The organism is Candidatus Roseilinea sp. NK_OTU-006 (assembly GCF_012931985.1).
Classification (GTDB): Bacteria; Chloroflexota; Anaerolineae; order J036; family Brachytrichaceae; genus JAAFGM01.
In genome coordinates this window covers 1-56085 of the sequence record NZ_JAAFGM010000025.1, presented here as the reverse complement: position 1 = coordinate 56085, position 56085 = coordinate 1, and the positions used below count along the sequence as shown (strand labels likewise).

General features: G+C 64.4%; 38 protein-coding genes and 1 pseudogene. 23 read left to right on the top strand and 16 right to left on the bottom strand.

Translation table 11 applies throughout. The features are described 5' to 3' along the window. Nucleotides 1-348, bottom strand: a pseudogene (locus GXH28_RS12110) (hypothetical protein); the annotation flags it as partial. A gap of 103 nt (nucleotides 349-451) precedes the next feature. Between GXH28_RS12110 and GXH28_RS12105 the strand changes: the two are divergent. Continuing rightward, nucleotides 452-2356, top strand: coding sequence for a glycosyltransferase family 39 protein (locus tag GXH28_RS12105; protein ID WP_169239292.1), 1905 nt, complete (start codon nucleotides 452-454; stop codon nucleotides 2354-2356). 7 nt (nucleotides 2357-2363) lie between these two features. Here the strand turns inward: GXH28_RS12105 and GXH28_RS12100 are convergent, their stop codons facing one another. Then, nucleotides 2364-4325 (bottom strand): hypothetical protein, encoded by a 1962-nt coding sequence (locus GXH28_RS12100; RefSeq protein ID WP_169239291.1) that lies wholly within the window; start codon nucleotides 4323-4325, stop codon nucleotides 2364-2366. Between the two features lie 102 nt (nucleotides 4326-4427). Here GXH28_RS12100 and GXH28_RS12095 point away from each other — a divergent pair, with 102 nt between their 5' ends. Next, nucleotides 4428-6491, top strand: coding sequence for a glycosyltransferase family 39 protein (locus GXH28_RS12095; RefSeq protein WP_169239290.1), 2064 nt, complete (start codon nucleotides 4428-4430; stop codon nucleotides 6489-6491). A 6-nt stretch (nucleotides 6492-6497) separates the two neighbouring features. Here GXH28_RS12095 and GXH28_RS12090 read toward each other — a convergent pair whose 3' ends face one another. Beyond that, the gene (locus tag GXH28_RS12090; protein WP_169239289.1) at nucleotides 6498-8654 is read right to left on the bottom strand and encodes a hypothetical protein; all 2157 of its coding nucleotides are present in this window, start codon (nucleotides 8652-8654) and stop codon (nucleotides 6498-6500) included. A 175-nt stretch (nucleotides 8655-8829) separates the two neighbouring features. On the opposite strand from GXH28_RS12090, the gene GXH28_RS12085 reads away from it, so the two are divergent. Genes GXH28_RS12085 through GXH28_RS12075 form a run of 3 tightly spaced genes read left to right on the top strand, consistent with a single transcriptional unit; the run spans nucleotide 8830 to nucleotide 13701 of the window. After that, nucleotides 8830-11331, top strand: a complete 2502-nt coding sequence (locus tag GXH28_RS12085; protein WP_169239288.1) for a glycosyltransferase family 39 protein — start codon at nucleotides 8830-8832, stop codon at nucleotides 11329-11331. Next, entirely contained in the window at nucleotides 11267-11659 is a 393-nt protein-coding gene (locus GXH28_RS12080) for a hypothetical protein (RefSeq protein ID WP_169239287.1), read from the top strand. The genes GXH28_RS12085 and GXH28_RS12080 overlap by 65 nt, the downstream gene beginning before the upstream one ends. A gap of 23 nt (nucleotides 11660-11682) precedes the next feature. Then, the gene (locus tag GXH28_RS12075; protein WP_169239286.1) at nucleotides 11683-13701 is read left to right on the top strand and encodes a glycosyltransferase family 39 protein; all 2019 of its coding nucleotides are present in this window, start codon (nucleotides 11683-11685) and stop codon (nucleotides 13699-13701) included. On the opposite strand, the gene GXH28_RS12070 is transcribed toward GXH28_RS12075, so the two are convergent. Both GXH28_RS12070 and GXH28_RS12065 read right to left on the bottom strand, forming a co-directional pair. Beyond that, the gene (locus GXH28_RS12070) at nucleotides 13673-15628 is read right to left on the bottom strand and encodes a hypothetical protein (protein ID WP_169239285.1); all 1956 of its coding nucleotides are present in this window, start codon (nucleotides 15626-15628) and stop codon (nucleotides 13673-13675) included. The genes GXH28_RS12075 and GXH28_RS12070 overlap by 29 nt on opposite strands. After that, complete coding sequence (locus tag GXH28_RS12065) at nucleotides 15618-17996, bottom strand: YfhO family protein (protein ID WP_169239284.1); 2379 nt, start codon at nucleotides 17994-17996, stop codon at nucleotides 15618-15620. Before GXH28_RS12065 ends, GXH28_RS12070 begins: the two co-directional genes overlap by 11 nt. A 33-nt stretch (nucleotides 17997-18029) precedes the next feature. Here GXH28_RS12065 and GXH28_RS12060 point away from each other — a divergent pair, with 33 nt between their 5' ends. The 5 genes from GXH28_RS12060 to GXH28_RS12040 all read left to right on the top strand — a co-directional run bounded on the left by GXH28_RS12060 (nucleotide 18030) and on the right by GXH28_RS12040 (nucleotide 27014). Then, on the top strand, nucleotides 18030-19700 hold the full coding sequence (locus GXH28_RS12060; RefSeq protein WP_169239283.1) for a glycosyltransferase family 39 protein: 1671 nt from the start codon (nucleotides 18030-18032) through the stop codon (nucleotides 19698-19700). A 17-nt stretch (nucleotides 19701-19717) separates the two neighbouring features. Next, entirely contained in the window at nucleotides 19718-20578 is an 861-nt protein-coding gene (pyrF, locus tag GXH28_RS12055; protein ID WP_169239282.1) for an orotidine-5'-phosphate decarboxylase, read from the top strand. A gap of 654 nt (nucleotides 20579-21232) precedes the next feature. Next, the gene (locus GXH28_RS12050) at nucleotides 21233-25120 is read left to right on the top strand and encodes a hypothetical protein (RefSeq protein ID WP_169239281.1); all 3888 of its coding nucleotides are present in this window, start codon (nucleotides 21233-21235) and stop codon (nucleotides 25118-25120) included. 49 nt (nucleotides 25121-25169) lie between these two features. Beyond that, complete coding sequence (locus tag GXH28_RS12045) at nucleotides 25170-25637, top strand: HugZ family pyridoxamine 5'-phosphate oxidase (RefSeq protein ID WP_169239280.1); 468 nt, start codon at nucleotides 25170-25172, stop codon at nucleotides 25635-25637. Between the two features lie 36 nt (nucleotides 25638-25673). Continuing rightward, on the top strand, nucleotides 25674-27014 hold the full coding sequence (locus tag GXH28_RS12040; protein ID WP_169239279.1) for a GH1 family beta-glucosidase: 1341 nt from the start codon (nucleotides 25674-25676) through the stop codon (nucleotides 27012-27014). Here GXH28_RS12040 and GXH28_RS12035 read toward each other — a convergent pair. Beyond that, nucleotides 27003-27983, bottom strand: coding sequence for a glycosyltransferase (locus GXH28_RS12035; protein ID WP_169239278.1), 981 nt, complete (start codon nucleotides 27981-27983; stop codon nucleotides 27003-27005). The genes GXH28_RS12040 and GXH28_RS12035 overlap by 12 nt on opposite strands. Before the next feature lie 258 nt (nucleotides 27984-28241). Between GXH28_RS12035 and GXH28_RS12030 the strand changes: the two genes are divergently transcribed. From GXH28_RS12030 to GXH28_RS11995, 8 genes are all read left to right on the top strand, one after another. After that, nucleotides 28242-29705, top strand: a complete 1464-nt coding sequence (locus tag GXH28_RS12030; RefSeq protein WP_169239277.1) for a bifunctional folylpolyglutamate synthase/dihydrofolate synthase — start codon at nucleotides 28242-28244, stop codon at nucleotides 29703-29705. Between the two features lie 31 nt (nucleotides 29706-29736). Further along, a complete protein-coding gene (gene lon, locus GXH28_RS12025; RefSeq protein WP_169239293.1) occupies nucleotides 29737-32256 on the top strand; it encodes an endopeptidase La in 2520 nt (839 codons plus the stop codon). A gap of 292 nt (nucleotides 32257-32548) precedes the next feature. Next, entirely contained in the window at nucleotides 32549-32959 is a 411-nt protein-coding gene (locus GXH28_RS12020; RefSeq protein ID WP_169239276.1) for a YccF domain-containing protein, read from the top strand. Between the two features lie 144 nt (nucleotides 32960-33103). Beyond that, complete coding sequence (locus tag GXH28_RS12015; RefSeq protein WP_169239275.1) at nucleotides 33104-33406, top strand: FmdB family zinc ribbon protein; 303 nt, start codon at nucleotides 33104-33106, stop codon at nucleotides 33404-33406. 96 nt (nucleotides 33407-33502) lie between these two features. Then, nucleotides 33503-34870, top strand: a complete 1368-nt coding sequence (locus tag GXH28_RS12010; RefSeq protein ID WP_169239274.1) for a TrpB-like pyridoxal phosphate-dependent enzyme — start codon at nucleotides 33503-33505, stop codon at nucleotides 34868-34870. 100 nt (nucleotides 34871-34970) lie between these two features. After that, nucleotides 34971-35831 (top strand): DUF72 domain-containing protein, encoded by an 861-nt coding sequence (locus GXH28_RS12005; RefSeq protein WP_169239273.1) that lies wholly within the window; start codon nucleotides 34971-34973, stop codon nucleotides 35829-35831. Between the two features lie 430 nt (nucleotides 35832-36261). After that, a complete protein-coding gene (gene thrS, locus GXH28_RS12000; RefSeq protein WP_169239272.1) occupies nucleotides 36262-38154 on the top strand; it encodes a threonine--tRNA ligase in 1893 nt (630 codons plus the stop codon). A gap of 65 nt (nucleotides 38155-38219) precedes the next feature. Continuing rightward, nucleotides 38220-39941, top strand: a complete 1722-nt coding sequence (locus GXH28_RS11995) for a bifunctional sulfate adenylyltransferase/adenylylsulfate kinase (RefSeq protein ID WP_169239271.1) — start codon at nucleotides 38220-38222, stop codon at nucleotides 39939-39941. A gap of 4 nt (nucleotides 39942-39945) precedes the next feature. Here GXH28_RS11995 and GXH28_RS11990 read toward each other — a convergent pair whose 3' ends face one another. The 4 genes from GXH28_RS11990 to GXH28_RS11975 all read right to left on the bottom strand — a co-directional run bounded on the left by GXH28_RS11990 (nucleotide 39946) and on the right by GXH28_RS11975 (nucleotide 43362). Continuing rightward, nucleotides 39946-41040 carry a mandelate racemase/muconate lactonizing enzyme family protein gene (locus GXH28_RS11990; protein WP_169239270.1) on the bottom strand — a complete coding sequence of 365 codons (1095 nt, stop codon included), beginning with the start codon at nucleotides 41038-41040 and terminating at the stop codon, nucleotides 39946-39948. 265 nt (nucleotides 41041-41305) lie between these two features. Beyond that, entirely contained in the window at nucleotides 41306-42454 is a 1149-nt protein-coding gene (gene arsB / locus GXH28_RS11985; protein WP_169239269.1) for an ACR3 family arsenite efflux transporter, read from the bottom strand. A gap of 88 nt (nucleotides 42455-42542) precedes the next feature. Next, entirely contained in the window at nucleotides 42543-42947 is a 405-nt protein-coding gene (locus GXH28_RS11980; RefSeq protein ID WP_169239268.1) for an arsenate reductase ArsC, read from the bottom strand. Nucleotides 42948-42975: 28 nt separating this feature from the next. After that, nucleotides 42976-43362 (bottom strand): ArsR/SmtB family transcription factor, encoded by a 387-nt coding sequence (locus GXH28_RS11975; RefSeq protein WP_169239267.1) that lies wholly within the window; start codon nucleotides 43360-43362, stop codon nucleotides 42976-42978. A 77-nt stretch (nucleotides 43363-43439) separates the two neighbouring features. On the opposite strand from GXH28_RS11975, the gene GXH28_RS11970 reads away from it, so the two are divergent. The 4 genes from GXH28_RS11970 (at nucleotide 43440) to GXH28_RS11955 (ending at nucleotide 47818) form a co-directional block, all read left to right on the top strand. Further along, nucleotides 43440-44207 (top strand): sugar phosphate isomerase/epimerase family protein, encoded by a 768-nt coding sequence (locus GXH28_RS11970; RefSeq protein ID WP_169239266.1) that lies wholly within the window; start codon nucleotides 43440-43442, stop codon nucleotides 44205-44207. A gap of 273 nt (nucleotides 44208-44480) precedes the next feature. Beyond that, a complete protein-coding gene (locus GXH28_RS11965; RefSeq protein ID WP_169239265.1) occupies nucleotides 44481-45692 on the top strand; it encodes a Gfo/Idh/MocA family protein in 1212 nt (403 codons plus the stop codon). Further along, nucleotides 45689-46753 carry a 2-hydroxyacid dehydrogenase gene (locus GXH28_RS11960; RefSeq protein ID WP_169239264.1) on the top strand — a complete coding sequence of 355 codons (1065 nt, stop codon included), beginning with the start codon at nucleotides 45689-45691 and terminating at the stop codon, nucleotides 46751-46753. Before GXH28_RS11965 ends, GXH28_RS11960 begins: the two co-directional genes overlap by 4 nt. A gap of 39 nt (nucleotides 46754-46792) precedes the next feature. Beyond that, nucleotides 46793-47818 (top strand): LLM class flavin-dependent oxidoreductase, encoded by a 1026-nt coding sequence (locus GXH28_RS11955; RefSeq protein WP_169239263.1) that lies wholly within the window; start codon nucleotides 46793-46795, stop codon nucleotides 47816-47818. Between the two features lie 8 nt (nucleotides 47819-47826). Here the strand turns inward: GXH28_RS11955 and GXH28_RS11950 are convergent, their stop codons facing one another. Both GXH28_RS11950 and GXH28_RS11945 read right to left on the bottom strand, forming a co-directional pair. After that, nucleotides 47827-48615, bottom strand: coding sequence for a DUF2085 domain-containing protein (locus GXH28_RS11950; protein WP_169239262.1), 789 nt, complete (start codon nucleotides 48613-48615; stop codon nucleotides 47827-47829). Between the two features lie 3 nt (nucleotides 48616-48618). After that, entirely contained in the window at nucleotides 48619-50262 is a 1644-nt protein-coding gene (locus GXH28_RS11945; protein WP_169239261.1) for a hypothetical protein, read from the bottom strand. A 131-nt stretch (nucleotides 50263-50393) separates the two neighbouring features. Between GXH28_RS11945 and rpsT the strand changes: the two genes are divergently transcribed. Next, a complete protein-coding gene (rpsT, locus tag GXH28_RS11940) occupies nucleotides 50394-50681 on the top strand; it encodes a 30S ribosomal protein S20 (protein WP_169239260.1) in 288 nt (95 codons plus the stop codon). Nucleotides 50682-50839: 158 nt separating this feature from the next. Here the strand turns inward: rpsT and GXH28_RS11935 are convergent, their stop codons facing one another. The 4 genes from GXH28_RS11935 to GXH28_RS11920 form a co-directional block, all read right to left on the bottom strand. Further along, nucleotides 50840-52918 (bottom strand): heavy metal translocating P-type ATPase, encoded by a 2079-nt coding sequence (locus tag GXH28_RS11935; RefSeq protein ID WP_169239259.1) that lies wholly within the window; start codon nucleotides 52916-52918, stop codon nucleotides 50840-50842. Between the two features lie 4 nt (nucleotides 52919-52922). Continuing rightward, on the bottom strand, nucleotides 52923-53606 hold the full coding sequence (locus GXH28_RS11930) for a metal-dependent transcriptional regulator (protein WP_169239258.1): 684 nt from the start codon (nucleotides 53604-53606) through the stop codon (nucleotides 52923-52925). A 120-nt stretch (nucleotides 53607-53726) separates the two neighbouring features. Beyond that, the gene (locus GXH28_RS11925; protein ID WP_169239257.1) at nucleotides 53727-54884 is read right to left on the bottom strand and encodes a mandelate racemase/muconate lactonizing enzyme family protein; all 1158 of its coding nucleotides are present in this window, start codon (nucleotides 54882-54884) and stop codon (nucleotides 53727-53729) included. Nucleotides 54885-54967: 83 nt separating this feature from the next. Continuing rightward, the coding region (locus tag GXH28_RS11920) for a CapA family protein (RefSeq protein WP_169239256.1) at nucleotides 54968-56085 on the bottom strand (1118 nt) is incomplete at its 5' end.

The following is a 56085-nucleotide window of genomic DNA, read 5'->3' as shown; positions in this document are numbered from 1 at the left end:
ACAACGGTTCAATGCGCGCCCACAGACTATCAGACAGCTCCCAACTTGCAACGTCGGCGTATCGCGTCCCACTGGTATTATCCATATCCCTATTATGGCTCGTTCCGTAAGTTTAGAGATAGGTTCTAAGCTGGCCAGCGCGTAGTAGAGCGGCGGCTGGCTGCCCTCCTGCGCCCAGGGCGTTTCTTTGGACGCGAGCGACTGCACCGGCAGGCCGCCGCCATGCGCCAGGTGATGAACGTAAGCGAAATGCATCACTTCGTCGTTCTTCTCGAAGACCGGCGTTGCGAATACGTAGGGCAGCGCGAGGAGGACGAAAGTCAGGAGGATGAGCCGTCGGAGCGCCATCGGCGATCACAGCGCTTCTGCCTGGGTTGCGTCAACAAAGCCGAAACGCGCTATGATTATCACATTGCTGCTTTGATGCGCAAGCCTATAATCTGCCGCGTCCATGGGTGATCCCCCCCTGCGCGGACGAATCTGGGCTTTGGGCGTCCTGCTGGTCGCGCTGGCCGTGCGCACCTTCGACCTGGCCGGCCAGAGCCTTTGGTACGATGAGGCATTCTCTGTGCTTTTCGCGCAGCACCACGACGCCCTCGCGTTGTTCGTCCGCGCAGCGCAGCTCGACCTGAACACGCCGCTGCACTACGTTCTGCTGAAAGGTTGGATGGCCGGGCTGGGGGAGAGTGAGTTCGCCGTCCGGCTGTTGTCGGTGTTCGCCGGCGCGGCGAGCGTCGCGCTGGCCTACCGGCTGGGGAAGGTCGTCTTACACCGGCCTTCGGTCGTACCTGCGGTGCTGATCGCCCTCTCGCCAGTCTGCGTCCTAGCCGCCCAAGAGACGCGCATGTATGCCTTGGCCGGCAGCCTGTGCCTGGGAGCAACCTTGGCGCTGTTGATGACGCTGCGCGACGACCGGCCGGCGCTTTGGCTGGCGTGGAGCGTGCTTGGCGTGCTGGCCTTCGCGACACATGTGCTTTGCGCGCTGGTGATCGGTGTGCATATCATCGCGGGCATCGTGTTACGCCTCGGCGAAGGGCGCAAGATCAGTCGTCCGCAAGGCTTGGCTGCGGCCGGCGCCGGCCTGGTTATCCTCTTGTGGACGGCGTTCATCTGGCCGAATCGTGCCGACTACGGCGTAAGCTACGCTGCGTCAGCCGACTGGCCGGCGCTGATGGTGCAAACGGCTGCCGGCCAGGCGTTGCCGCGCCTGTTACCCGTGACATGGATCACGCCGGCCGGCGTCGCCGTCATGATCGCGCTGGCGCTGTCATGCGTCGCGCTGGTTGCGAGGCGCGATCGGCCGCACCTTGCGGCGGCGCTGGCTGCGATCGCGGTCATGTCGCCGGTCGCCATCGCAACGTTCTGCGCCGTCGTCGGCAAGTTTTCGCCGCGCTATCCGACCATCGTCACGCCCATCGTGCTGGCAACCCTCGGCATTGCGATTGCCGGCGCGCCGCAACATGGTCGGGTTGCGCAAGCGCTGGCGCGCGCCGGCCTCACCGCGCTCGCCCTGGGATTCGGCGCAGCGTCGCTCGCGCTGCGCATCAGCCCGCTCTATGCCAACGAAGACTTCCGCAGCGCGGTGTCCTACATCCGCACGCACCTGCAGCCGGATGAGCGCGTGGTGTTGGTCTCCGGCCACTTCGCGCCGGCCTTCGAGTATTACTGGACCGGCGCAGCGGATGCCTGGGTCGCTTTGCCGCCCGACCCGGTGCTGAACGTGCGCAACACGCTGACCTACACTAGCGTGGTGCCGACGACGAACGCGGCGCTGGCCAACCTGGGCGGCGCGTGGCTACTGCTTTGGCAGGCCGACGTGATTGACCCGACCGGCGTCGTGCCGGCGCTGCTGCGCCGCCAGGCGCAGGCCTTCGCACCGCAGCCCGATACGCCGCAGTTCGCCGGCCTGCGCCTGCAGCGCTATCGCTTCTTTCGGCCATACCGTCCGCTGCCGGAGCAAATCCCGCCGAGCGAAGCCGTGATCGAGCACAATCGCCCCGAAGTTGGACTGCGCAGCCTGGGCTGTGTGCAGCCGCAGCCGGCCCGTGCCGGGGATGGCTTCATGGAGGTGCAGTGCTTTTGGCAAACCCAGCCGTTCGTGCCGCTGTCGGTATATACGAAAGTGTCATTGCGGCTGGCCGATGCACAGGGCAAGCAGGCGCTGCAATCCGACCAGCCCATCGCCTTCAACGGCTTCCCCTATACGCCGTTCGAGAAGCCGATCTGGGGGGTATATCTCATCCCACTGCCGCCCGATCTCCAAGCAGGGGATTACACCTTGCGCGTCGTCCCCTACACCGAATCGGGTGAGATTTCGCCGCAGGTGTCGTTGCCGGTCGAGGTGCTGCCTCGTTGAGGCGTGATCACCGGCATACGATGTTCGGATCGGGGGGAGACAGCGCCAGCGCCAACGCATCGCCGTCCAGCCGCACGCCTTGTGCGTCGGTGGCCGGCAAGCGTTCGCCGGTCACGTAGTCGTATAGCCCGACGTAGAGCGTTGCGCCGGCGGCGCCCGGCGCAATGAGCATCCGCCGGTCAACGATATCGCGATCGAGGGGTAATTGAGCGAACGGCAGCAGCCCTTGCAGCGGCGCGCCGTCGCTCTGGGCCAGCTTGGCACCGTTCGCGTCCAGCGCTTGGACGAACGCCGAGAGCGTCGGAGCCAGTTCGCGCGCAGATGGCGAGCCTCGCCATTGCAGCGCCACCACCCATCCTTCGCGGCAAGGCTGGATGTGGTATTGCGCGAGCGCCGGCCCGCCGGCGAAGGTGACGACGGTTTGCGCGGGGCGCTGTTCCGTCGCGCCACCGATCCAGTCGGTGCGCAGTCCTTCGCTCAGGTAATGCGTCTGCAGCACGCGCGCGGCGTTGTGCAGTTGCGCCGAGTCGAACGGCTCGCCGAACGTCTGGAAGGCATACGGGCGCGACGGGTGGCCGGGCAAGGCGAGCCGGACCAGGCGCACATCGCGGTCGAGGCCAGTATTGGCCAGCGTTAGGTCGCTGCCCTCCACGTAGTCGGCCAGCACGATGGCGCCCTCGGAGAACATCGGGAAGCGACGCGCCGGCGGCGCGACCCACTCCGGCGCATTGATCACCAGCAACTGGTCACCAGGGGTAAGTTGTGCGCCGGCGAGGGCAATGGCTTGCACCGGCTCATTGGCGCGGGCGAGGAGCGCCTGGTGATCACGCACGTGCCAAGCGCCTGCCAGGCCGAGGGTAGCGATGACCGTGCCGATAAGAGCGACCCGAATGCGCGGGACGAGCCGAGCGGCCAACGCCCATACGAGCGATGCCCAGGTGATCGCCACGCCGACGCTTGCGAGGTAGAACACGCGCGGCGCGTTCTGCACATAGCCGGTGGGTAGGCGCAGCACCGGCAGCGCGACGGACGCTGCGAACAGCAGCAATCCCAGCAGAGCGGCGTCGTCCATCCCGCCGCGCAGGGCGAGGGCACACAGTGAAAGCAGCAGCGCAGTCGCCAGAAGCACGGCGACCTCGGCCGGCAGGCCCAGCGGCGACAGCAGCAGCGTGAGCGGGTAGGTCAGCGTCTGCAGCGCGATCAATGCGCGGGTCATGGCGTCGCCAAACGCGAAGGTCCACTCCGGCGACGCGCCTTTTGGCATGAGCTGGTAAAGCACGGCATAGGCGCCGGCCAGCCCGACCACGATCAGAAACGACCATGCCTCACGCGCCCACCGGCGGGTTCGCACGGCGCGGATCGCTTCGTAGGTCAGCGCAAAGCCAGCGACGCTCAGGCCGATTTCGTTGGAGAGGAACGCAAGCGTGCATAGGCCGAGGCAAGTGACCCACCACGCAGCGCGCCGCCGAGTCGGGCCGGACTGCCGTGCGCACGCGTAGCACAGCATCGCCAGTTGGATGAACAGCAGCGCCAATAGGTGGTTCAGGCCGGCGGGGAGCGCCACGGCCTGAACGGCGAACGGATTCAGCGCGAAGAGAAAGGCAGCGCCGAACGCCATGCCGCCAGTTTGCCGGCCTAGCATGGCGGGCATGAATTTGAGCAGCAACAGCGTGTTGGCGGCGTGAGCGACGATGCACGAGACGTGCAGGAGCAGCGGCCCGGATGCGCCGGCAGCGGCGGCCAGCCGGTAGTAGGCCAGATATAGCGGCTGGTAATAGCCGAAATTTTGCGTCCGCGTGAACAGGTCGAACAGCGTGAAGTCGCGCGCCATCCGCACGCTCCACGCGTCGTCGAACGACAGCGGCAGGGATAGGCTGGGCCAGTAAGAGGCGACCAACGCTACGACCAGCGCGGCTACTGCAAGCGGCGCGATCAGCCGGCGCGCTTTGGCGTGGGATGCAGGTTCCATAGCAGGCAGCGTGGTCGGTCGGGCATGCTTCGCGCTAATTTTGCCATGCGGGTGACGGAATGCGTTCACACATCGTACAATTCTTCGCGCTCGATCCACCCCATGCCCTCGTCCCGCTTCGACTGCGCTGCGTTCCGGTCGTTTCTCGCGCTCGCCTTGGCCGGCGTGCTCTATCTGAGCATTGCGCTGGCGAACCTCAGCCTGCCCGGCCCAAATTACGATGAAGTGGCAGACGCCATCCCGGCGTTGGAGCTGCTGCGCGGCGAGTGGCCGGCCAGCGCGCTGAAGACGATCCGCGTCTTCGGCCAGCCCATGCCGATCATGATGCTGCACTACATCGGCCCGACCTCGATCTACACCAGCCTGGCCGGCTTCGCGTTGTTCGGCATCTCCGTTGAGTCGCTGCGGTTGACGCAGACGTTGATCGGCTTGCTCACCCTGATCCTCACCTGGGCACTGGCGCGCGTGTGGTTCGACGATCGCGTCGCGGCGCTGGCGGTCGTGCTCGCGGCGACTGCGCCGGTCTTCGTGTGGTGGCATCGCGCAGGCGCATTCTTCTCGTCGCCCCTGCTGCCGATCGCGCTGAGCATCATTCTCCTGCTCACGTCCTGGCAGCGCACGCAACGCACTGCGCCACTCGTCGCGGCCTGTTTCCTGTTCGGCCTGGGCTGCGCCACTAAATTGCTGTTTGCTTGGGTGCTAGGCCCTATCGCGCTCACGGCGTTCATCGGCCTGGGTGCGAGAGAGACGATCACCCGGCTGCGTACGATTTCGCCTGCGACGTTGGCCGGATGCGCGGCGGCCTGCATGTTGGGGCTGACGCCGTTCGTGATCCACAACGTCCCCGGCCTGGACTCGTTCCGCTTCATCGCACAGAATGCGCTACGCTCCCGGCTCTACGGTCACGACAACTTAGATATCCTCAACAACACGGCCTTTCAGGCGACTCAGCTCTTTCGGTTGGTCGGCGGCGATACGCTCGAATTCAACGCGCCTGCGCCCCTGCCGCTGGCTGGCGTCGTGCTGGTCGCCAGCTTGATCTATACAGCGATTTGGCTATGGCGCAACCGAGGCGGCAACGCGCCGACGCGCCTGCCGCGCTTGTTCTTGTTGCTGAGCGTCGTAGTGATCACGCCGCTGGCCACTTTCAGCGTGACAGCGATCGGTGGCCGGCACCTGTTCATCTTGATGCCGTTGGTGATCCTGTTGATCGCGGGCGCGCTGGCCGATGGGCTGCGAACCGGCATGCCGCGCTGGGTGCGTGCTGCGACGGCGGCAGCGACGCTGGCGCTGGTGCTGAATGGACTGATGGGCAACCTCGCGCTGCTGAGGTTCTTCGAGCAGACGGGCGGCCGAGGCCTATGGTCGGATGCGCTCAACCGCACGGCCGTCTGGCTGGAGTCGGGCTTCGCCGGCCGGCCCATCGTCGCGATGGATTGGGGTTTCGAACGCAGCATCGCCTTGCTGACCGAGGGTCGCGTGCGCATGCGCGAGGTATTCGAGTACACCCAGGATCCGTCGCCCCGCTTTACCGACGTTAGCTTGGTGTTGCTGCGCGATCCGGCAAATGTGTATGTGTTCCACGCGCCGGCTGCGACGGCCTTCGGCGGTCATTGGGAACGATTCGAACGCGCGGCGCTCAAGTCGCGCATGGAACTCGTGCAGGTCGCCGCGCTGCATGAACGTGACGGCGTGACCAATACGCTGATCTACATTGCCCAGCCGGCGCCGCGCACGTTCACCGCGCCGGCGCTGGCCGATCTGCGCAGCGCGACGCTCTCGAGCGGCGTCGAGCTGATCGGCGGCGACGTGCGATACGATCCGGCGCGGCGCGAAGTGTCGGTCATGCTGCACTGGCGCGCGCTCGTGGATGCTTTGCCCGACGACACCGTGCTGCTGCACATCGTGAACCAAACCACCGGCGAAGTGGTGCTGGCCGCCGACACGCAGCCGGTGTATGGCGCGTATCCTTTCTCGCGCTGGCAGCGCGGCGAGGTGGTGGCCGATCCGCACTGGGTGACGCTGCCGGAGGGCCTGCCGCCGGGGATATACCAAGTGCGCGTCGGGGCCTATGACCCACAGACCGGCCGGCGCCGCGCCATCGCCGACCCGCGCAACGACGCCGCCGGCGATAGCCTGATGCTGCAGACGTTCGAAATTCGATGACCTGCATCACCCCAAGCACACGTCGTCCGCAATGGGGACGACGATCTCGTTAGCCGGCCACTCGCCGCCGTCGGGCTTAAGCGCCTGGTAGCGCTGCAGCGACTCCCGGAGATACGCGCCGAGGCGCAGGGTGTCCACATCCACGCCGGGCGGGACGAAGATCGCTCGCGTCTCGAAGATGCGCAGGCCGGAGGGAATGCGATCGAGCGGGACTAGGCCGCCGACCGGATCGGCATCGGCGATGAGTGTTTGCAATCCCTGCCCGTCATGGCCGTGAACGAACACGCCGGTCGGTCGCGGCAGGTTGCGCACATCCGACCAGACCAAATGGAGCTGCACAAGCGCGCCGCAGCGTTCGGCCGCGGCAAATTCTAGTGTCGCGCCGGCGCTACCCCCACCGATGACCAGCCGGGCCAGCGGCGCAGCAGCCAAGGTGGTCATCGGCTCGATGCGACCGATTTGCCGCGCGCGGAGGCCGGGAGGGTCGTAGTCGAAGCGATAGATGTAGTTGGCGGCCAGGATCGCATCTTGCAACTGGGCGTCGTCCACCGCGCGACCGAACAGTCCGTATTTAAACGGCGTGCCGGTAGTGAACGATTTGTCCGCTTCCTCGTAGCCGTCGCGCGCCGTGATCGAGGGAGGATGACGCAAAGCGAGCGTTTCGCGCCGTATACCGCTCACGCTGCCGGCCCACTTCCATACCGGCCCCCATGACTGTCCGTCCGGGCCGTCCACCTCCCACAGATGCATGCCTTCGCGACCGAACAGAAAGGTCTGCTCCGCCGGCAGGCTGACGAAGGGTGCATTGATCAGGAGGAAGGTGTCGCTGGGCTTGGATTGGCGCAGGTCTCGGTCAATGGCCTGCAGCGCCGGCGCGAGGCGTTGGGTTTCGGCGATGCGTATGAGGATGAATGGCACGCACCATAGCACGAACGACGTGGCGAGTGACGGCAGCACCAACTGCCAGCGGCGATGACGGACGAGGTGCATCGCGCCGGCGACGACCACGCCCCAGAACAGCGCAACACCGACCGATGGCAGATACATCAGGCGCGGTGCGTCGGAAGTGTAGCTGGCATCCAGCAGCATCACTGCCGGTGCGATGCCGATGATCCACCACGCCAGCGCCCACAGGCCCAGGCTGAGCGCCCGCGCGCGCCAGAGCACGGCCAAGCCCAACGCCAGTTCGGCAACCAACAACCCGAGCGCCAGCACGATGTGTTGCTGAAGCGTTGTGCCAGGGGCCGGGCGCGTTATTGCCAGCATCCATGCGATCATGCCTTGGGCAAAATAGGCCAGCTTGTAGAGGATCGCTGGAATGTCGTTGCTGCGTTCGAAGTAGTTGCCCTCGCTCCAAATCGTGACCACCGTCAACTGGTAGAGGATGGGATAGGCTAAGGCTAAGGCGAAGGCGCAGGCCAGCATGGCGGCGCGACGCAAGCGCGACCGGCGGCGCCGGGCCAGCAACAGTTCGACACCCAACAGGTAGAAGCCGAAGACGAATCCGGCTTCGTGGCTGATGCAAGCGACCAGCAGCGCAGTTGCGCTCATGCTCAGCCAGATGCCATTGCAGCCATCGCGCCATCGCGCGTATGCAAGTAGCGCTGCCAGTCCGGCGGCGGTCGCGACCGGGTGATATAGCGCGCCGGCCCATAGCACGGCCTGGTACGAGAAGGGGAATGCTGCGAAGAGCGCCCCCGCTAGCAGTGGAAAGGCTAGTCCGCGCCATCCGATCGCACGCCCAAGCCGAGCCGCCAGCGCGATCACCAGAGCTGTGTTCAGCGTGTGTGCCCATACGTTCCACATGTGCAATACCGGCCCGTAGAACCAGCCAAACAGGTCGCGGGTGAGCAACCAGAGCGTCGTAGCGGCAGGACGATACTCGCCGGCGGCCAGCGTGCGCGGCAAAGCAAAGTTCGAAATCAGCGAGCGTTCGGCCAGCCGCCATACCGTCGGCGCGTCATCATAGAGCAGCGACAACTGAACTGCGCCGGCGTATAGCGCGAATGCACCGAACGTAAGCGCGCTCGTAGCAACCAATCGAAGGAAGATCGCGATGGACGGGGAAGGTTGGCTCGGCACACGCTGTTGTAGGATAGGCTTATCTTTGTAAGCCATGCGATGGGCGTGCAGCTTTTCGGCCGAGCGGTGGGATGAACTCACCAGGCCGCTCGGTTCGCATCCAACCCTACCATCCGGCGGTGACCGCCTTCCGCGCGATATCTATGCCATCTCCCTGCGCGACGCCGCCGGTTCCGACGGTGTACTGCGCGTTCTTCCCTGCGCCAGACAGCGTTTACCACACGTCGGCAACTTGCCGGAGTGAGGCGAGGCTGCAATGATGATTCGTCGTCGCGAACTTTGGCTGGTTACGTCGCTGATGCTCGTGGCGTTTGCGCTGCGCGTCGTCGAGCTGACGAATCGCAGCATCTGGCTGGATGAAGGGACGACGTTGCTGCGCCTGAGCGGCTCGCTGGTGAACAATCTGACCAACGTCATCTACGTCGCAGGCGAGCGCACGATTGACACACAGCCGCAGTTGTACTTTCTGCTCCTGCAGGGCTTCGTGACATTGGGGGGCGAGCACGAGTTCATCTTCCGTTTCTTCTCGGTTGCCTTCGGCGTGTTGTGCGCGCCGACGACCTATACGCTGGCACGTCGCATGTTCGATGCGCCGACGGCGGTGCTGGCCACCCTGTTCGTTGCGCTCTCGCCTGGGCTGATTTGGTATAGCCGCGAGATTCGCATGTATTCGCTTGTGCCGTTCCTCGCTGCCGCGTTGACACTCGCCGCATACCGGTGCAGCCGCGCGACGCAGCGCGTCGCCTTGGCTTGGCTCGCCTGGATCGCGCTGGCGATCGCCGGCTTCCTCACTCACTACTCGTTTGTCGGCCTGATCGCCGGGCAGGGGGCATTCTTGCTGACCTGGACGGCACGGCACTGGGATGAGTTTCATGCGCGCGACCGGCGAACCTTGATCGCTGCGGGTGCGTCGCTCGCCGGCGCGGGGCTTTTGGCACTGGCGACGCCTTTCGTTCGGGAGGTCCTGGTGCGCTTGCTGGGCGGACAGGAAATGAACTATGCTTCTGCTCCCATCGAGATCGTCGTGCAAACGCAATTCGGCGGCTTCCTGTTGGGGATGAATGCGTTCGACTTCTCGGGCGGAGTGATCGGCCTCGTCGCAGGCGCGCTGTGCTTGGCGACCGCCGTCGTTCCATTGCTCATGGGCTCCTCGGGCAAGATGCGCACGGCGCATGCGCTGCTCGCAGCCTCTGTGGCCACGCCGGTAGTGCTGTGGTTCGCGCTGTCCTTCCTCAAGCCAAATTATCAAGGCTTCCGCCATCTCATCCTGATCGCCCCGATGACCGCTGTGCTGCTGGCGCGCTGTTGCGCCTGGCCGATATCCGGCTTCGGCACGCAGTCGGCTTCCCTACTTTGGCGCACCGCAGGCACGACGATGGGCGCGCTGATCGTCGGCCTGCAGCTCTACGGCGTTGCTGCCACATTTATACGCACACCCCACTGGCAAGACGACTGGCGCGCGCTGGCTCACTATGTGCGCGACCACTGGCAGCCCGGCGACGTGCTGGTCATCGGTGGTCTTCCCACGGTTGCCATCCCCATCACGCCGTACTTGCGCGGTGTGCCGTGGTTTCAGGAAGATGGCGTCAACGCTCCGGCGCAACTGCCGCCGAATGCGCGACGCGTGTGGTATGTGGATCGTGGACGTGGCCAACCGCGCCAGCTCAACGGCAGTCCTTTCATCCGCCGGGAGGTGAACTTCCCGGCGCGCAGCACGGCGATCACGCTGCGCCTGCTGGAACTCGATCCGCCGTTCGTCGAAGCGCTGCCCGCTGAAGCGCTCGCGGTAGATGGCGCGGCCGCCGCAGATATGCCGCGTCTGGCGGCTTATGCCCTTTCACCTGGTGCACCGCTCAACCCGCAGCCGAACACATCCCTGACGTTGTACTGGCAGCGCCCTACTACATCCGGCGCCGGATTCCCCGGCGAAGTCAACGTTGCCTTCCGATTGCGCTACGGCGATGCGGTCTGGCTAGACGCGAATGTGCGTGCTGACCTCGATGTTATCGGTGCTTGGCCAACAGACGGTTACTTTCGCACCGAGCACATCGTCCCCATTCCTATGGGCTTGCCGGCGTTGCCGTATCACTTGGAGATGTCGGTGCTGGCCGGTGATAAGCAAGAGCGCATCCAGCACGTCGCTGCGCCGCTTTCGCCGGAGGCGGTTGCTTGTTGCATACGTGTGACGATATGGCCGGCGCGTGAGCAGCCGATGACGATCGCTGCCGTCGCTGCGCCTCAACCGCCGCTTGTGCTGCAGCCGGCGCGCATCCCTTTCCCTCCGTTGCCGTCGTTCGGCGACATACGCATCTCGGTTGTAGAACGCCCGGCCTCCCTCCATCCCGGCGAGCCGCTGCCGGTGGTCTTGACCTGGCTGCCGGCGCGCGCCGACTTGACGCCCTGGCAGTCCCGATTGACGCTGCAAGGACTACTCGGCGGCGACTTGGCAGCGACGCAGCGTGTCGCCGGCACGCCCGACTTCCCCGTCGAAGCGTGGCCGACCGGCGAGCCGGTGCGCGATCAGTATGTGCTGGACGTGCCGTTCTCCGCGCAGCCCGGCTGGTATCGCCTGCAGCTCGAGCGCTGGCGCGATGGCCGTCGCGTTGATGGTGCCTTCCTGGGGCTGGTGCGCATCGAGGACTATCCGCCCATTGCCCGTAGCGGCACAGGTGCAACATCCCGCAAATGCACGCGTGGGCGAGCTGAGCCTGCTCGGCTACAGCGTGAACGGGCCGGTGGAGCGCGGCCGCACGCATAACTTCATCACTCACTGGCGCGTCGAGCAAACGCCGGCCCGCGACGGCGTGCTCTTCCTACATTTATTTGGTCCAGATGGTCGGCTCGTCTCGCAGGACGACAATCCGCCTACCATAGATGGCAAAGTGCGCAGCACGTTGACCTATCACACGGGTGAGGGCATCAACCAGATTCACCGAATCACGCTGCCGGCCGATTCGCCCGCGGGCGAATATAAACTCTTCGCCGGCATCTATGACCGCGACGGCGGGTTGCGCTGGCCCGCGCAGCAAGACGGCCGGCCCGCGCGCGATGACCTGATCTTTCTCGGCGTCATCACGTTGAACTGACGCCGATCGCAAATCTCCACCGCATGATTGCCTCGCTCCACTCGGGTCGCACAACCGGCAGATCACGCCGCGCCCTCGCCGCCGGCTTCGGCCTGGCACTCGTCGTGTTGCTCGGCTTCGCTGCGCGCGTCTATCACCTGGATTTCGCGGAGTTGGCCGGCGACGAGGGCTTCAGCTACGTGTTTATTCAAGGGTCATACAGCCAGATCGTCAGCGACACGCTGGCCATGCGCGAGCCACATCCGGTGGGCAGTTACTTCTTACAGAAGGCCTGGGTGGCGCTGACCGGGAGCAGCGAGTTCGCGCTGCGCTTCCCCGCCGTCTGGCTCGGCGTTTTGGCGATTGCGCTGGCCTGGCGATTTGCGCGCGAACTGGGCTTCGCGCGCGGCGTGGCGCTGGTCTCGGCGGCGCTGATGGCGCTCGGGCCGTTTGCCGTGTTCTATAGCCGGGAGATGCGCATGTACTCGATGCTGCTTGCGCTCACCCTGGCGAGCACACTGCTCATGTGGATGTTGCTGCGCCGCGCAGGGTGGCGCATCGTCCTGGCCTATGTCATCGTCAGTGGGTTGGCTTTGCAGATGCACTACTACGCCGGCTTCGTCTTCATCGCGCAGAACCTATTCGCCTTCGGTAGCGCGCTGCTTCCTCGAATCGGCCGGCTTGCCGTGGCCGCGCTGCGACCGGTGGTTGTCGCAGACAAACCGGTGCTGCCGGCGCCGCTGGTGCGCTGGCTGGCGGCGCAGGTGATGCTCTCCGCGCTCAGCTTGCCCTGGCTGATCGTCGCGCGCGATGTGCTGGTGAACTACCGCGGCGCAGTGGGCATCAACCTCTCACCCGGCGAAGCGCTGATGGCTTGGTTCAGCGCCTTCATTGCCGGACCAAACGTCGCCGACCATCGGCTCACGCTGGCCGCGTTCGGCGCGGCGCTCATCGTGGTGGCGTTCATCAAGCTGGGGTTCGGCGCGCCCCGCATGCGTGGGCAGGCAGCGCTGCTGGGGCTCTACCTGTTCGTGCCGCTGACCATCGCATGGGCAGCCTCGCTCAATCGCCCGATCTTCTCGGAGCGTTACTCGATTGCCGCGTTGGCGCCGTTCCAGCTCTTGCTCGCCATCGCCCTTGCCCACCGCCCGCGACTGCAATTCGCGCCCTCGGTGATGCCGGCAGCCGTTGGCCGCATTGTGTCTGCCGGCCTGGGCATCGCCTTGGCGGCCGTGACGTTGGCCGGCCTGCGCAGCTATCAACGCTCCGAAGTGGTGGACGGGCATCCCCGCGTGTGGCATGGCTTCATTCGCGTCGTCAACCGCTACGCAGAGGCATTGCCAAAGGAGCGCGTCCGCATCGCGCTCAACTTCCCCGATCCGGTCTTCACGTACTACCATCACCGCTACCTGCCGGATGGCCCGGCGTTCATCACGCTGCCGTATCGCGCCGGCGATGCAGAAGGGGCGCGGCAGGTAGCGGCCGAGCTTAAGGCGAGCGGCGTCGAGCGCGTGGTGTTGCAGATCGTGGACAGTTTCTGGGACGGACGGGGCATTGCGGCGTCGGCACTGGCGAGCGAGTTCGTGCAGGTCGAGGAAACCTACAGCGGCCGCTGGATCGTAAAGATTTACGGCCGGCTCGACGCGCGCGCTGTATCCCTTCGGCGTGGCATTCACCGGCGGTCCAACGCTCGACGCCGCCCATGCGCGTGTGGACGCGCGCGGGCGGCTCGTCGAGGTGTTCCTGCGGTGGAACGGCGCTCAGGCGCGACACGGCGGCGCACAGAAGTTGTTTATCCACATCAGCCGGAGCGACGATCCACAGGCGCTCATCGGCCAACGCGACGAGCCATTAGCGCTAGACGCGCCGCATCTGATCCTGAGCGACGGTCGCGGCGTTCACGTTTACGGCGTGCGGCTGAACGAGGATGCGCCGCCCGGCCGCTACGATGTGCGCATCGGCATCTACGACCCCACCCAGGACGGCATGCCGCGGCTGCGCACCGCGGACGGCCGGGATGCGGTGGTCATCACTTCACTCGAGATGCGATGAGACGATCTTGAGCTTCGTCGGCAGCGCGACGGCATTCGCTACGGCAATCTGCGCCGTGTGTACAAAGGCGCGCTCACCGGTGAACTCGTCATATAGCCCGATCAGCACAACATACTCGCCCGGCCGCGCGTCGGGAGCGACGGTGAAATGGTGCGGATCGTGGATCACCTGGCCGGGCAGCCAACATGTCGTCGGCAACGTCCAATTCGCCGGGCGGCCATCCTGATTGACGATGCGATATTCATCCTTGGGCGTATCGGCGACGTGTACGAAGACTTTGCGGGCGATGGGCAGCGGCGAGTCGCTATCCAGCTTCCAATACAAGTCGAGCGTGGCCGACTGGCCCGGCGTCAGTTTGGACGGCATGGTGTAGCCGAGCAGCCGCGCCTCGCCGTTCGGCTCGAAGCGAATCTCCGTAGGGATCAGGTCGGCCGGCAGCGTCGCATTCGGCACGGTGATCGGGTCGGCGCCGTAACCGATCACGCGCAACAAGGCGATGTGCGTGGTCGCTTGAATGACCATCAGAGCCGTCACGACAACGTGAAGCCAAGAAACCGGCCGCGCGCCGCTCGGCGCATTTGCTGCCGACCGTTGCGCGATCCACACACCGGCCAACGCGACGATGATCGGGGCGAAATACATCCACACGCGACCGGTCTCCCCACGCGCGACGTGCAGCAGCGACTGGGCGGCGATCGTCGCAACCCAGGCAAAGGTGAGCGCAGGCGCGCGGCGCCACGTCATCAACAGCGCGATCGCTGCCAGCGGCAGGCCGGCGAAGGTGAAGAGGTCCCACGGATGCCAAACGACAAAGGGCCAATAGTCGCGCTCCAGTGCAAGGTGAATCCGCATCGCCGTCCGGTAGGTGGCGGGCAAATCGAACCCCGTCGGCAGGATCAGCGCAGCCCAGGGCATGGCGAAGCCGGCCAGCACGGTGATGCCCTGCAACGCGCGCGCCGGGAGCGCGCGAAATCGGTCTATCTGCCAGATGCGGACGAGCGCATACAGTCCGCAGGCCATGATGATCGGCACGTTGCCGAAGCTCATCATCACCGCAGCCGATAGGACGAGGCCGAGGCCGACGGCATAAGCCATGGATCGGGCGCGCGTCGGCGACGCCACAAGCCGCTCCACCAGCATCAGGCCGGCCAGGATGAAGACGCCGAAGCCGCGATTCCACTGCGAAGCCCACATCAGCGCGCCGGGCACCATCGGATACAGCAGCGCCGCCGTCGCCGCGGCGCGGTCATCGGCGACGCGGCGGACGTAGAAGAAAAGCAAGACCGGCGCCAACCAGGCCAGCGCCGTTTCGACGACGATGCCGAACAAGCCGGCGGCGATCTGCGCGTCATCGAGCGCAGACGCGCGGAGGTCGAAGCAGGCGAGCGGCCGCAGCGTCGGTGCCAATGCCTCGGCCAGCGCGGGAAAGCCGCGCATCACCTGCACGCCGACCCAGAAGATCATCGGCAGGCCGGGGGGATGCCGCTCGGCGTGAACGTTGTAGCTCTCCATTTCCTGCGCGAAGCGCCCCAACCACGCGCCCAGGTCGTCCACGCGCGCGCCCACCGTGAAATAGCCGCCGGTGAAGTCGCTGTACTGCCGAAAGGCAAGGCCGCGCAGCGGAAATGGCTCGACGATGTGCGTCGCCGCGGTCTGCAGCGCAAGGCCGGCCAAGACGACGTAGGTCAGCACCCCGGCCGTTTGGCGGCGGGAAAGTCGCGCCGGCAGGTGCGCCAGGATCATCAGCGAGACCGCTGCGTGGATCACCAGGCCGGCCGCCAGCAGCAGCAGCGGCAGGGCCGGCGGCGTCGCGCGTTCCCACAGCACCAGCGTCCGCGCCGGATCGAACAGCAACGCAGCGACGTAGATGAGCGTGGGCGCGGCGATCAACGCCGCTGCCGCAACGCTCTGCGCGTTCTGCCTCACCTTATCGCTCACCGTTTACCCCATCTCGTCCCCCAGAAAGGCGCGTCGCCCCACCAGTCTGCCGACCTGACAACCGGTGAATTGCCAGGCTCAGCGCCATGACTACCGCTGTCGTCGCGCTGATCGCCGTGCCGATGTAGAGATCGAGCGGACGATAGCTGAACTCCACGCTGAATGCGCCGGCGGGGATCGGCGCGCCGAGCAATGCGCCGTTGACCGCAATCGTCGGCGCCTCTCGCCCGTTGATCAACGCGACCCAGTTCCAGTGGTAAGCCTGGCTGACGACCAGCAACGTCGGCGCGTCGGCGTTCACGGCAACCTTGATGTAGCCGGGGGACTTGCCTTCGACGGCAGCGCTGCCGTTTGCGCCACGCGGGACTCGGTCTTCGGGCATGTGGACGATAACGGCCTCGCCGAATGGATCGAAGTCGGGCGCGCGCATGCGCGCGTACATCGCCGCTTCGGATGGCGCGCCGGTGATGCGGCGGGGAATCCACGCGCCGTTGAACGTCTGCGGCTCCCAATCCAGCCGATAGGTGCTGGCTTCCTTGCCCTCGAATGTGTCGCGCGCCAGCAAAAACCACGGGATCATCACGCCCTCCGGCGTCTCCATCGCGCCGCGCCACGTCACGGCGTGTCGCGCGTTGAGCAGCTTCACCATCACTTCCTCGGGCGCGTTATCCAGGAACGCCTTATAGGCGCGCAGGACGATAGGCGAGCCGCCGCCGACTTCGTTCAGGCCGGCGATGCACGCGCCGTTGAGCGGCAAGCCGAAATGGTTATACACGCGCGAGTAGCCGTTCGGTCGCTGGGTCGGCTTGATCGGCGCGATCAGTGGATGGGGTGGGAAAGGGTCGGCCATGGGCTGGGTGGCGGTGTAACGGTTGGCGCTAAACACGTCGAAGATGACGAGGCCGAGCAATACGGCACCCCACAGCCGGCGCGGCATCGCGCCTAAACGCGCGCGCCACGCGAAGAGCGCTGCCGTTCCTAGCAGGCCGAGCACGATCAGGGCGAATTTGTCGGCCACAGTAGACAGCGTCGCCTGCGTAGGCTCGCCGGCCAAGCGTTGCGCGATGAGCAGCGCGATCAGCCCACTGAACGCGATCGCCCCCCACAGCCCCAACCCGCGCGTTGCTCGCCACAGCCCCAATCGGGCGCGCGGGCGCAGCGGGCGCAGCAGCGCATCCGCTCCATAGGCGGCCAAGGCGCTCAGCGCGAACGCAACGATCACAGCGTGGCGCTCCTGCGCCTGGAACTGGCGATAGCCGGGCGCGAGCAGATACGCCACGTCGAAGCCGAACGCATTCATGCCGAAGCCAAGGACGAGCGCGCCGAGGCCGACGGCAACCCACAGCCAAACGTCCGACCGCTTGCCGGGGGCACGAGCGGCTACGGTGATGGCGATTCCGGCCAGGGCTAACGCCGCGATGCCCACGTAGATCGGCTGCCATACGTTGGTCACGCCGGTGAGCGCGAGTAGCGCGATGTCATGCAGCGCGAAGCCACGCCCGGCCTGCTCGAAGGTCAGCGAGGCGCGCGTCGAAGCTAGCATGAACGATAGCGTGGGGATGAGCTGCGCCGCGCTTAGCCCCACGGCGAACAGCGCGGCGATCCCGCCTCGCGCCAAGCCCTGCGTCAGCAATGTTTGGCATCTTTCGCTGCGCCGCGCCTGCCACAGCCAGAAGACGAACGCGGCGGCGCCGGTGTAAGCAATGAAGAGCAGCGTTTGTGGATGTCCGGCCGTGAAGGCCATGAAGACCAACACCGCCAACAGCGCCGCGGCCGGCAGCCAACGCTGCCGAGTCGCCAGCCATCGGAGCGCCAGCAGAATCATCGGTAGCCAGGCGGCGGTTTGCAGGATGGCCGTCTGCAACATGGCGTAGCCGGTCATAAAGCCGCCGAAGCCATAGGCGACCGCGCCGACGAGCGCGGCGAGGCGATGTAGCCTCGGTTTACCCGACGGGTTGCCGGCGATGCGCAGGAAGCCATACATGCCGACTGCCGCCAGGAGCACATGCAGCATCACTTCCCATTCCAGCGCGCGCAGCGGGTACTCCGTCCAGCCCAGCGCGCGGCCGATAAGCATGGCGGCCAACACCGGCGGATACAGCACCTGCGACTGTGGGTCGGCTTGAAAGGGATAGCCGCTGTAGAGGCATTCCTCGATCACCGGGAAACGCCCGGCAGCAAATTGCCGATAGGCCAGTTGCCGGTAGGCAAGGAACTGCAAGGTGAAATCGCCTTGCTGAAAAGTCAACCGATCCGCTGGCGCGGGCGTGAGGATGCGCCAGAAGAACAACGCCCAGAGCAGCGCAAGGACGACGAGCGGCGCGGCCGCCTCCAGCCGGCGGCGCACGCGATGCGCGGTGATGATCATGAAAGCGCGACCGGGCTGAGTATACTGATCGGCGTGTCGCCCAAAGCCCGCACGCGGATCGTCGCCGGCGCGCTCGCGCTGCTCTCCATCCTCATCGGCCGCGAAATCTTCCTCAGGCTGATCGCGCCTGCGCCGCCGCTCAACTTCGACGAAGCCGCGCATAGCCTGCCGGGCTACTACATGCTGCGCGACATCCTGGCGCTCGACCTGCGCGCGCTGTGGGGCGACTTTCACATCCAGACGTTGTGGCCGCCGGGCTTCTCGTTGCTTCAGGCGCCATTCCTGGGCATCCTGGGGCGCAGCGACGAGAGCGCTCGACTGTTCGCCTACATCATGCTCGTGGCGACGGCGTTGATGGCGTGCGCGATCGCCTATCAGATCAACCCCGAGCTAGCAGCATTGGCCGGGCTGGCAAGCGGGCTGATCGCGCTCAGCGCGCCGGGGTGGTTGTTCGTGAGCAGTTGGGCGATGCAGGAGACGCCGGTGGCGTTCGTCGTCTTCGTCGCATTTTGGTGTTTCCTACAAGCGCTGCGCACACGGCGCACGCGCTGGTTCTTCCTCACCGGCTGCGCGCTGTACTTCGCCTTCCTCACCAAGTTCAACTACGCCGCTTTTGCCATCGCAGCCGTGGGCATCGTGGACCTCGGCGAACGCCTCCGCCTAATCCGAGCGAAGAACAACGAGCGAGTGCAAGCTCGCCCTTTCTCAATTCTCAATTCTCAATTCTCAATTCTGGCACTGTATGCGCCGTTGGTGGCCGGCATCGTATTCTGGTTCTTCGGCGGGACGGACATCGTGCCAACCGAGGTGAAATGGCGCGACTTCCGCTTCTTCGTCACCAACGAGGACAGCGGCTATCCCTTCTGGAGTTCCGAGAATTTGCTGTTCTATGTGCGGACGACGCTCTACTGGCTGATGCCCAGCCCGCTGTTGGCCGGCGCAGCGGTGCTCGGCGCTGCCTGGGCAGTCGCGCGCATCCGCCACCCCGGCATCACGCTGCTGGCGGTGTTCTTCGCGCTGGGTTTTGCGCTGGCCACGCTACATCCGCTCAAAGCCGACCGCTACATTACGCCGCTCTTCCCATCGCTTTGGTTGTTGACGGGGCTGGGCTTCGCAGAATTGGTCAAAGCGATTAGAGATTGGAGATTAGGGATTGTGGGCCACGCCTCCCACTCCCCAATCTCCAATCTCCCATCCTTAATTTCAATCCTCGCGCTCTGCGCAGTCGCATCTTGGAGTTGGCTGACCTGGCTGCCGCGCTTGCAGCCCGTGTGGGCCGGCCGTCTCGCAGACGACCTGCGCGCCGCTGCGCATCAGATCGTGCGGTGGCAGCAAGCTGACCGACCGGTGCTCATCATCGGCACCTTCGGGGAACTCAGCCCGCCACTGTTCGAGTGGCGGCTGCGCCCGTTGCCGGCATTCGCCAACACCCCGCATCCGATCCAATACGACGCGCCGCCGGTGGAAGGACCGAACGACATCGCCCGCGTGCAACGCTGGCTGGACGAGAATCCCGGCGCGCAGGTCACGCTCATCCGCGTGGATGAATCGTCGCCGCTGTATCAAACCGACGACATGCGCAACAAGAACGCGTGGCGCCAGCGCATCGTGCGCGCATTCGCCGAGGTGCGCAGTCATCAGTTAGTAAATGAAGTCGCCTATCCCAACAGCGGACTCACCATCAGCTACTATCTGCCCGGCTGACCACACAAACCTGACCGATGTCCGCCTTCATCGAAAAGCTCGCGCAAGCGCAGCACAAGAATCGCTCCTATCTGTGCATCGGCTTAGACATTGTGGCGGCGCATACGCCGTTGCCGATCCAACCCTATGATGAGCCGATGCTCCCCTTCGCCCGCGCCATCATCGAGGCGACCCGCGATTTAGTCTGCGCCTACAAGGCTAACCTGGGTTTCTACCTGGCAGAGGGCGCAGCCGGCATGATCGCCCTAGAACGCATCGTGCGCCTGATTCCGCCGGATATCCCAATCATTCTCGACGGCGCATTCGGCGACGTTGGGCGCACGGCCGAAGCCTATGCGCGCGGCGCGTTTGAGCAGTTCCGCGCCGACGCCGTCACGCTCTCCCCCTACATCGGCAGCGATGCCATTCGCCCCTTCCTGAAATATGCCGACCGGGGCGTGTTCGTGACGGCGCGCACGAGCAACGAGCACGCCTGGGAGTTGCAACATCTGGAAGTAGAAGTCCAGCCGGCTATCGATGACCGGCGCGCCAACGCGCTCACGCTGCACCTTTATGAGAAGGTTGCGCTGATGGCCAATCGTTGGCATGCCGAAGGACCCGGCGCATGTGGGCTGGTAGTGAGCGCGACCGCGCCGGAGGAGATGCAGCGCATCCGCGTGTTGTCCCCACAGTTGCCGTTCCTCATCCCCATCCTGGGGGCGCAGGACAGCGACCTAGCAGCCGCCGTGGAATTCGGGCGAACGCGCGATGGCCTGGGGCCGGTGATCAGCGTCTCGCATTCGGTGATTTACGCCTCGCGCAAGGCCGACTTCGCCGAAGCGGCCCGTGCCGCCGCGCTGCAGTGGGTCGAGCAGATGCGTAGCCTGGGAGGGCTATAGCGCCGGCGTTGTGCATCTCAGTTGGTCTCGTATCCGGCTGCGCTGAAGCGCGTCGCGCAAGCGATAGCGAAGAAGATCACAGAATCCAGAATCCAGAATCCAGAATCAAGAATCAAGAATCAAGAATCAAGAATCAAGAATCAAGAATCAGAATCCAGAATCCAGATCAGGGTTCCGAATATGACATCTGGACTCCGGGTTCTGGGCTCTCTTTCGACCGCCTCGCCGCCATCCCCCACGCCGGCCCGCCGATTGGCGTGGCGGCGCTGGCGATCACCCCCGCTGATTGACTCGCGCCGAGAGGCCAAAGACCGATGGCGCTGGCCGGCTCATAGAAGGAGCACATCTCCTGAGTGAGACTGTGCGGTTAGCGGACGATTTGATGCAGATGCCCACACGTCGCTCGCCCGGCGTAGTCCGATTCGCGCGACTTTTGGCAGCGCTTGTGTACGCTGTTAGGGCTTGCTCACAACTTGGGCTAAAATGCCGAAAATAGCAACAGCGGGAGCATCGCCTACCATGTCAATCTCGACGCGAGAACGTGCGAATGAGGGACGCAGTAGAGGATCTTCTGTTGCAGAAGTAATCGCTGAATACGCTCTGCGGATCGGCGCAGCGTTAGCTCTGATGTTGTTTGCTCTGAACGATGCGTCCATGCGCGTACCCGCGCGCACCGCGTTCGCCCTAGGCGATGAGGTCGTTTATGCCGATGCCCTCGGCGCGAATTGGGCTAACTGGTCGTGGGGCGGCAGTTACAACTTAAACCACACTGGCACGGTTTACGCAGGGAGCAGCGCTATCGAGGCCACGATGACCAGCGGCTACGCCGGCCTGTCGCTGCGCGTGGATCCGGGCCTGCCGGGCGCCAACTACAGCGTCATTCAGTTTTGGGTGCACGGCGGCGCCAGCGGCACGCGCCAACTGCAAGTGTTCGTCCATCTCACCGATAGCGGCGGCCCTGGCAACGAAACCAACGCCGTGCCGTTTGACGCGCCAGCCGGCCAGTGGACCAAGGTGGTCATCCCGCTCAGCGCGTTCAACAGCCCTCCGGCGACCACCATCAAACGCATCAACATCCAAGACCGCACCGGCGCCGGCCAACCCACGTTTTACGTGGATGAGATCAAGTTGCTTGCAGCACCGACGGTACCAGCGGACTGCACCACGCCGGTCTACCTTGACGCGCTCGCCGCCGGCTGGCAGAACTGGTCGTGGGGCGGCCCGCATGATTTTGCCAACAGCACGACCGTGCAGGACGGCAACTTTGCCATCGAGGCAAACATGACCAGCGGCTACGCCGGCCTGTCCTTCCGCGTGGACCCCGGATTGACCGGCAGCAGTTACACCTCCATTCGCTTTTGGGTGCACGGCGGCAGCGCAAGCGGCAAGCGCAAGCTACAGGTGTTCGTCCAGCAGAACGACACCGGCGGCGACACCAACACAGTGCCGTTCAATGCGACACCCGGCCAGTGGACGCAAGTGGTGATCCCGCTTTATGCGTTGGGCAACCCGGCCACCATCAAGCGCATCAACATCCAAGACCGCACCGGCGCCGGCCAGCCCACGTTTTATGTGGACACCGTGTGCCTTAGCAACGACCCTGTATCGCCACCGCCCCCACCCCCGCCGAACTGCACCACGCCGATCTACCTGGATGCCCTCGCGCCAAACTGGCACAACTGGTCTTGGAATGGCAGCTACGACTTTGCCGGCGACACGGTCGTGCAGGCGGGTACCTTCGCCATCGAGGCGACCATGTCGCCATACGGCGGTTTATCCTTCCGCGTGGACCCCGGCTTGCCCGGCAACAGTTACACCGCCGTTTTCCTCTGGGTGCACGGCGGCGCCAGCGGCGTGCGTCAGTTGCAGGTGTTCATTCAGCAGAACGACACCGGCGGCGACACCAACACAGTGCCGATTGATGCGCCGGCCGGTCAGTGGACGCAGATCGGCATCCCGCTGTGGGCGTTTGGCAGCCCGGCCACCATCAAGCGCATCAACATCCAAGACCGCACCGGCGCCGGCCAACCTACGTTTTATGTGGACACGGTGTGTCTAAGCAACGTGCCAGTGCCGCCCCCACCGCCCCCCCCACCACCACCGCCCCCGCCAGCGCCGCCGGCGCCGCGCCCGTCCAACATTGCGGGCTGCGCCTACGTGCTCTACGACGACGCGCTTGCCGACGGCTGGGAGGATTGGTCGTGGAACACTAACGTGGCGCGCGAGCACCCCTACGCGCTCAGCGGTAAGGCGCTGGCCTTCCGGCACCGCGAGGGCTACGCCGGCCTCTCGCTGCGCACACCGGTCGCGCTCAGTCGCGCCGACTATGAGGCGATCTCGTTCTGGATCAGCGGTGGCGAGGACCCCGGCGTGCGCCAACTGATGTTCTTCGTGCACGGCACGGACGAGGGCGAGGAGTCGCGCCGCTTCCACATGGACGTGCCCTCAGGCAGGTGGACGCAGGTCGTCATCCCCTTCCGCCTGCTCGGCTACGTACCGGCCATCAAGCGCATCAACTTCCAGGAGCGCACCGGCCAGGGCCAGCCGCCCGTCTTCCTGGACAACATCTGCTTCTTGCGCGACACCGGCGGCGTAGACCTGAGCAACATGGCCAATCTGATGCCGGGCGACTTGCTTGTCTTCGACGAATCGGTATCCAACCTGTTCGAGAACTGGTCCTGGGATACCACGCTGAGCTTCGCCAACACCCAGCCGGCGCTGGGTTTGCGCTCGTTGGCCGTGCAACATCAGGCGGGCTACGCCGGCCTGTCGCTGCGCTTCAAGGAGCCACTGAGCCCGGCGCAGTACCCAGGGTTGAGCTTCAGCATCCACGCCGGCGATCAGGGACCGCGTCGCCTGCAACTGTTCATCCAACAGGCGGACGAGGGCGAGGAGAGCACGCGCTTGGCGTTCGACGTGCCCGCCGGCGGATGGCATCAGGTCTCGATCCCATTTAGCGTCTTCGGCGATGTGAAGGCCATCAAGCGCATCAACCTCCAAGACCGCAGCGGTCAGCCCCAGACCTACTACCTGGACAACATCGTGCTGGTAGGTCGGCCGGTGGAGTTGCAAGTGCCGGCGCCCCCCACCGACGCGCCCCCTGCCGGAGGTGGGCCGGCAGCGCCGCCGACGAGTGGTCAGCCGCTGCTCGCCAACGGGTTTGTATACGCCGATCAGCTCGCGCCCGGCTGGGAGAACTGGTCGTGGGAGAGCGAGATAAACTTCGACAATGCCAAACCGGCGCTGGGCAGGCGTTCGATCGCGGTGCGCTACACCCAAGGCTACGCCGGCCTGTCGCTGCGCTCGCCGGTCACGCTCAGCGCGCAGGACTACGGCACGCTGATCCTGTGGGTGCATGGCGGCGAACAGGGCGAGCGGCCCCTGCGCCTCTTCCTCCAGCAAGAGGACATCGGCGGCGACTCGCGCGCCGTGCTCTTCGAGGCGCCGGCCGGCATCTGGACGCCGATCACAGTGCCGCTCAGCTACTTCGGCGACCTGACCACGATCAAGCGCATCAACTTACAGGATGCCAGCGGCGAAAAGCAGGCGCCATTCTACGTGGACAGCGTGCAGTTGGTGCGCGAGGTGCTCAGCACGCCGCTGACGGCGCCGAACGTCGGCCCCCAGCCCGATGGGAGCCGGGTGGTGTATCGCGATGGCTACCTGGACACTGGCTGGGAGAACTGGTCGTGGGAGAGCCGCGTCAACTTCCGAAACACTCAGCCGGTGCTGTTCGGCAGCCGCTCAATCGCGGTGCGCGGCAACGCCACCGGCGGCCTGTCGCTGCGCTCGCCGGTCACGCTCACCGCAAAGGACTATGGCGGGGTGCTCTTGCGCATCTTCGCCACCTATGACCTGCCCCGGCGGATGCAACTCTACCTGCAAACCACCGACATCGGCGGCGAGACGCCCGGCTACGTCTTCGACGTAATGCCCAACCGCTGGCAGACATTCACCGTGCCGCTCAGCTTGCTGGGCAGCCCGCAGACCCTCAAGCGCATCAACATCCAAGACCTGGGCGAACTGGGTTCGCCGGCCGAGTATTACATTGATGAGATCACGCTCCTGCCGCCCTCGGCAGAGAAACCGCCAGCGCCGCCGCCCTTCCTTGCACTGTTCAGCAACCGGCTGGCCAAAGGCTGGCGCGACGCCTCACAGGGCGCGCGCGTGTCGTTCACCGAGGCGGACACTGCGCGCGCCTGGTATGCCATCGCCGTGCAGCTCGAACAGCCCAATGGCGCCCTCCGCCTGCAGGCGGAGTCGCCCCTAGACGCGGGGAACTTCGAGACGCTTTCGTTCTGGGTGCACGGCGGACCGAGTGGCGTGAAAGGCCTGACCGTGGCGCTCTACCCGTCGGGCGACGGCGCGCCGGTGACGGCCGAGTTCGACGCACCGGCGGACGAGTGGCGCGAAGTGCGCGTGCCGCTGGAGGGCCTCGCTGACCTCAAAGCGCTGGCGATCACTGCGGGCGACGGCGCGGCTGGTACGACGTTCTATCTGGATGACGTTCGTTTAAGACGCGCTTCGGCCGCTGCGCCGTAAAGCACGAGGGCAGCCCCGCGCGCGATCCCTCATCCGCATCGGCTCAGGCATGAATGCGCTCACCGAAGTTCGCGATTTCATCCTTGCGCGCCGGCTGGCAACGCTCGCCGTTTGCGACCACGATGAGCCGTTTACCGCGATGACGTCGTATGTCCCCGAGCCGGGGGTGACCGGCCTGCTGATCCACCTCAGCGATCTCGCGCCGCACAAGCGCATGCTGCTGGCCAACCCGAAGTGCAGCTTGCTGATCGCCGAAGCCGACGACGGCCGCGCCGAGGTCATGTCGCTCGCGCGCGTGACGCTGCAAGGGAACGCCGTCAAGATTGAGAAAGCGAGCCAAGACTATGTGCAGTCCAAGGCGCGCTTTCTAGCGCGTCTGCCGTCCAGCGAGATCATGTTCGGCTTACCCGATTTCGACCTATTTCGCATCACGCCGACAAGCGGGCGATTCATCGGTGGTTTCGGGCGCGCCTTCGCCTTCACCGCCGACCAACTCGTTCAAATTGCCGATCGGTAATCTCTCATCCTCAACCTTTGCGCTCCGTTGCACATCATGAGCACACATCCCTTTCCTCCTGGTTTCCTGTGGGGCACAGCCACGTCCTCGTATCAGATTGAGGGCGCGGCGAACGAAGACAATCGCGGGCGATCTATCTGGGACGACTTCTGCCGTTACAAAGACGCCATCACCGATGGGAGCGACGGCAGCGTCGCCTGCGACCACTATCACCGCTATCGAGACGATGTCGCATTAATGAAGCAGCTCGGCCTGAAGGCGTATCGCTTCTCCATCGCCTGGCCGCGCATCCTGCCCGAAGGTCGCGGCGCGGTCAATCCGAAGGGCGTGGCATTCTACGACCGGCTGGTGGACGCATTGCTCACTGCAGGGATTCGTCCGTTCGTCACGCTGTATCACTGGGATTTGCCCTCGGCGCTCAACGCGCAGGGCGGCTGGACGACGCGCGACAGCGCCGGCTGGTTCGCCGATTACGCTTCGGTCGTCGTGCGCGCCCTGGGCGACCGCGTGAAAGACTGGATCACGCTAAACGAGCCGTGGTGCAGCGCTTACCTGGGTTACGAATTCGGGATGCACGCGCCGGGCTACCAGGACAAAGCGCTCGCTGCGCGCGCCGCCCACAACCTGCTGTTGGCGCACGCGCTGGGCCTGCAAGCAATCCGCGCCGCCGGCGACGCCGAGACCCGCGTGGGCATCACGCTGAACTTCGAGCCCCGCCTGCCGGCCACCGACAGCGACGAAGACCGCCAAGCCGCCGAGCAGGACTTCGACTGGCAATACGAAGGCTTCGCCGAGCCGATCCTGACCGGCGCCTACAGCCAGCGCATGCTCGACCGCATGGCCGGCGCCGCCGATATTCGCGCCGGCGACCTGGCGATGATCGCGGCGCGCAACGACTTCATCGGCATAAACTGCTACACGGCCACGCGCATCAGCGCCAAACGTGGCGTTGTGTACGACGACGACCCAGAATTCACACGCATGGGATGGGCGGTGAGGCCGGAAGGGCTCTACGCCATTCTGATGAAGCTACACCGCGCAACGCGCGGGCGCACGCCGCTCTACATTACCGAGAATGGCGCGTCATTCGACGATCAGATCACGGATGGGCGCGTGCACGACGAGCGGCGCGTCGCTTATCTGCGCGCGCACTTCGCCGCGGCCCACCGCGCGATCCAAGACGGGGCCGACCTGCGTGGCTTCTTCGTCTGGTCGCTGATGGACAACTTCGAGTGGTCGTTCGGCTATCAGCAGTTCTTCGGGATCGTGCACGTGGACTACGCCACGCAGAAACGCACCATCAAAGACAGCGGCTATTACCTGCGCGATGTAATCGCCGCGAACGCAGTGATCGAGCCGTCCGGCTCAGCGATGTGATCGGCAGCCCGGCCGGTGTTGCAATCGCCACCCAACGCCGGCCGGATAGCCGAGCATCTTCGCCACGTCGCCCACGACGCGAATGATCGGCACAAGAGCGACGGCTTTCAGCCTCTCCGGCCAGGTTAAACGCGACCATAAGCGACGCAGCCGGCGGTAGGGCGCTCGCGTATATGCCGCAGCGCCGGCCAGCAGCAGGGCTGCGGCAAGCAGCTTGACCATCGGCGCGCCCCCCACCAGGCCCGCCAGCAGCGCCGGCAGCGCAATCAGATACGTCGCATAGCGCACCAAATGCCGTTCGAGGAAGAGATTGGCTTTGCCATCGCCCCGCGCGTAGCGATAGTACTGCTTGAAGAACGCGCGCAGCGAGCCGCGTGGGCGAAAGTGCGCCACAGCTTCCGGCGCGAAGGCGAATGCGCCCCACCGCTCGCGCAGCGCCATGTCGAAGATCAAGTCTTCGCAGTAGTCCAGCCACTCCGGATAGCCGCCCACCGCTGCCCAAGCCGACTTGCGGAAGGCGACCGAGCGCGATGACGGCAGGAAGGTCTCAGGCCGGATGTCGCGCAATTCGGGCAGCACTGTTGCGCCCATAGCGACCTCGAACGTCGTGCGTGGGTCTGGCGTGAAGAAGCCGGCGACGGCGTGTCGGCGCTCATCCGTCAGCGGCGCCACGATGGCTTCGAGCCAACGCGGGTCGAGCCGCACGCCGGCGTCGGTGCAGGCGATCACGTCGTGAGAGGCTGCGGCAATGGCCAGATTACGCCCGCGCGAGATGTTCGCGCCCGGCGCTTCGATCACGCGAATCTCGAGGCGCCGGTCGCCGCGCAGGAGGGCGACTGAAGCATCACGGCTGCCACCGTCGCACACGACGATCTCATCCGGCCGGCGCGTCTGCGCGGCAATCGAATCGAGCAGTGCGGGCAGGCTGTCGGCCTCGTTGAGCACGGTGAAGACGAGGGTGACGCGCATGGTCGCTCACAGGTCATCAAGAGTCAGAGGGGGCCACGCGCCCGATCACCCAAGACGGCTCGCCCAACGCCGCTTGAAGGGCATTGACATGTTCCGGCGCGACGATCATGACCAGGCCCATGTCGCCGTTGAACACGCGCCGCATCTCTTGGTCGCTGATGCGGCCCGCCCGCCCCCATCAGTGCGACGGCTTCATTTCCGGCATCAATGCCTGCTCCGGCAGCCGCATAAGCGAAAGGCGCCATGCGCGAATGATATATGATTCAAGTCAGCGATCGCTCGGCGTTTGTCGGCTGTGCGCAATGGGGGGCACACACCCAACGCGGCGATTGCGCCGATGCCATGCTTTACACCGAAGCGCTGGAGTATTTGTATTCACTCGCCAATTACGAACGCGTTTCAATAGACGCATACACGCACGAGACGCTGGACCTCGACCGGATGCGCGCCGTGCTGGCTCGGCTGGGCAACCCACAGGAGCGCTATCGCACGATCCACGTGGCCGGCACGAAAGGCAAAGGCTCGACGTGTGCGCTCATGGCGTCGTGCCTCAAGCAGCTCGGCTTGAAAGTTGGCCTCTATACCTCGCCGCACCTGAGCAGCTTTCGCGAGCGCATTCAGGTCAACGGCGAGCTGATCGCGCCGGAGGCGGTTGGCGCGCTCGCGCAGAAAGTCAAAGAGGCGGCCGAAGCAGCGCCCGGCCTCACCACCTTCGAGGCGATCACCGCTATGGGCTTTCTATACTTCTCACACCAAGATGTGGATTGGGCGGTGATCGAAGTCGGTCTGGGCGGTCGGCTCGATGCGACCAATGTGATCACCCCGCAGGCGGCGATTATCACCTCGATCAGCTATGACCATCAACACATCCTCGGCAGCACGCTGAGCGAGATTGCCGGGGAGAAGGCCGGCATCATTAAACCGGGCGTGCCCGTGATCAGCCAGTCACAGCCGGCGGCCGCCATGGCGGTGATCGAGCGCGCAGCGCAAGAACGCAGTGCGCCGCTCACGGTGGTCGGACGGCATTGGCGTTGGACGCCAGGGCCGTTCTCGCTCATCAAACAGTCGTTTGAAGTCAAAAAGGTCTCGCTGGTCCGCAGCAAGGAGAAACCGTTCGTCAACGATCTGGAGGGCTGGTATGAGATCGCCTTGCTGGGCAAGCACCAGATCGAGAACGCGACGACCGTGATCGCCGCAATCGATGTGATCCGCGATGCGCTGCTGGCCACGGGCGCGCACGACTTCGGCGCGCGCGCAGTGCGCGATGGGTTGCGGCTGGCGGCCTGGCCGGGCCGCTTTCAGATCCTGCGGGCCGATCCCCCCCTGGTGGCCGATGGCGCGCATAACCTCGATAGCGCCAACAAGCTGGGCGCGACGCTGGCGGAGGTCTTCCCAGGCCGCCGCTGGGTCTTCATCTTCGGCACGCTGAAGGATAAAGACGCCGAGGGCATGATCAGGGCGCTCAACCCGCGCGCGACGCGATGGATTTTCTCACAGCAAGCCAACTCGCCGCGCGCCATCCCGGCCGAACGCCTGTTGGCGATCGCGGCCCAGGCGGATATCGCGCGCGCCGTAGCGCTGCCCAGCTTGGCTGATGCGCTGGATGTCGCTATAAAGGGGGATGAACCCGTTTGCATTTTTGGCAGCGTCGCTTTTGTCGGGGAGGCGCGCGTCCGGTGGGCGCAGTTGACGGGCGCCGAAACGCTGCCGGTTTTCGACTGATGCTTCGATGAAAAGTTCGTTCACTTCCCCAATGCACGATTGGCTGCTCAGCGCCAGTTTTGGCGACGGGTTGCTCCAACAAGCCGAGGCCAAGGCGCCATTGCCGGATGTCTTCGAGGCGCCGGTCATACCGCTGCGCGACCTGGTCGTGTATCCGCGCTCGGTCATGCCGCTGACGATCGGGCGCGAGCGATCGCTGCGCGCGCTCGAGGTGGCGCGCTCGCTGGGCCTAGCCGTCGCCATCGCGCAACAGTCGGCAGATGTCGAAGATCCGCGCCCATCCGACTTATACGAGATCGGCGCAGCCGTGGCCATCGGGCGCATGTTGAATTTGCCGGACGGGTCGGCCAGTTTGATCGTGCAAGGGCGCGCGCGGGTGAAGGTGGTGGAGTGGTTACAGGCCACGCCGTTTCTGATGGCGCGCGTCGAGGTGCTGCACGAACCCCAGGCGCAGTCGCCGGCTGCCGAGGCGCTGATGCGCGCGGTGCTCACCTTGTTCGACAACGTGGTCGAGCTGAACGAGCGCATCCCAGAGGAATCGTTCGTCTATGCGATGAACATCCACGAGCCGGGTTGGTTGGCCGATTTCATCGCGCAGACCATGCCGCTCAACGTCGCCGCGCGCCAGAGCATCTTGGAAGCGGTGGATCCGCTGAGCCGTCTGCAGAAGCTGAGCACCATCCTCGCCCGCGAGCTGGACGTGTTAGAGCTGGAGGATCGCATTCACGAGCGCGCGCAGAGCGAAGTGGACAAGAGCCAACGCGAGTACTATCTGCGCGAGCAACTGCGCTCGATTCAGACCGAGCTGGGCGAGATAGACGCTGGCGCGAGCGAGATCAAGCTTCTGCGCGAACGCTTGGAGAAGAAAGCGCTGCCCGATGCAGTGCGCGAACGCGTTGAACGCGAGATCCACAAGCTCGAACAGCTCCACAGCGCGTCGCCCGAGGTGAGCATGGTGCGCGACTACGTCGAGTGGCTGCTGGCGCTGCCATGGACGGAGCGCAGCGAGGACATCCTGGACGTAAAGCGCGCTGCGCGCATCCTCGACGAGCGCCACTACGGACTGACCAAGCCCAAGGAGCGCATCCTCGAACACATCGCCGTGCGCAAACTTAAGGGCAACCTATCGCGCAGCCCCATTCTGTGCTTCGTTGGGCCGCCCGGCACAGGCAAGACTTCGCTCGCTCGCAGCATCGCCGATTCGCTCGGACGCCGGTTTGTGCGCATGTCGGTGGGCGGCGTGCATGATGAAGCCGAGATCCGCGGACATCGCCGCACCTACGTCGGGGCGCTGCCCGGGCGCATCCTGCAAACCATGCGCCGCGCTGGCACGATCAACCCCCTGTTCGTGCTGGACGAGATCGATAAGCTGGGCAGCGACTTTCGCGGCGATCCCAGCGCCGCCTTGCTCGAGGTGCTTGACCCAGAGCAGAACTTCGAGTTCGAGGACCACTATCTCGACATCCCCTATGACCTGAGCCAGGTCATGTGGGTGACGACGGCCAACTATCTGTATGACATCCCGCCGGCGCTGCGCGACCGCTTGGAGGTGATCGAGTTCACCGGCTATGTCGAGGAGGAAAAGCTGGAGATCGCGCGCCGCTTCTTGGTGCCCAAACAGATCGCCGAAAATGGCCTCGACCTTGCAGTGGGGAACAACAGCTATAAGCCGGTCGCCTTCAGCGACCAGGCGCTGCGACAGATCATTCGCGAATACACCTATGAGGCCGGCGTGCGCAACCTCGATCGCGCCATCGCGACCATCTGCCGCAAGATCGCGCGGCGCGTCGCGGAGGGCAAACCGCATGCGCACCGCATCACGCCGAGCATGCTGCATCGTTTCCTCGGGCCGCCCCAGTTTGATTTTGGCAAGGTGGATGAGCAAGACCAAATCGGCGTGGCGAACGGCGTGGCATGGGATGAGGCCGGCGGCGACTTGATGCAAATCGAGGTGACGCTCATGGAGGGCGAGGGAGAATTGACGCTGACCGGCCAACTGGGCGAAGTGATGCAAGAGAGCGCCAAGGCCGCGCTCAGTTACGCGCGCACGCGCGCGCGCGAATTCGGCATCCCCAAGAAGACGTTCGAGAAACACGACATTCATATTCATGTGCCGGAGGGGGCGATCTCGAAAGAGGGGCCAAGCGCCGGCATCGCCATGGCGACGGCGCTCATCTCGGCGCTGACGAAGATCCCGACGCGACACGACGTGGCGATGACCGGCGAGATCACGCTGCGCGGGCGCGTGTTGCCCATCGGCGGCCTCAAAGAGAAACTGCTCGCGGCTCACCGGGCCGGCATCCGCACGTTCATCCTGCCCAAGAAGAACGCTAAAGATCTCGAGGAAGTCCCCCGGCGGGTTCAGCGCGATATGACGCTGATTCAAGCCGCGACAATGGACGAGGTGCTGCGCGTGGCCCTGGTTGCCCAGCCGCAACCCCTCGCGCCCGATCCACGACAAAACGGCGCGTCCAAACCGCGCCGATCGCGCAAGAAGACGGCGTCGGCGCCGGGGACGGCCGATCCTCGCGCTGCTCCGCGAGCGGCTTGATGCTCGGCGGGCCGATTGAATCAACCGGCCCGCAAATTCACCTCAGCGGAAGCGCAGCGTGAGATGGCGCGGATCGAAGCGGCGCTGAAGGATTGGCGCAAGCCGGCAGCCGCTGCGCCCGCCGAGGCGCGCGAACGCAAGGCGCCACTCCCTGGCTGCTGCCGAAAGAGGGCGCGGCTCGAGGAGGTCGTCGCTGGGCGCGCGCCCCCTATAATCGCGCGCAGCAGCTTATCAGCGCGGCATTGTGCAACCAAAGGCTGAACATGGGTGATCGGGAGTGGAGGATAGCAACATGGCTCGACCCGTCGTGTACGAGCAGACCAACCGCCCGGGTTGTGTGCTGCAAATTCTCTGGTTTGCATTCGTCGGGTGGTGGCTGGGCGCGCTCTGGGTCGTTGTGGCCTGGGTGTTGTGCCTCACCATCGTCGGCCTGCCGCTGGGCGCAGCGATGCTGAACCACGTGCCACAGATCATGGCGCTGCGCGGCCGGCGGCTGGTGCAGGTATCACCCCAGGGTTGGGTAAGCGATGCGCCGCAGGTCAATTTCTTCATCCGCGCCATCTACTTTGTGTTGATCGGATGGTGGGTGAGCGCCCTCTGGATTGTGGTGGCCTACGCGTTGTGCATGACGATCATCGGCCTGCCATTCGGCTTTTGGATGTTCGACCGGGTGCCGGCGCTTGTCACGCTCAAGCGCGCGTGAGCGCAACCGATCCGAACCAGTCGGGCCGTTCATGGTTGAGGCGCACTTCGAGCGGGTAGGCACGGGCGTGCCCTGCCACTCCCCCTGCCCCGCCCCTGCAGATATAGCAGCCCGACCGGCATGACCCGCTATAATCCGAGCGCTATGCCCGTGTATCAGTACGCTTGTCCCGATTGCGGCTTCGAATTTGAGAAGCAGCAGAAGTTCACCGATGAACCGATCAAGCGCTGCCCGAAATGCGGCAAACGCAGCGTCTATCGCGTGGTGAGCCAGGTGGCCGTCACGTTCAAGGGCAGCGGCTGGTATATCACCGACAGCAAGAGCGACAAGGCCAAGCATTCGGTAGAGACGAAGCACAGCGAGACCGAGTCAAGCTCGACCGACGGCAAGGCGGAGTCAGAGTCCAAAGCGCCCGCCAAGCCCCAATCCAAGGCCGAAAAAACATAGCGCCTGCTATGGGAGGCACTGGTCTTCTCAACAGAAGCCAGTGCCTCGTTGAGCAGCAGAGTTGCGCGCCCTGCGTTCTCTGCTAAAACTCGGCGCATGGCCGATCAAACGAAGTTCCTCCTCGCTGAGAGCGACATTCCCACTGCCTGGTACAACATTCAAGCCGATCTGCCGTTCGAGCTGCCGCCGGTACTGCACCCCGGCACCAAACGGCCGGTCGGCCCGGACGACCTCGCGCCGCTCTTTCCCATGGCGCTCATCCAGCAAGAGGTATCGCGTGAACGGTGGGTGGAGATCCCCGAGCCGGTGCGCGATGTATACAGGCTCTGGCGCCCGACGCCGCTGTATCGCGCACATCGCCTGGAGAAGGCGCTACAGACGCCGGCGAAGATCTTCTACAAATACGAAGGCGTCAGCCCGGCCGGCAGTCACAAGCCCAACACGGCTGTCGCCCAGGCTTTCTACAACAAGGAAGCCGGCACCAAGCGCATCACCACCGAAACCGGCGCCGGCCAGTGGGGCAGCGCGCTGGCGTTGGCCTGTCAACTCTTCAACATCGAGCTGAAGGTGTACATGGTCAAGGTGAGCTACGAGCAGAAGCCCTACCGGCGCGCGTTGATGGAGACCTGGGGCGCGAAAGTCGTCGCTTCGCCCAGCGAGGACACCAACGCCGGGCGCGCCATTCTGGCCAGGGACCCGAACAACACCGGTTCGCTCGGCATTGCCATTAGCGAAGCTGTGGAGGATGCCGTGACCCACCCGACGCCGACGAAATACGCGCTCGGCTCGGTGCTCAACCACGTGTTGATGCATCAGAGCGTGATCGGGCTGGAGGCCAAGCGACAACTGGAGATGGCCGGCGTGTATCCCGATGTGTTAGTCGGCTGTGTCGGCGGCGGCAGCAACTTCGCCGGCTTCTCTTATCCGTTCATCGGCGACAAGCTGACCGGCCAAGCGCCCAACCTGCGCGTGATCGCCATCGAGCCGGCAGCGGCGCCTTCGCTCACCCGTGGCGTGTACGCCTACGATTTCGGCGACACCAGCATGATGACCCCCCTGCTGAAGATGTACACGCTTGGCCATAGCTTCATCCCCGCGCCGATCCACGCCGGCGGCTTGCGCTATCACGGCATGGCGTCGAGCGTATGCGAGCTGTACCGGCATGGGGTGATTGAAGCGCGCGCAGTGCAGCAGCGCGCCACGTTCGAGGCCGGCGTGCTCTTCGCGCGCACAGAAGGCATCCTGCCCGCGCCGGAGGCTGCCCACGCCGTTCGCGGCGCGATCGACGAGGCGATCCGCTGCCGCGAGGAAGGCGTCAGCCGGGTGATCGCTTTCAACCTGTGCGGCCACGGCCACTTCGACCTATCGGCCTATGAGCGTTACTTGGCCGGCAAGATCGAGGACTACGAGTTGCCGCAGAGCGAGATCGAACGCGCACAAGCGGAACTTCCGGTGGTTGCGTAGCCTGCGCCCATGGGGAGCGACGGCGACAGGCCGCTCCCAGCGCGTAGGTGCATCGCGCGCGTGCGCCCAGGGCATCATCTGCCCCTTGTGAGCGTTGCCTATGGCGTTGTACTTGGGTTGCCCGATGTGGGGGTTGAAGACGTGGGTGGGCCACTTCTTCCCGAAAGGCACGAAGCCGAAGGACTTCCTGGCGACGTATAGCCGGCGCCTGAACGCGGTGGAGGGCAACACCACGTTCTACGCGCTGCCGGATGCGGACACCATCGCGCGCTGGCGCGACGCCACGCCACCTGGATTCCAGTTCTGCCTCAAGGTCCCGCGGTCCATTAGCCATCACAAGCGGTTGCGCCGATGCGAGGCCGACACCGCCGCATTTGCCGACCGCCTGCGCTTGCTGGGCGAGCGCCGAGGGCCCGCTTTCTTGCAATTGCCGCCGTCGTTCGATGCAGCACATCTGGACGCGCTCAGCGCTTGGCTGGCCGCCTGGCCGGCCGATCTGCAACTTGCTGTCGAGCCGCGCCACGCCGACTTTTTCGGCGTGGCCGAGGCCGATTTTGATGCGTTGTTGCGGCAATCTGGCGTGGCCCGCTGTACCTTCGACACAGCACCTTTATTCAGCGCACCACCATCCAGTCCGGAAGTAGCAGAGGCCCAAGCACGCAAGCCGCGTTTGCCCATGCGCGCCACACGCACGGCGGCGTTCGCCTTCGTGCGCTATGTCGGGCACCCCGACTTGGCGGCAAACCGGGCCTGGTTGGCCGAGTGGGCCTCTCGTGTGGCGAATTGGCTCGCCGGCGATGAGGACGTCTACTTCCTCTGCCATCACCCGGATGACACCTACGCGCCTGTGCTTGCTCGCCTCTTTTACGATTTCGTCAGGGAACGATTGCGCACATTACCGCCGCTGCCAGATTGGGGCGACGGCAATCTGGCCGCCCAGCCGGGCCTATTCAGAGCGTGAAGGCGCAAACGAACGAATTCGAGACGACCTCATCTATCCCCAAAAGGGGCTTCAGGGGTATTTAGAGATAATCATCTGCTCGACGATTGAGGGGGCGCGTATAATTGCCGTCGCAGTAGGCTAAAGCGACGAGCGGAACATGCACTGCGCAGCGCAGCTCTCAGCGAGCCATCGTCAGGTGTGAGTGATGGCAGCCGGCGGCGCAGCAGCACCCTCCGCGAGCGTTGGCCGAGCCAGCAAGGCCAGCCGGGATTCGCCCGTTAGCGCGACCGATGAGCGGCTCGCTCGCAGTCAGTCGGCTGCATGGACGACTAACGCGGACGGCCAGAAGGTGGGTGGAACCGCGAGACCGAACGCCTCTCGCCCCATGGCAGGCCAGAGGCGTTTTCGTTTGGGCGCGCCGTGCTGAACCCAAATCGCTAGAGCAACGATGGACATTTCACCAGCAGTGAACTCGCCTTCAGAAGAAAGGATCGCTTACGGCAAAGGCAAATCCATGCCCTTGTCGCTCTACAAGCTGCGCCACTCGCTGGCGCACGTGCTGGCGCAAGCAGTGACCGAACTCTTCCCCGAAGCCAAGCCGACCATCGGCCCGCCGGTAGAGAACGGTTTCTACTACGACTTCTACGTGCCCAATCCGTTCACGCCCGAAGACCTGGCGCGGATCGAAGCGCGCATGCGCGAGATCGTGAACAAGCATGTGGACTTCACGCGTCGCGAAGTGAGCGAGGCCGAGGCCCGCGAGCTGTTCAAGTCCAACCCATTCAAGCTGGAGCTGATTGACGGTCTGGCGCAAGGGATGGCGGATGAGATGGGCGAGAAAACCGATGACCGGCTTTCGCCGTCTGACTCAGCCGGGGGCAGTCGCGGGGCACAGGTGATCACCGTCTACACCCAGGACACCTTCACCGACCTGTGCCGCGGGCCACACGTGGAGAACACGCGCCAGATCAACCCGAACGCCTTCAAGCTCTCGCAGAGCAGCGGCGCATACTGGCGCGGCGACGAGCGCCGGCCGATGCTGCAGCGCATCTATGGCTTGGCCTTTTACACGCCGGAAGAGCTGCAGGCGTACCTGCGCATGCAGGAAGAGGCGCGTAAGCGCGACCACCGCAAGCTGGGCGCGGAACTGGAGATCTTCCTCTTTGACGATGAAGTCGGTCCGGGCCTGCCGCTGTGGCTGCCCAATGGCGGCGCCATCATCGAACAGCTCGAAGCGCTGGCCAAAAAGATGGAAGAAGAAGCCGGCTACGAGCGCGTGAAGACGCCGCACGTGACCAAAGAAGACCTCTTCCTACGCAGCGGCCATCTGCCGTATTACGCCGAGAGCATGTACCCGCCCATGGTGCTGGAGGACGGTCAGAAATACTACCTAAAGCCAATGAACTGCCCGTTCCACCACAAAATCTATGCCGCCAAGCCGCGCAGCTACCGCGACCTGCCGCTCCGATTGGCGGAGTACGGGACATGCTATCGCTACGAACAGAGCGGCGAGCTGTTCGGCTTGATGCGCGTGCGCTCTATGCAGATGAACGATGCGCACATTTACTGCAGCGAAGAGCAATTCGAGAGCGAATTCCTCGGCGTGATCAATTTGTACTTGAAATACTTCAAGATCTTCGGCATCGAGAAGTATGTCATGCGCCTCAGCCTGCACAGCGACGAGGGTTTGGGCAAGAAGTACGTGGACCACAAGCCGCTCTGGTTGAAGACGGAGGATATGGTGCGGCGCGCTATGCGTGATGGCAACGTGCCGTTCTACGAGGCCGAGGATGAAGCCGCTTTCTACGGCCCGAAGATCGACGTGCAAATCTTCAGCGCCATCGGCCGCGAATTTACCCTGGCAACCAACCAGGTGGACTTCGCCGTGCCCCCTCGCTTCAACCTGACCTACACAGACAAGGACGGCCAGGAGAAGACGCCGTTGTGCCTGCACCGCGCCCCGTTGGGCACTCACGAGCGCTTCATCGGCTTTCTAATTGAGCATTTTGCCGGCGCCTTCCCGCTGTGGCTTGCGCCGGTTCAGGCCGTGCTCATCCCAATTGCCGATCGCCATGTGGACTACTGCCGCAGCGTGGAGAAGCAACTGCGCGCGTGCGGCATCCGCGCGCGGGTGGATGACGGCCCCGACCGCATGCAGAACAAAATCCGCAAAGCGCAAAGCGCGAAGATCCCCTACATGCTCATCGTGGGCGATAAAGAGATACAAGCAGAAGCCGTCGCAGTGCGCTTGCGCACCGGCGAGGACCTCAAGGCGATGCCGATCGGACAGTTCATCGCGCGGGCCAAAGCGCTGATCGACGCCTACAGTTTGACGCTTTGAGCGCCGGCCTATGGCGGTTCGGCAGATTAAGACGACGCCTTCATCTCCCAACAAACGATACGTTTATGGACGAATCTCAACTGATCTCACCGTATGGCGGCCGGCTGGTCAACCTCGTCGTCGAAGATGCCGACGAACGCGCGCGGTTGACCGAGCGGGCTACACATCTTCCTTCGATCCAGCTTTCGGCGCGCGCGCTGTGCGATCTGGAGTTGCTGGCCGTGGGGGGCTTCTCACCGCTCGACCGCTTCATGGGCCGCGCCGATTACGAGCGTGTGTTGCGCGAAATGCGCCTGAGCGATGGCACGCTCTTTCCAATCCCGATCACGCTGCCGGTGGACGCGGAACAGGCGCAGCTCGGCCGGCAGGTTGTGCTGCGCGACGCGCGCAACAATCCGCTGGCCATCATGCACATCGAAGAAGCGTTCACGTGGGATCCGTCGGTCGAAGCCAGCGCTGTGCTGGGGACGACCGACTCGCGCCATCCGCTTGTGTCGGAGATGGCGCGTTGGGGCAAGGTGTACATCTCCGGGCCGATTCAAGTGATCAACCTGCCCAAGGCCTACGATTTCGTCGAATTGCGGCGCACGCCGGCCCAAGTGCGCGCCGCGCTGGCTCGGATGGGGAACCGGCGGGTGGTGGCCTTTCAGACCCGCAACCCGCTGCATCGCGCACACGAGGAGCTGACCAAGCGCGCAGCGGCCAGCGTGGGGGGCAGCTTGCTCATCCATCCCGTCGTCGGCCTGACCAAGCCGGGCGACGTGGATCACTATAGCCGCGTGCGCATCTACAAGACGTTGGTGGAGAGCTACTACGACCCGCGCAGCACGCTGCTCAGCCTGTTGCCGCTGGCGATGCGCATGGCCGGCCCGCGCGAGGCGCTGTGGCATGCCATCATCCGCCGCAACTACGGCGCGACGCACTTCATCGTCGGGCGCGACCATGCCGGCCCCGGCAACGACAGCACCGGCAAGCCGTTCTATGGCCCATACGACGCGCAGGCGCTGGTGCAGCGCTACGCCGATGAGATCGGCGTGCAGATGATCCCCTTTCAGGAGCTGGTGTATTTGGAGGACCGCGATGAGTACGTCGAGCTGGACAAAGTGCCGGCCGGCGCGCGCGTTGCATCCATCTCCGGCACCCAGGTGCGCAGCGACTTCTTAGCTAAGGGCAAACCGCTGCCGACTTGGTTCACGCGAAAGGAGACGGCCGACATCCTGGCGAGCATCTACCCGCCGCGCCACAAGCAAGGCTTCTGTATATGGTTCACCGGCCTGAGCGGCGCCGGCAAGTCCACCGTCGCCGAGGCGTTGGTTTCCATGTTGATGGAGCGCGGCCGGCAGGTGACGCTGCTCGACGGCGACGTGGTGCGCACGCACTTGTCGAAGGGGCTGGGATTCAGCCGCGAGGATCGCGACACGAACATCTTGCGCATCGGCTTCGTGGCCGGCGAGGTGGTGCGCCACAACGGCGTGGCCGTGTGCGCAGCGATCAGCCCGTATCGCGCCGCGCGCGACGCCGTGCGCCGCATGATCGAAGAGATCGGCGAGGGACGCTTCATCGAGGTGTTTGTGGATACGCCGATCGAAGTCTGTGAGCAGCGCGACGCCAAAGGGATGTACGCCCGGGCGCGCCGCGGCGAGATCAAAGGCTTTACCGGCGTGGACGACCCCTACGAGCCACCGCTCAGCCCGGAGATTACGCTCGACACGGTGCATGAGTCGCCGGAACGATGCGCCGCGCGGATCATCATGCACCTGATGCAAGCCGGCTTCCTGCTTTCGTGAGTCGCTACGGACGACGAAAGCGCTGCAGCGCGTCTTCGTCCCAAACAATCCCAAAGCCGGGTCGCTCGTTGACGCACCACATGCCGGACCGGATGAGCGGCTGCTCGGCGCGCAGCAGACGAAAGCCCACCGTATCCGCCTCGGCCGGCGATTCCTCCACCCATGCCCCGCCAAGGGCAGCGACCAGCGGCGCGTGCAGGTCAGGGAAGTAATGGGGGAAGATCGTTTTGTGACTTTCGAGCGCAGGGGTGATGGCCTGCAGATAACCGGTCAGGCCCATTTGGTGCGTCACATCGGGGCGAACGATGTCCACGCCGGCGGGCGATCCAAGCGCTTGGACCGCGTCCGGCGCCGAGAGCGACTCGCCAAAGGCGACCGGCATCCCGCCGCGCTGCGCCAGTGCGATCGCCAACGACCAACGGTCGGCGGGGAAAGGGTCTTCCAAGAAGGCGATGTCGAACGGCTTGAGCGCCCGCCAGACGTCGAGCGCCTGCTTGACCGAGTCGAATGTGCCCGAAGCGTCCACGCCGATGAGGGCGTCTTTGCCCACCACCTCGCGCATGGCGCGCACGCGCTGCACGTCCAGGTCGCGATCTTCGCCGATGGGTAGCTTGAAGCCGGTGTAACCCGCGGCGGCCAGCGCCTCGGCGTCGCGGCGCACCTTGCCGACCGGGTTATCGGGTTGGTAGTAGCCGGCGATGGCGATGCACGGAACCTCGCGCTGTTCGCCGCCGAGCAGCTTCCAGATCGGCACGCCTATCAGCTTAGTGTGTAGGTCCCACAGAGCAAGGTCCACGATGGATAGCGCGCGTGCGAATGCGCCGCCCTCGCCGATCATGCGCATGGCACGTCGCGCAGCCTCCCACGTTGGGCGGATGGCGTGCGCGGGCCGGCCGACGACGAGCGGCTTGAGGTGGCGTTCGATGATCTCGACGATGCCAGCGACGCGGCCCAGACCGTAGCCGATGCCGGTCTGCCCGCCGGCCTGCGCGCGGGCGAAGACGAACTCGCGCTCGGTGATGACCCTGCCCCACACGAACAGCGGCTCCGGCAGCGGGACGACGACGCGAAAGGCCTCCAGCGACTCGACGAGGTGCATGGGCGCTATTGTGCGCTAAACCGGGAAAGGCGCAGGACGCGCCCGACTCCTCGAACAGGTCTTTGCGTGCACGCTGTCCCAGGGTGATCTCCAGATTCTCGCCCAGGCTCCCGCGCCAATCGTCCAGGCGCTCACGATTGAGCGCCTACAGCAAGATCACCTCGCGCAAGCCGGCGGATGTCAGGTCCGGCAGACATGCCGGGATGGAATCTGCGTAAGAAGAAAAGTCGGTTGGGAAAAGGGCGCAGGTGAACACCGGGCGTGCTTATTTGCGAAGCAGCGCTTCGTTCGGCGGGCAGGCCTCTTGCGCTGCAGCGACTATCGCCGGCGCGGATGCGGCCTGTGGATACCAGCGTTTCTGGAGCCAGAACGCCACATTGACCAACCCGATCATCACGGGCACTTCCACCAGCGGACCGATGACCGCGGCAAACGCCGCGCCGCTGCTGATGCCGAAGACCGCCACGGCTACCGCGATCGCCAGTTCAAAGTTGTTGCTGGCGGCGGTGAAAGAAAGCGTGGTCGTCTTGGAGTAGTCTGCGCCGAGGCGATGTCCTATAAAGAACGAGATCAGGAACATCAGCACGAAGTAGAGCAGAAGCGGGATGGCGATCCGCACGACGTCCAGCGGAATTTGCACGATGAGGTTGCCCTTGAGCGAGAACATGACCACGATCGTGAAGAGCAGGGCAACCAACGTTAGCGGGCTGACCTTGGGGACGAAGTGCTTGTAGTACCACTCCTTGCTCCTCATGCGCACCAGGATGAAGCGCGTGAGAAAGCCGGCTAGGAATGGCACGCCCAGGTAAATGAACACGCTCTCGGCGATCTGCCCCATCGTGATGTCTACCGTGACCGCCGTCAACCCGAACCAGGTGGGCAGAACCGTCAGGAAGATGTAGGCGTATGCGCTATAGAACAGCACTTGGAAGACGCTGTTGAAGGCCACCAGGCCGGCTGCGTATTCTGTGTCACCGCGCGCCAGTTCATTCCACACGATCACCATCGCGATGCAGCGCGCCAAGCCGATCATGATCAAGCCGGCCGCGTACTCTGGGTAGCCCCGCAGAAAGATCACCGCAAGCGCGAACATCAGCAGCGGGCCGATGATCCAGTTCTGGATCAGCGAAAGCGACAGCACCTTCTTGTTGCGGAAGACATCGCTCAGCTCTTCGTACTTCACCTTGGTGAACGGCGGATACATCATCAGGATCAGCCCAATCGCGATCGGGATGTTCGTCGTCCCGATCGAGACTGCGCCATTGAATCGCTCAACCTCCGTCGGAAACAGAAAGCCGATACCGACTCCCACGGCCATCGCCAGGAAAATCCACAGCGTCAGGTAACGGTCAAGGAAAGACAGTTGCTTGCGCAGGCTTTGCGCCGGCGCTTTGAGCACAACAGTTTCAGACATACATACCTCCAAACATGAGAATCTTCATTCAATCTCCAACTTGCTTCGCCGGTTGAAGACCCATCGAGGCGAACGATGATGAAGCGAATCACCCGCTGTTCTTGCGCAGTAATGGAAGAATCGCGCGTTCGATTTCGTCGCGCACTTTGCGAAATTCGGCAATGTCATCGGTCAGCGCCGGATCGGGAAAGCTGTAATGGACGCGCTTCCCCTTTCCCGGCCAGACAGGACATTCCTCCGCTGCCGAATCGCAGACGGTAATGACCAAGTCGAAGTCTGCGTTCAGAAACTCGTCTGTGTGCTTCGACCGACCCTCATGCTGAATTCCGATTTCCGCCAGCACCGCCAGCGCCTTGGGGTGGACGTAGCCAGCAGGCTTCGTCCCTGCGCTGACTGCCTCCCACGTGTCGCCGAGCCGCGCGTTGACGATTGCTTCGGCCATCTGTGAACGGCAGGAATTTCCCGTGCAAAGAAAGAGCACCTTGCGTTTCATGCGTCTTCAATGTTTGAGCTTTTTCATGTCAGGCCCTGCGACTCGGGGCGGCAGATCGCGTGTTGTGGCCCACAGTCAGCCATCGGGGCTGGATGCGGTCGGGGGCGAAGAATGAGCCGAACGCTGCGTTGAGCGCCTCAAGCGCAGCGCGATTGATGGAGTAGTAAATCCACCGCGGATCCGATTTGTCGCGCTCTGCGTCCACCAAACCAACCGAGCGCAGCTTGCTCAGGTGGTGCGAGATCAAGTTGGGCGGCATGGCCAGCGCCTCGCTGAGTTCGCAGTTGCACCGCACGCCATCCATCAACAGGCTGAAGATGCGCAGGCGGTTTGGCTCCGCTAAGACTTTGAGTCGTTCGGCTAACCATTCGAGGCTTATCGTCTCCAACTGAGCCGCAACCGAATAGTTCAACATACGTTGAATTGTATACGCATAGTAAAATCCGCCAGGTCGCATTCGATGAACCTTCGCTGACCACTTAATCCTTACCCATGCCTTCCCTTCGCTTCGCCTATAGCACCATCAACTGGGGAGAATGGTGTGACCTGAGCACGACATTCGACGACATTCGCGCAGCCGGCTGGCATGCCGTCGAACTGTTCAACCATGCGCTCGATTGGCTTGGCCCACCTCGCCGGCTGCGAGACTGGTTGGGTGACCTGCAAGTGGCCACATTCTTCGGCGCAGTCGAATTGCCTGCTTCGGAACGCGCCTTAACCGTCCACAAGCGGCGGATTGATTACGCTGCCGAGATGGGCGCGCAGGCCTACGGGCTGGTCGGCGCGACGCGCCCGCGCGCGCATCCGCCGACTGCGGACGACATCCGCGCGTTGGCGCGGGCGTGTGAGTCGCTGGCCGAATATGCGGCGGAACTCGGCCTGTGTGTCGCCTATCACCCTCACACGCGCTGCACCATCGAGAACGAAGCCGAAATTGATGCCTTGATGAACGAGACGCGCGCGCTGACGTTGTGTCTCGACGTTTCGCACATCGCGTTGGTGGGCGAGGATCCGCTGACGCACTTGCGCAAATATCGCGAACGACTCGGCTATGTGCACCTGAAGGACTGGGCGCGCGGCGAGTTCGTCGAGATGGGTCGGGGGACGCTGGGCATTGACTTCACCGCGTGCTTGAAGGAACTCGAGGGCCAAGCCTTCGGTGGTTGGTGCGTGGTCGAACACAGCGTGAGCAAGACCTCGCCGCTCGACAGTGCCAAAGCAAATGCGCTGTATCTGCGCCGCCTGGGGTATTCGGTCTAGCGGGCGAAACGCAGCGGTGCGTAAAACTGCCCTGCAGCTAAAGCTGCGGGCTACGCACAGCGAAGCCTGCTTCGCAGGCTCAAAATCAGTCCTGCAGGGACTTGGCATCGTGTAGCCCGCGACTTTAGTCGCCGGGCAGCGGCAAGTGCGAGCCGATGTTTTCAACTACTGAGTACTGAGACTCAGGATGCAAAATGTGTAGCCTCGATTGCCTGACACCCGACATTTGAACCCTGATACCCGAACTCTGACACCTGAAACCTGACACCTGCCATGACGCTCTCATTTGGACTCTTCGGCTGCGGTGTGATGGGTCAACGCCACATCAAAGGCATGGCCAAACTGCGCCAAGCCGGCTGCATGCGCTTTTCGCTGGAGGGCGTGTGCGACCTGATCCCATCCAGCGCCGAGCGCGCGGCCGACCTGGCCGCGGCCTTGCTAGGTAAGCGCCCCCGCGTGTTTGCGTCGTTCGCCGAGATGCGCGCTGCCATCCCGCTCGACGGCATCAGCATTACGACCCTGCCCGACGCGCACCTGGACCTCGGCATCGAGGCATTGCAGGCCGGCGTGCATGTGATGGTTGAGAAACCGATCGCGCTGACGGTGCGACAAGGGCGACGACTGGTTGACGCGGCGCGTCAGGCCGGACGCAAGCTGGCCGTCGCCGAGAACTACCGCCGCGACCCGATCAACCGGCTGGCCAAGGCGCTGATTGACGCCGGCGCGATTGGCCGTCCGTTCTTGGCAGTCCAAGCGTCTTCCGGCAGCGGCGAGTTCGTGGTCATCACGCCGTGGCGACACCTGCGCCGCAAGTGCGGCATCGTCGTGGACATGGGCGTGCACTACACCGACCTCTTGGAGTACTTCCTCGGCCCGATCGAGGCCGTGATGGGCATGAATGCGCTCGTGGATGCCGAGCGCAAAGGCGCCGACGGCGCGCGCTATCCCGCCGACGCCGAGGATCTCTCAGTGGGCGCGGTTCGCTTCAAATCCGGCGCGCTGGGCAACTGGATGCTGAGCATGGCCGGCCGCGGCGCGGGCTACTTCCACCGCGCGGTGTATGGCGACGGCGGCTCGCTGGTCATCCCCATGGATCGCACCGGCCAGCCCTTGCAGCTCACCGTGCGGCGCGATGGCAGCGATGTCCCGCTGAGCGAGGCGGAGCAGTTGGCGCTGGCGCCGGACTTCGTACTCGATCCGGCGACGGCGGCGCTGTTCGGCGGCGAGCGCTTGAGTAGCTATCGCATGGAGTTCGCCGATATTGACGCGAACCTGATCGCGATTGAGTACGACGACTTCGCTTCCGCCATTCTTGAGGATCGTCCGCCGGAGGTGGACGGCGTAGCCGGCCTGCGCTCACTTGCGTTGGTCTACGGCTTCCTCGAAGCCGATCGCCTGGGCCGGCCGGTCAGCTTAGAGGACTTGCTGTCCGGTAAAGCTTCCAACTATCAAGACGAACTGGAGGATGTTGTCGAGCCATCATGAACGATCACAAGCCGCTCGTCGTGGTCTGGGATGCCGTGGGCAACGTGACCTGGGGCATGCGCGGCTGGGACGAATATCCACCGCTCATCCAGGCGCAGTTCCTGCATGAAGATCCGCAGGGGCGCGCGCGTATCCAGACGATTGAAGAATTCCTCGCCCCACATGCCGTCGTCGTTCAGAAGGTGGCCAGCGCCGAAGCATTGGACGCCGTCATTGCCGACGCAGAGTTCTTTATCGCTCACAAGGTAAACGTGCCGAGCGCAGTGCTGCGCCAGGGCCGGCGCTTGCGGCTGGTGCAGCATCTCGGCCTGGACGATCGCGGCATCCCACGCGATGCAATCGCCGATTTGGGTGTGCCGTTGGCTGCCGTGCCCATGGTGAACTACCTGGCCGTGGCCGAGCATAGCTGGGCGCTGATCCTGAACCATCTCAAGCGCCTGCCGCAAACCCGACCCTACATGCAGCGCCGTGAATATGTGGATCGGTGGGGGCTGTTCCCGCCCGGCCTGCAATTGGCGCGCGACTGCACGCTCGGCCTGTTAGGCTTTGGAGAAATAGCTCGGCCGATGGCGCGCATTGCGAAAGCCTTCGACATGCGCGTGATTTTCTGGGACGTGGCGCGCTTCCCCGCCCTTGAGCAGGCTTACGGAGTGGAATGGGTGCCGTGGGACGAAGTGTTCAAACAAGCGGATATCCTCAGCGTGCACCTGGCCCTCAACGATCAGACGCACCGGATCATCGGCGAGCGCGAGATCGGGCTGATGAAACCGACGGCCTTCTTCGTCAATACGGCGCGCGGCAAGTTGGTGGATCAGCCGGCGCTGGTGCGCGCGCTCCAGGAGCGCCGGCTCGGCGGCGCCGGGCTGGACGTGTTCTACGAGGAGCCGCTGCCGGTGGACGATCCGCTACATGCGCTGCACGAAGACCTGAGCTATCACGTGACGTTGACTCCGCATGACGCCTGGCAGAGCGTCTGGACGCATGTGCGCGACTCACAGGCGATCTGGGGCAACGTGAAACGGGTGCTCAATGGCGAACCGATTGACTTTCGCGTAGCTTGAGATAGCGGCGAGCTGACCGCTCCACCGCTCACCGCGCGCATGTTGCTCAAATTCGGTTTCTGCCTACCCATCTTTGCCTGGCCGGGGGCGCGGCTGTTTCGCGCGCCGGCCTATCCCAGTCTCGACGCGGCGACGACGATGCGCCTCGGTCGCCTGGCGGACCAACTCGGCTATCACTCGCTGTGGGTCGCCGATCACCTCATGTTGGGACAAGACGAGGCGATCCTCGAAGGTTGGACGACGCTCTGTGCGTTGGCCGGCATGACCGCACGCGCCCAGCTCGGCGTCATCCACTACAACCACGCCTTCCGCCATCCAGCGTTGACGGCCAAGATGGCTGCGACGCTCGATCAGATCAGCGGCGGCCGGTATATCCACTTCATAGACTACGGCAATCAACCGCGCGAGTTCCTGGCTTACGGCTTGCACCCCGACGACGCTGTTGAGGAGCGCATCGCGCAGATGGTCGAGGGGCTAGAACTGACGCTTAAGCTCTGGTCTGCGCGCGAGCCGGTCACCTTTGCCGGGCGTTACTATGCGGTCGCCGGGGCAGTGTGCCGGCCAACGCCCGTGCAGCAGCCCCATCCGCCGGTTTGGATCGGCGAAGCGCACCCGATGCTGCTCGATGCCGCTGCGCGCTATGCCGACGCCTGGAACAGCGTGCCGGTGGGTCTCGAAGCGCTGCGGCAACGATTGGCCGAGCTGCGCGCCGCCTGCGCCCGCGTTGGCCGCGATTACGATGCCATCGAAAAGACCTACGAGGTGCAAATCCTGATCGCGTCGGATCGCGATGAGCTGCGCCGCAAGCTCGACGCGATGCTGGCGCTTATCCCGCCTGGCGAGCGACCGGCCGACGTCGTGGCGTTCGCGCGGGGCGAGGCGGCAGAGCCGCCGGCCTGGATGCGCGAAACCTGGTTGATCGGCGCGCCGGACGAAATCGAAGCGCAGATCCGCCGTTTCGCCGAATTGGGCGTGACGCACTTCATGCTGTGGTTCACGGATGCGCCGGACGAGAGCGGTATGCGCTTGTTCGCCGAGCGCGTGCTCGGCAAATCGGGCGCGTGAGGCGGCGCTCAGAACGGCGCATCGAACGGCTGGATGAGCGCCGCGCGGATGAGGTTGATCAGGCCGATCTGCGCCAGCGTGAGGATGAAACCGATGATCCCCGGCAGGACGAGTTGTCGCCACCGTTCCACGCGCCCGTGCTGTCGCATGGCCACCAGCGCGATCAAGCCATTCACCAGCGTGAGCAGTGCGAACGCGCCGAGGCCGCTGGTGAGCGCGATCGGCCCAAATAAGAAATCGGGACGCCAGAGCACAACGAGCACGACGACGACGGCGATGGCGATCAGCCGCAGCACATCCCGCCATGAGTGGACCACCGGCGTAGGGTCTGCCGTCCGCCAGATTGCCTGATTGGCCAGTGCCGTCACGTAGGCGCTGAGCGCGGCGCCCATGAATGCGCCGGTGGTTAAGCGCAGCCAGTTTTGCGGCTGGTAGAACAGCGTCCGCCCGGTCACCAGCAGCCAGTAGGAGTTGAAGCCGTCGAACGCCCAGGCGACGAAGCTTGCGGCAAAGACGTAGGCGTACGGGCGAGGCGGGAAGGCGGAAGCGCGGCTGCGCAAAGTCCACGCGAAGCCGATGACCCCGAGCAGCGCGGCGGAGAACATGCCGGTATCGCGGGCGCACACCGGCAGTTGCCGTCCAGCGACGAAGAACGACCGCGCCGGGATGCGATGGCACACGGCATTCCCAACCCAATCCAAAGCGCGCAACCCATCTGCCGGCACCACCGCAGCCAACAGCGCCAATATGGCGAAGACAGCGAGCGGAAGGACGCGCAGCGGCAACCTCTCACTCATAAGCTATGGCCCACCTGGCCGCGCGATCAGCACGGTCAGCAACACGGCGATGATTGCCCACAGCAACATGCCGTCGCCCTCCAACAGCGTGAACACCTGGCCGAACGGATGGCGCAGCCGCGCCACGGCGCCGTCCAACAGGCTGTAGAACCAACCGAGTTCCAGTGCGCCGACGAGGCGACCGCTGATTGAGCGGAGGGCAGGCCGCCAACGCGGTTCCAGCCGCCAGAGCAGGGCGCCGGCGACGATGGCGATGCCCCAACTGGCCCAGCCGAATACGCTGTTGCGCGCCAGGGCGTCGGTCAGCGAGCCAGCCATTAGCAACGCCGGGGCAATGCCAAAGATCAGGATGGGGGCCAACGCTGCCAGTCCCCCAATCGCTTCACGCGCGGCCCACACGGTCGGGCGAAGAGGATGTGCGATCAAGCGCGCCGGTCGCGCAGGCTCGTCGGCCGGGCGGACAACGAGCTTCAGCAAAACGTAGGTCATCACTGCGAAAACGACGCTCCGGACAAAGGCCAACGGCCATCCGTCTGCGCCGCGCTCCGCCCAGGTTGCGACGATGCCGGCTTGTCCGACGAACCCCACAGTGGGCAGCGAGCCGATCAGACACAGCGCGCCGGCGGCGCGCACAGCGCGCCGGACTCGCTCGGCCCATAACGGCGCATCGGCGAATCGGGGCTGGCCGATCAGCGTCGCTCCGACAAGCCAGGCGATGGTCGCGGCTGCCGTTGCGCCGGGCGTGGCCAGGACAGCGCTTGTGCAGGCGAGATACGCGCTGGATGTCGCAACGGCCGGCGCAAGCGCATCAGCCCGGTCTTCGGCCTGCAAGAGCGCGATGATGAGTGTGAGCAGCGCGCTCACGAGCGCCAGCATAGAGAACCATTCCGGCAGGCGTGTGACGCCCAGCGCCGGCAAGCGGGTCAGCGTCAGCAGACCGCCCAGCGCCCCAGCAGCCGTCTGCGGGTTGCCCCACACGTTGGATGATGCGCGAAATGGCACAAAGTTCAGCCGCAACGCGATGGCCAGCGCCAGCGTCGGCGCTGTGGAGGCGTCTAAACGGACAAGGGGGAGGTGCAGGCTGTTGCCCGCGGCAATGTGCACCGCGGTCACCAGGGTCATGAGGGCGATAGACAAGCCGTTCAGCATCAGCCCGATCAGCGCATCGCGCTCGTTGTCCTGCCGCCGCAGCGCCCAGTATGCTGTGAGCAGATCGGTGAGGCCCAGTCCGACCAGCAGCGTCACCAAGTTGTTGGCAAATGCAACGATCGTCAGCGCAGCGACGAGGAGCGCCGGTGCAACGGGGAGGCTTTCGGAGTATGTCGCAGGCAGCGGCCGTACGCTATGCAGAAAGTAGAGCGTAGTCCAGGCAATGACGATGCCGGCAGAGGGGGCGAACCCGGCTACGACCAGAGGCAGGCCGGTGAACGACACAGGCGACCAGTTCCCGACGACAGTTTCCCAATCCGCTTGTCCGAGCAGCATCCACGCCGCAATTAGCGCGGCGCCGGCTCCCGCGATGATCGGCAGCCGAGTTGGCAACGCAAGCCGCGCGGTCCGGCAACGGGGATGGGCAAAGGCGGCGGCAAGCAGAATGCCGAGCCATGGCGATGCCATGAGCGCGATCAGCAGCACAACGGGCAACACAACACCGGGAAGTGTATCACCGCTGGACGGCCTGGCCGACCCCAGGTAAAATACGAGCCGCTTGCGCGCCGACGGGAAGGCGCACAAGCCCAGCTCAAATTTTCATTCAAGCGAATCGGAGAGGGATTCCAGTGGCCAATACCGCATCGGCAAAACAGCGCATTCGGAACAGCGCGCGCAAGGCGCAGTTCAACCGTTTGCATCGCTCGCGCTCGCGCACTGCGATCAAGAAGACGCGCCTGGCGATTGCGTTGAGAGACCTTGAGCAGGCCAAAGTCGAACTGGCTAAGGCGATCAGCTATCTCGATCGCGCCGCCGGCAAGGGCGTGATTCACAAGAACAATGCCGCCCGGCGCAAGTCGCGCTTGATGAAGCTGTATAACAAAGCCGTCGCTGCGGCTGCGGCCAAGAAGTCGTGAGCGTTGAGCGCTGCTGCGTTGATCGCGCAGTCGCGCAGCGGTAAAAACAGCCAGGCCCGGAGGTTCTGCGTCCGGGCTTGGTGTTGTACTTCATCGCCGGCGGGGGAGCCACGCCGGCGCGTCAGCGTTCACCTCCCCCTCACGGCTCCACGGCGCGCTCACGACTGCTCGCGGAACCTCAAGAGGCGCAACCCGTTCAACACCACGATCACCGTGCTGCCCTCGTGTCCGACGACGCCGGTGGGGAGAGGCAGATCGAACCCCAGCGCGGCGATCACCAGCAGGATGATCACGGCGATGGCGAATGCCAGATTCTGGATGATGATGCGGCGCGCTTGTCGGCTGAGCGCGATCGCGTAAGGGATATTGCGCAGGTCGTCCGACATCAGCACGACGTCGGCGGTCTCGAGCGCCACGTCGGTGCCGGCGGCGCCCATCGCAATGCCCAAGCTCGCGCTGGCCAGCGCCGGCGCATCGTTGACCCCGTCGCCAACCATCGCCACCGTGCTCGGCTTGCCCGACCCGTCGCGCAGGCGTTTGATCTGCGCCACCTTGTCCGCCGGCAACAGGTCGGCATAGAACTCGTCCACGCCGGTCTGCTGGGCGACGGCGCGCGCTACGCGTTCGTTGTCGCCCGTGAGCATCACCGTGCGCTTGATGCCCAATTCGCGCAGTCGCTGGATGACGCTGAGGGCGCTGGGGCGGACAACGTCGGCGATGGCGATGACGCCCAGGATGTTGGCGCGCCCCTCGTTGATCTTGGCGACCAACACCGAGGTCTTGCCCTCGTCCTGCAGTTGAACCACCTGGCGCATAGCGCGCGTCATGCCGGCAACCGGATAGTCTGCGAAGTAGCGTGGGTTGCCGATGGCGATGGTCAGCCCGCCCATGAAAGCAACCCGCGCCTGCACCCCCTTGCCCGTAGTATTCACGAAATCCGTCGCTTCCGGAATGTTCAGGCCGCGATGTTTGGCGGTTTGCACAATGGCCAGCGCCAGCGGGTGCTCGGATTTGGATTCGACGGCGGCAGCCAGCGCGAGCAGGATGTTCTCTTGTTCCCTGCGGATGTGTTCAGGAACGTCTGGCAGGCATGGATCATCCGCGGCGCTATCCGCTTGCTCGTCGCAATCTGGGGCGTTGAGCGGAATGATCATCACGTCGGTGACGGTCGGCTTGCCTACCGTGAGCGTGCCGGTCTTGTCGAAGGCGACGATGTCGAGCTGGCCGGCGCGCTCCAGGTGCGCGCCGCCTTTGAAGAGGATGCCGCGACGCGCGCCATTGGCAATGGCCGAGAGAATAGCCGCCGGCGTGCTGATGATCAACGCGCAGGGCGACGCGACCACCATCACCGTGATGGCGCGGTAGAGCGACGCCTCGAACGGTGCGTTGAAGAATGCCGGCGGGACGATCATCAGCAACAGCGTGAAGAGGATCACGCCGACGGCGTACACTTGCTCGAACTTGTCCAGGAAGCGCTCGGTGGGGGCTTTTTGGCTCTGCGCCTCTTCGACCATCTGGATCAGCCGGGCGATGGTCGAGTCGCGAGCCAGTTTGGTGACCTGCACTTCCAGGCTGCCGGACTGATTGACCGTGCCGGCGAAGACCATGTCGCCGACGCGCTTGCCGACCGGCATGGACTCGCCGGTGAGTGAGGACTGATCGAGTGTGCTTTCGCCCTCCACAACGATGCCGTCCAACGGCACGCGCTCGCCGGGCCGCACCAGAATACGGTCGCCGATGGCGAGTTGTTCAATCGGCATGAGCATGGTCTCGCCATCGCGCTTGACCAGCGCTTGCTCGGGTCGTAGTTTCATCAGCGCCTGGATGGCGCTGCGGGTGCGCCCCAGGGCGTATGCTTGTAAGACGTTCGAGAGCGAAAACAGGAACAGCAACATCGCCCCCTCGAACGGCGAACCGATGACCACCGCGCCCAGCGCAGCCAGGACCATGAGCAGGTCTACGTCTATCTGGAAGTGGCGCAGAGACTCGATGCCGGCCTGCGCGCCGAAGATGCCGCCACTGACGTAAGCGACCAGGTAGAAGATCGCCGGCACCGTCGGATTCACGTCCATGTTCGACGTGAGCAGCCCGGCCATCATGGCCACGAAGGTAATCGCCACGCAGGTGGCCTCCAGTCGCAGCGGCGTGAACCAGGCGCGCACGCGCGCCCACAATGACAAGGCCACAGGGAGGCGGGCGCCCGCCGTTGTCAGCTTGGGTTGCGTCGAAGCTGCCATGCGGTTAGTTGGGTTCAATGTAAATGATCTCGGCCAGGTTTTGTCCAATGGCCACAACGCCATCCGGCGTTTCAATGCTTACCGGGCCGCTGTATGGGGCAATGCCTCGCAAAGTCACCCGCACGCCTGGCTTCAGCCCCTGCTCGCCCAGATACTTGAGCCATTCACTGTTGTCGGTGTCCACGCAGCGGATGACGCCGGTTGCGCCCGGCGCGAGTGAAAGGATTGGCATGTCGTTCACCTCGGGCAGGGTGCCGTCCTTTCTGGGGATCAGATGGCCGTGAGGACAGCGCGTGGGATATCCGAGCATCTCATCCATCCGGTCTTCCAGCGGCTCGGTGATAGCTGTTTCGAGCGCGTGCGCGTGGTCGTCTACCTCGTGCCACGCGAACCCCATCACTTGATGCAGGAACATCTCAAGCAAGCGATGGCGCCGGATGGTGCGCAGCGCCAGACGCCGACCCTCAGGAGTGAGCGTCGCGCCCTTGTAGGGTGTGAGCTGCACCAGCTTGCGTTCAGCCAATCGTTTGAGCATCACGCTCGCGCCCGATGGCGTGACGCCCAGCTTCTCCGCGATCTCGGTGGTGTTTGCGGCGTCGGATTGTTGGGTCAAGCGGTAGATGACATCCAGATAATGCAACGTCGCATCGTTAACGCCGACCGGGTCGGTATAGGTCGTTTTCGACATCTTCGAGTGTTAGAAACTTGAGATTTAACACCTGTCAAATTCTACGCGAACACAATTTAACTGTCAACTGACATTTGATGGGGTGAAGGCATGCTTTTTGGCCTGGTTTGTTGGATTGCGCTACCAGTTCTGCACGCTCCCGTCGCTCCGATACAGCTTGGGCGCTTCCCAGAACTTGAACGGTCGGCCGGCAAAGTCTTTCTCATTGAACTCGACGCCCAGACCAGGCCCATCCGGCACACGAAAGCGTGTCCCTTCCAGCTTGAGCTGGACGGGGAAGATGTTCTCGTCGTAGAAGTGCAAATCCTCGGTTGGGGAGTAGCGCACTTCGAGCGCGAAGAAGTTGGGAACGGCCGCGGCCAGGTGCACCGTAGCGGCGGTGCAGATCGGGCCGAGCGGGTTGTGCGGCATGAGGTCAATGTAGTGGGCCTCGCACCAGCCGGCCACCTTCATCGCCTCGGTGAAGCCACCGATGTTGCAAATATCTAGCCGCATGTAGTTTGTCAGGCCACCTTCGATGTAAGGCAGCGCCTGCCACTTGCTGCTGAACTCTTCGCCGATGGCCATCGGCACGTCGGTCATGCGCCGCAATTGCGCGTAGGCCTCGGGACACTCGTCGCGGATCGGCTCCTCCAGGAAATCCAGCGTGCCCCTCGGCATACGTTGGCAGAACGACGCTGCTTCGGCGACGCTCAGCCGATGGTGGTAATCCACGCCCAACACCGGCCCGCTGCCGACGGCGGCGCGCACCTGGGCGCACCATTCGGCGGTGATGCCGATGGACGCCCACGGCTCCCAGACATGGGCGTCACGCGGACCGGCATAGGCCGGCGACATACGGATGATGCGCCAACCGTGGTCGAGCAGCAGCCGGCAGCGCTCGATGAGCTGCTCGACGTTGTCCGCATCGGTGGTGGCGAAGCAGTTCACGTAGTCGCGCTGCTTGCCGCCCAGCAGTTGATAGACCGGCACGCCTAACGCTTTGCCCTTGATGTCGTAGAGCGCAATGTCTATGGCGCTCTGCGCCGCTGTCAGCACGCGGCCACCCTCGAAGTATTGCGAGCGGTAGAGCAACTGCCAGATCAATCCGATGCGCAACGGGTCTTGCCCGATCAACAGCGCGCGGTAGTGACGGAGGGCGCCTTCCACCGCCAGTTCGCGCCCGCTCAGTCCTGACTCGCCCCAGCCGTAGATGCCCTCATCGGTTTCGATCTTGACGATCAGTTGATTGCGGCTGCCCACCCAGGTGGGATAGACCTTCACGTCGGTGATCTTCATGGTAGAAGCCGGGTTAGTTTACTGTAGTGACCCAAAGTTATACCCGCTTCGCGTGAATGGTTGTGCCTCGGCGCTGCTTGACCTTACTGAAACCGGCTGACCGCGAACAGCGTGCGCAGCAGCTCGGCGCGCTCCTCCGGCGTCATCGGGCGCGGTTGCGATAGGTCCTCGATGAACGCCGTGCGCAGGTCGGCGCCGAGGTAGCGGTTGTCGTAGAACACGTGGCGATCCACCATCGTGGTCAGCGCGCCGCGCGAGAACGTCTGGTCGCCGAAGAAGATGTTGCCCGTGCCCCAGTGGATGAAGCCGTCGGCATTCACATCGAAGCCCTGCACGTGGTGCCCCTGGCTGCCGTTGACGACGACCGCGCCGGCATCGCGCAGCGCGGCGAAATCGCGCCGCTGCTGGGGGGTGGACTCGTAGAAGTAGTATTCCTCGTATTGCAGCGTGGCGATCACGTTGTAGCCTTCGGCCTTCAGTTGGCGAATGGTCTCGATCTGGTGGGTGAGGTCTTTCGGATCGTTCGGGCTGCACGGGGCCGACCCGGGCAGCCGCTCGGTGGCCCAATTTGCGCCGAAGTAATTACAGCCGATGAAAGCGATCCGGTTGCCGTTCACCGTTATCGTCAGCGGCTTCAGCGCATCGGCCAGGTCGCGCCCGCCGCCGAAATACCCCCATCCCTCCTTTTCGTACATCTCGATCGTCGGGATCAGGTGTTGATAGCCGTAGTCCCAGAGGTGGTTGCCGGTCAGCTCGATCACATCGGCGCCCACGTAGCGCAACAGCTCGATGTAGCGCGGGTCGGAGCACATCACCACGCCGGATTTGAACGAGGGCGGCGGGCAGTTTTCCCAGAACGAGACCTCATTGCTGATGTGGGTGATGTCGGCGGTGGTTAACCAGTCGCGGATTTTCTCAGCCGGATAGGTGATGCCCTTCTCTTCCATGCGCACGGCCGTGCCGCGCACGAGAGCGGTGACTCCGGTCATGGCGACGATGGCCATCTTGTTCAAGTCGCGGTTGTCGGCCGTCGGCACGGCAGCCGCAATCTCGGCGATCAGCGCCGGCTTGCCCTGCGCGCGCACGCGCAGCGTGAACGGATAGGCGCTCATGTCGGCCTCGCGCTCGAACAAGTTGACGCCGTCCACCTGAAGCAGCTTCCAGCGTCCTTCCAGCCGGTCGAAAGGCACGACGGCGAACG

Excerpts from the sequence above, each read along its gene's own strand:
- arsB (WP_169239269.1), bottom strand. The coding sequence starts at position 42,454 with ATGTCTGAAACTGTTGTGCTCAAAGCGCCGGCGCAAAGCCTGCGCAAG.
- GXH28_RS11980 (WP_169239268.1), bottom strand. The coding sequence starts at position 42,947 with ATGAAACGCAAGGTGCTCTTTCTTTGCACGGGAAATTCCTGCCGTTCA.
- GXH28_RS11955 (WP_169239263.1), top strand. The coding sequence starts at position 46,793 with ATGTTGCTCAAATTCGGTTTCTGCCTACCCATCTTTGCCTGGCCGGGG.
- GXH28_RS12085 (WP_169239288.1), top strand. The coding sequence starts at position 8,830 with ATGATGATTCGTCGTCGCGAACTTTGGCTGGTTACGTCGCTGATGCTC.
- GXH28_RS12005 (WP_169239273.1), top strand. The coding sequence starts at position 34,971 with ATGGCGTTGTACTTGGGTTGCCCGATGTGGGGGTTGAAGACGTGGGTG.
- pyrF (WP_169239282.1), top strand. The coding sequence starts at position 19,718 with ATGTCCGCCTTCATCGAAAAGCTCGCGCAAGCGCAGCACAAGAATCGC.
- GXH28_RS12095 (WP_169239290.1), top strand. The coding sequence starts at position 4,428 with ATGCCCTCGTCCCGCTTCGACTGCGCTGCGTTCCGGTCGTTTCTCGCG.
- GXH28_RS12075 (WP_169239286.1), top strand. The coding sequence starts at position 11,683 with ATGATTGCCTCGCTCCACTCGGGTCGCACAACCGGCAGATCACGCCGC.
- lon (WP_169239293.1), top strand. The coding sequence starts at position 29,737 with ATGCACGATTGGCTGCTCAGCGCCAGTTTTGGCGACGGGTTGCTCCAA.
- GXH28_RS12045 (WP_169239280.1), top strand. The coding sequence starts at position 25,170 with ATGAATGCGCTCACCGAAGTTCGCGATTTCATCCTTGCGCGCCGGCTG.
- thrS (WP_169239272.1), top strand. The coding sequence starts at position 36,262 with ATGGACATTTCACCAGCAGTGAACTCGCCTTCAGAAGAAAGGATCGCT.
- GXH28_RS12010 (WP_169239274.1), top strand. The coding sequence starts at position 33,503 with ATGGCCGATCAAACGAAGTTCCTCCTCGCTGAGAGCGACATTCCCACT.
- GXH28_RS11935 (WP_169239259.1), bottom strand. The coding sequence starts at position 52,918 with ATGGCAGCTTCGACGCAACCCAAGCTGACAACGGCGGGCGCCCGCCTC.
- GXH28_RS11930 (WP_169239258.1), bottom strand. The coding sequence starts at position 53,606 with ATGTCGAAAACGACCTATACCGACCCGGTCGGCGTTAACGATGCGACG.
- GXH28_RS11925 (WP_169239257.1), bottom strand. The coding sequence starts at position 54,884 with ATGAAGATCACCGACGTGAAGGTCTATCCCACCTGGGTGGGCAGCCGC.
- GXH28_RS11960 (WP_169239264.1), top strand. The coding sequence starts at position 45,689 with ATGAACGATCACAAGCCGCTCGTCGTGGTCTGGGATGCCGTGGGCAAC.
- GXH28_RS12035 (WP_169239278.1), bottom strand. The coding sequence starts at position 27,983 with ATGCGCGTCACCCTCGTCTTCACCGTGCTCAACGAGGCCGACAGCCTG.
- GXH28_RS11995 (WP_169239271.1), top strand. The coding sequence starts at position 38,220 with ATGGACGAATCTCAACTGATCTCACCGTATGGCGGCCGGCTGGTCAAC.
- GXH28_RS12020 (WP_169239276.1), top strand. The coding sequence starts at position 32,549 with ATGGCTCGACCCGTCGTGTACGAGCAGACCAACCGCCCGGGTTGTGTG.
- GXH28_RS11990 (WP_169239270.1), bottom strand. The coding sequence starts at position 41,040 with ATGCACCTCGTCGAGTCGCTGGAGGCCTTTCGCGTCGTCGTCCCGCTG.
- GXH28_RS11975 (WP_169239267.1), bottom strand. The coding sequence starts at position 43,362 with ATGTTGAACTATTCGGTTGCGGCTCAGTTGGAGACGATAAGCCTCGAA.
- GXH28_RS12040 (WP_169239279.1), top strand. The coding sequence starts at position 25,674 with ATGAGCACACATCCCTTTCCTCCTGGTTTCCTGTGGGGCACAGCCACG.
- GXH28_RS11950 (WP_169239262.1), bottom strand. The coding sequence starts at position 48,615 with ATGAGTGAGAGGTTGCCGCTGCGCGTCCTTCCGCTCGCTGTCTTCGCC.
- GXH28_RS12030 (WP_169239277.1), top strand. The coding sequence starts at position 28,242 with ATGATTCAAGTCAGCGATCGCTCGGCGTTTGTCGGCTGTGCGCAATGG.
- GXH28_RS12105 (WP_169239292.1), top strand. The coding sequence starts at position 452 with ATGGGTGATCCCCCCCTGCGCGGACGAATCTGGGCTTTGGGCGTCCTG.
- GXH28_RS11970 (WP_169239266.1), top strand. The coding sequence starts at position 43,440 with ATGCCTTCCCTTCGCTTCGCCTATAGCACCATCAACTGGGGAGAATGG.
- GXH28_RS11965 (WP_169239265.1), top strand. The coding sequence starts at position 44,481 with ATGACGCTCTCATTTGGACTCTTCGGCTGCGGTGTGATGGGTCAACGC.
- GXH28_RS12050 (WP_169239281.1), top strand. The coding sequence starts at position 21,233 with ATGCGCGTACCCGCGCGCACCGCGTTCGCCCTAGGCGATGAGGTCGTT.
- GXH28_RS12065 (WP_169239284.1), bottom strand. The coding sequence starts at position 17,996 with ATGATCATCACCGCGCATCGCGTGCGCCGCCGGCTGGAGGCGGCCGCG.
- GXH28_RS12015 (WP_169239275.1), top strand. The coding sequence starts at position 33,104 with ATGCCCGTGTATCAGTACGCTTGTCCCGATTGCGGCTTCGAATTTGAG.
- GXH28_RS12100 (WP_169239291.1), bottom strand. The coding sequence starts at position 4,325 with ATGGAACCTGCATCCCACGCCAAAGCGCGCCGGCTGATCGCGCCGCTT.